Genomic DNA, 57,671 nt, shown 5'->3' with positions numbered 1-57,671 from the left:
GACGACCGAAGGGCAGCCGCAGGTGAGACACGTTGGTCAGACGCATGCCGCTACTCTAACGTGAGAGGCACCGCAGTGGGCCGACAGCCGGGAGGGCACGTGATTCATCGTCTCGATGGTGCTGACATCGCCGCGGAGCTCTCCGATGAAGGCGGCGCCCCCGTCGTCCAGCTCCACGGACTCACCTCATCCCGGGCGCGCGACAGGGTGCTTCAGCTCGATCTCGGGGTGGGGCTGAGCGGAACCCGGCTGCTGCGCTACGACGCCCGCGGACACGGCCTCTCGACGGGCCGGCCGGTCGCCGAGGACTACCGGTGGCCGAGCCTGGCCGAAGACCTTCTCGCCCTCCTTGACATCCACTTCCCCGGGGAGCGGGTCCACGGCGTCGGACCCTCGATGGGCGCTGCCACCCTCCTCCACGCTCTCATCCTCGACCCCGACCGCTTCTCGGGACTCACCCTCGTCGTGCCCCCGACTGCATGGGAGACGCGTCCGGCCAAGGCCGAGGTCTATCGGCAGGCCGCGGATCTCATCGAGGGCGGCGGCTTCGATGAGTACCTCGCAGCCAGTGCCCAAACTCCGCAGCCGCCGACGCTCGCCGACGCGCCGAGCACCCGACCTGAGGTGCCGCTGCCGCTCCTTCCCGCAGTCCTGCGCGGTGCCGCCGGCAGCGACCTGCCCGATCCCGCACGACTCGAGGGGCACGCGATTCCAACGCGGATCCTCGCGTGGGTCAACGACCCCTCCCATCCGCTGGCGACCGCACAGGGCCTGCATGCGCTGCTGCCCGAGTCCCGGCTCACCGTCGCCCAGACCCCGACCGACCTCGTCTCCTGGCCGCAGATCCTCGCCGAGGAGGTCGCGCGCCACGGGGTCTGGCCCGCTGGTTCCTCACCCGCCTAGACTCGGACCCAGGACCCGAGGTCCGGGTCCCGGCGCGCAGGCGCCTCGGCGGAGGATCGACGATGATCGCTGCGAACGTGACCGACTGGCTCCTCGACTCCGATCCGGCGCTGCGATGGCAGGTCGAGCGCGACCTCCTTGGCGCCGATGAGCAGACATGGCAGGCGACGAGGGCGCGGGTGCCCAGCGAGGGGTTCGGTGCCGAACTCCTCTCCCATCAGGACGCCGACGGCCAATGGGCAGGCGGCCCCTTCTTCCCCGCTGGATTCCGCGGTGAGGGCCCGCAGCCGTGGACGGCGACGACGTGGGCGCTCAAGGACCTCCGCGAATGGGGTGTCGATGCCGCGGTGCTCGCCGGGACCGCGGAGAAGCTCGAGCCCGTGCGCTGGGAGTACGAGGAGATGCCGTACTGGGGCGGTGAGGTCGACGTCTGCATCAACTCGTGGACGCTGTCGAAAGGCCTCTGGCTCGGTGCCGACGTCGACGGCATCGTCGAATGGTTCCTCGATCACCAGCTGACCGACGGCGGGTGGAACTGCGAATGGGTCAACGGTTCGACCCGGTCGTCCTTCCACTCGACGCTCAACGCCCTCGTCGGCCTCCTCGACTATCAGCAGCGTACGGGGGATTCCGCCCGAGTCGCCGACGCACGCGCGGCGGGGGAGGAGTACCTGCTGGTCAGGAGCCTCTTCAAGCGAGCGTCGAACGGCGAGCCGTACTCGATGAACGCGTTCAGTCTGGCGCATCCGCGACGGGCCTACTACAGCATCCTCGCCGCGGCCGACTACTTCCGCGATGCCGGCCTCACAGACGGCACCGCTCCCGACCCGCGCCTGGCCGAGGCGATCGAGCGCATCCGCGCGCAGCGACAGGACGATGGAACGTGGCTGCAGGGGCACCGCCTAGCCGGAGACGTGTGGGTCCACGTCGATGCCCCGACGGGAGAGCCGTCGAAATGGGTGACGGCGCAGGCGCTGCGGGTCCTCGACTGGTGGGATGCGGAGCGGACGCCGACCGGGTCCGCGTAGGTATCGGCCGGGCCCACAGGGTCCGCCTCAGAAATCGACGTCGTCCTTGTCGATGCCGGGGAACATCACCTCGTACTCGACCATGTTGTCCTTGTGGTCGATGAGTTCGATGGTTCCGAAATAGGTCATCTCCTCATCGACGACATTGCACGATTCGAACCCGGACCAGTCCGTCACCGTCATGTCCTGCTCGCACTTCGCCTCCTTGACCGACATATCGAACTTGTTCGCGAAGAGGTCGACGAGATCGGCTTCGAGGGAGGCGGCGGGAATCGTCCCGTTGCCGTCCTTGTCGATCTTCATCGCCTCATCGCTTGCCCACGAGGTGGTGCGGGCGGCATCGGCGAACGGGTCCTCCGAGGCGTCCGGCGAGGCAGACTCCTCGGTCGGCGTGGGACTCGGCGTCGGGGTCTCCGCCCCGATAGTCGAAACCTCGGGCGGCTGCTGTGCGTCAGAGGAGTCTCCGCCCATCCCGCATCCCGCCAGTGCCAGCGCCATCGCTGCCACCGCTGCCGCTCGTCGCCCTGCGCTGCGCATCACTCTCATCGTCCGTCTCCTCTGCTCGTCGGTGATCACCATCATCTCCCGCTCCGCACCCCACGGAGGACGGAATCGTGTGCGCGATCCGCGACGGCTGTTGCCGTCCTGGCACAGGAACGATGACGTCGCGTTGACCGCGCCTGCGCGGTCTTGGCACGATGAGGCGATGCAGCCTGTCCTCGGTCTCATCTCCCACGGCACGTCCTCTCCCGACGGTCAGGCCGTCATCTTGGCCCTCGCCGAGGCGGTCGCCGCCGACCTGCGCGAGCGCGGGATCACCGACACCCTCGCCCTCGGCCACGTCGACGTCCAGGCCCCCGACGTCGCCGAGGTGCTCGCGACCCTGCCCGCGGATCGCACCACCGTCCTCGTCCCCCTCCTCCTCTCACCGGGCTACCATGTCCACGTCGACCTCGCCGAGGCGGTCGCAGGCGCCGGCGGTCCCGCCCCGGACGGAATGGGCTCGGTTCCCGGCCGGCCTGTCCGCGACATCCGCGTCGCCGGGACCCTCGGTCCGGACCCTCGCCTCGCCGAACTCCTCGCGGCGAATCTGCCGGCCCTCGACGACGGCGACGAGGTCATTCTCGTCGCGGCCGGATCGAGCGACGAACGCGCCAACGACGCGTCCCGCGCCGTCGGAAACCTCCTCGCCGAGACCCTCGCGCGTCCTGTGCACACGACCTTCCTCGCCGGAGACCGCGACAACCTCCGCGACATTGTTGAGCAGAAGAGTCACCTCGGCCGTCGGCTCGTCGCCGCCAACTACCTCCTCGCGCCCGGCTACTTCGACGACCTCGCGGCCCGACTGCTCGCAACAGTCGGCGGTCGCCTCTCCGCACCGCTCCTCCACCCGTCGTCACCAGCCCCAAGACAGCTCGTCGACATCGTGCGCGACCGTATGGTCGCAGTCCTCTGAATCGACGTCAACCCCGTCCCTGCGATCCGTCATGCGGCGTCGCACAGCGTCATATGTCGAACAATGACGAGCTTATGCGAGCCTAATTTGTTGAGCAATCCTGTCGGTGTGTAGCGTGGCTGACCTAGCAATCGCACCAGCATGGGGAGATGGCAATGTCCACAGACGTGGAGCAGCGCGCCGCAGGCCGCGCAGACAGGGCCGCGACGCGACCGAAGAAGTCCAACGGGCAGTGGAAGATCGACGGCCGCGAACCGCTCAACGGCAACGAGGTGTTCAAAGCCGAGGACAACGGCCTCAACGTCCGTGCACGGATCGAAGAGGTCTACGCGAAGTCCGGGTTCGCGTCGATCGACCCCGATGACCTCCACGGCCGCTTCCGTTGGTGGGGCCTCTACACCCAGCGCAAGCCGGGCATCGACGGCGGGCGGACCGCCACCCTCGAGCCGCACGAGCTCGAGGACGAGTACTTCATGCTCCGCGTGCGCATTGACGGCGGCAGGCTCACGACCGAGCAGCTGCGCACGATCGCCGACATCTCCAACGACTTCGCCCGCGGCACTGCCGACCTCACTGACCGGCAGAACATCCAGCTCCACTGGATCGCGATCGAGGACGTCCCCGAGATCTGGCGACGACTCGAAGCCGTCGGGCTCCAGACAACCGAGGCCTGCGGTGACGTCCCCCGCGTCATCCTCGGCTCACCGGTCGCCGGCATCGCCGCCGATGAACTCATCGACCCGACCCCGGCGATCGAGGAGATCTCCCGCCGCTACATCGGGGATGAGAGCCTGGCGAATCTGCCGCGGAAGTACAAGACCGCGATCACCGGGCACCCCAGCCAGGACGTCGTCCACGAGATCAACGACTGCTCGTTCGTCGCCGTCGAGCATCCTGAGCACGGCATCGGCTACGACCTCTGGGTCGGCGGGGCACTGTCGACCGTTCCCCGCTTCGCCGAACGCCTCGGCGCCTGGGTCGCCCCCGACCAGGTCGTCGAGACCTGGCTGGGCGTGACAGAGATCTTCCGCGACTACGGCTACCGCCGCCTGCGCAACAAGGCCCGCCTGAAGTTCCTCATGGCCGAATGGGGTCCGGAGAAGTTCCGCGAGATCCTCGAGACCGAGTACCTCGGCTACCGCCTCGCCGACGGCCCGGCCCCCGCGAAGCCGCTGACCGAAGGGGACCATGTCGGCGTCCATCGCCAGGCCGATGGGAAGTACTACATCGGGGTCAGCCTCATCGCCGGCCGCGCCTCGGGAACCCTGCTCGGACAGATGGTCGACATCGCCGAGAAGTACGGCTCGACCCGGCTGCGGACGACCCCGCACCAGAAGATCCTCTTCCTCGACATCCCGGAGGAGGACATCGACGCGGTCGTCGCCGACCTCGACGCGGTCGGCCTCTCGAGCCGCAAGGACCTCTTCCGCCGGTCGACCATCGCATGCACGGGCATCGAATTCTGCAAACTCGCGATCGTCGAGACGAAGCAGACCGCCGCGGACACCATCGCGACCCTCGAAGCGCGCCTGGCCGAGATCGACCTGCCGCACCCGATCAGCCTCCACCTCAACGGCTGCCCGAACTCGTGCGCGCGCATCCAGACTGCCGACATCGGACTCAAGGGCCAGTTGGTGACCACCGACGACGGGGAGCAGAAGCCCGGGTTCCAGGTCCACGTCGGCGGGGGACTGGCCTCGAGCGACCGCGATGAGGCCGGCCTCGGCCGCACCGTGCGCGGCCTCAAGGTCACCGCGGACGATCTCAGCGACTACGTCGAGACCCTCGTGCGCCGCTTCCTCGCCGGCCGGTCCGAGACCGAGACGTTCTCCGAGTGGGCACACCGAGTCGACGATGAGGAGCTCGTATGACGAAGACCCAGCCCACTGACACCCAGCCCACTGACACCCAGACCGCCGGCACCCAGCCGACTGCGACCACCGAGGCCCAGCCGACGCCGCCTGCCAAGCGCTCCCTCGAGGAGCTGCGCGCCCTCGCCGAGGCGGGAGCCCGCGAGCTCGCCGGTGACCCCGAGAACGGGGTGCCCGAGGCGAGTCCGGCCGACGTCATCCGCTGGGTCTCGAAGCACGTCGACGTCCGCGCCGCCGCCGTGGCCTGCTCGATGGCCGATGCGGCGCTGCCGCACTACGTCGCGCAGTACCTGCCCGGCGTCGACGTGCTCTTCCTCGACACCGGCTACCACTTCCCGGAGACGTACGAGACCCGCAACGAGGTCGCCCGGACGATGGACGTGCGCATCGTCGACGTCCTCCCCGAACAGACCGTGGCCGAGCAGGACGCCGAATTCGGTGCCGAGCTCTTCGCCCGCGACCCGAGCCTCTGCTGCGCCCGCCGGAAGGTCGCGCCCCTGAAGAAGTCGCTGTCCGGCTACGAACTCTGGTTCACCGGGGTCCGCCGCGACGAGGCGCCGACACGGGCGAACACCCCGTTGGTGACCTTCGACGAGAAGAACGGCCTCATCAAGGTCAACCCCGTGGCCGCGTGGTCCTTCGACGACCTCCTCGACTACGCCGGCGCCTTCGGGGTCCCGGTCAACCCCCTCCTCAACCAGGGCTACCCGTCGATCGGGTGCCAGCCCTGCACACGCAGGGTCGCCCCCGGAGAGGATCCCCGGTCCGGGCGCTGGGCAGGTTTCTCCAAGACAGAATGCGGGCTGCACGTATGAGCATCGACACCACCACACCGACGACCCTCGACGTCCTCGAATCCGAGGCCATCCACATCATCCGCGAGGTCGCCGCCGAATTCGAGAAGCCGGTCCTCCTCTTCTCCGGCGGCAAGGACTCCGTGACCGTCCTCCACCTCGCGGCCAAGGCGTTCTGGCCGGCGAAGATCCCCTTCGGGCTCCTCCACGTCGACACCGGACACAACTTCCCGGAGATCCTGAACTACCGCGACCGCACGGCAGAGCGCTACGGGCTGAACCTCACGGTGGCCAAGGTCCAGGACTACATCGACGACGGGCGGCTGCGCGAACGCGCCGACGGCACCCGCAACACCCTGCAGACGCAGCCGCTCATCGACGCCATCGCCGCCGGAGGGTACGACGCCGTCTTCGGCGGGGCCCGCCGCGACGAGGACAAGGCGCGGGCGAAGGAGCGCATCATCTCCCTGCGCGACGAATTCGGCCAGTGGGACCCGAGCAACCAGCGCCCCGAGCTGTGGAACCTCTACAACGGCCGCCACGTCAGCGGTGAGCACGTGCGCGTGTTCCCGATCTCGAACTTCACCGAACTCGACGTGTGGACCTACATCGCCCGCGAAGGCATCGAACTCCCACCGCTCTACTTCGCCCACGACCGGGAGGTCTTCTCCCGCGACGGCATGTGGTGGGCGACCGGGGAGTTCTCCCAGCCGCGACCCGGCGAGGACGTCGTCACCCGGTCCGTGCGCTACCGCACGGTCGGGGACATGAGCTGCACCGGAGCGGTCGAATCGACCGCCGCCGACATCGCCTCCGTCGTCGCCGAGGTGGCGGTGACCACCGTGACCGAACGCGGCGCCACCCGCGCCGACGACAGGATCTCCGCCGCCGCCATGGAGGACCGGAAGAAGGACGGATACTTCTGATGACGACTGTTGCCCCCACGACCACGAAGACGCTGCTGCGGTTCGCCACCGCCGGCTCCGTCGACGACGGCAAATCGACCCTCGTCGGACGCCTCCTCCACGATGCGAAGGCGATCCTCGCCGACCAGCTTGCGGCCGTGACCGCGACGAGCGCCGAACGCGGCTTCGTCGGCGGCGAGTTCGACTTCGCCCTCCTCACCGACGGCCTCCGGGCCGAACGCGAACAGGGCATCACGATCGACGTCGCCTACCGGTACTTCGCCACCGACCGCCGCTCGTTCATCCTCGCCGACTGCCCCGGACACGTCCAGTACACCCGGAACATGGTCACCGGCGCGACGACCGCCGACGCCGTCGTCGTCCTCATCGACGCCCGCAACGGCGCGACCGAGCAGACCCGCCGCCACCTCACCGTCGTCCACCGCCTCGGCATCCGCCACGTCATCGTCGCGATCAACAAGATCGACCTCCTCGACTACGATGAGGCCGCCTTCGCCGAGGTGGCCCGTGAGGTCGGTGCGATCACCGAGGAGATCGGCCTCGAGGCACCCCACCTCATCCCCGTCTCCGCGCTCGCCGGGGACAACGTCGCTGCCGCCTCGGCGAACACCCCGTGGTACCAGGGTCCCTCCCTGCTCGAACTCCTCGAGACCCTGCCGAGCATCGAGGAGGACCAAGCCGACCTCGAGCCCTTCCGCCTCGACGTCCAGTCCGTGCTCCGCCCGCAGGGCGGACTCGCCCCGGGACTCGATCCCGAGGACTTCCGCGACTACCGGGCCGTGACCGGGCAGATCACGTCGGGACGGGTCCGCGTCGGCGACGAGATCGACGTCCACCCGGCCGGGATGCGCACGAGAGTGACCGGCATCGACACCGCCGACGGCCCGCTCGAATCCGCCGGAGCCCCGCTCTCGGTGGCGCTGCGGCTGGCCGACGACATCGACACCGCCCGCGGCAGCGTGCTCGCCGCCGCCGGCAGCCTGCCGCCTGTGCGCAAGACCCTGCGCGCCGAGGTCTTCCCCTTCACCGCCGCAGGCCTCCGCACCGGCGACCGAGTGCTCGTCAAGGCCGGGACGACGACCGTCAAGGGCATCATCGGCATCGAATCCCGTCGGAACCTGCTCACGAACGCATCGGAACCCGCCGAGGTGCTCGCCGGCAACGACATCGGCGTGGCCGAGGTGCGGCTGTCCGCGGCGCTCACCCTGCCCGACTTCCGCACCCACGGCCGTGCCGGAGGATTCATCGTCATCGACGAGCAGACCGGAGCGACCGTGGCCGCCGGCATCCACACCCCCGTCGAGGAGGACGAAGGATGAGCATCGACCGCTTCGCCCCCGGCAGCGTCCTCCTCGTCGGAGCGGGACCCGGGACGCTCGACCTGCTCACGGTTCGGGGACTGCGCGCGCTCGAGACCGCCGACGTCATCGTCGCCGACCGCCTCGGCGCCCGCACCGTCCTCGACGAACTCGCCGCCGAACGGGGAGAGCCGCTGGACGCGGAGATCATCGACGTCGGCAAGACCCCCGGACACCACCCGGTGCCGCAGCAGCGGATCAACGAGATCCTCGTCGAACAGGCCCGCGCCGGCCGCCGGGTCGTGCGCCTCAAGGGCGGGGACCCGTTCGTCTTCGGCCGCGGGGGTGAGGAGCTCGCCCACCTCCGGGAGGCGGGGATCGTCGCCCAGGTGGTCCCCGGCGTGACGAGCGCGAACTCGGTGCCCGCGGTGGCCGGGATCCCGCTCACCCACCGCAGCCTGGCTACGACGTACACCGTCGTCACCGGTCACGACCAGCTGAGCGACCTCGGCGGGGGACGCGACCACACCGTCGTCATCCTCATGGGCATCGGGACGCTCACCCACTCGGCGATGGTGCTCGCCCGCGGCGACCGCGGCGGCGACTGCCCCGTCGCGATCATCGAGGACGGCTACGGCGAGAACCAGCGGGTGACGGTCGGGACGCTGAACACGATCGCCTTCCAGGCCGCACACCGGGGTGTGCGCTCACCGGCCGTCGTCATCGTCGGCGACGTCGTCCGGCTCAGCCCGTACGCCGCCGGTGCCTTCGACCAGACCCACCGACCAGCCCTGACGAGGACCCCATGACCTACATCATCGCCCAGCCCTGCGTCGACGTGAAGGATCGGGCCTGCATCGAGGAATGCCCCGTCGACTGCATCTACGAAGGCGAACGCAGCCTCTACATCCATCCCGACGAATGCGTCGACTGCGGGGCATGCGAACCCGTGTGCCCTGTCGAGGCGATCTACTACGAAGACGACGTGCCCGAGCAGTGGGAGTCCTACTACACCGCCAACGTCGAGTTCTTCGAGACGATCGGCTCTCCGGGAGGTGCCGCCGGCTTCGGCGTGAGCACCTTCGACCACCCCATCATCGCGGCCTTGCCGCCGCAGAACACCGAGGAGTGAGGGCAACTCCCTCACGACCCCGACCCTGACCGGGCACACAGTCGATGTGCCCGACAACGACTGAGGAGAACCATGACCCGTCCTTTCCGTGTGGCTATTGTCGGTGCCGGTCCCGCTGGGATCTATGCGGCTGATCTGTTGACGAAGGCCGAGCGTGATTTCGAGGTCAGCATCGATCTCTTCGAGCGACTCCCCACCCCGTTCGGTCTGGTCCGCTACGGAGTGGCTCCGGATCACCCCAGGATCAAGGGCATCATCAACGCCCTGATCAAAGTCCTCGACCGGGGAGACATCCGCCTGTTCTCGAACGTCGACTACGGCACCGACATCACCTTGGACGAACTCACCGACCGGTACGATGCGGTGATCTTCTCCACCGGGTGCATCACAGATGCGCCGCTGAACATTCCCGGCGTCGACCTCGAGGGCTCGTTCGGGGCGGCGGACTTCGTCAACTGGTACGACTCGCACCCGGATGTCTCCCAGTCCTGGCCGCTCGAGGCCGAGTCCGTCGCGGTGATCGGAAACGGGAATGTGGCCCTGGACGTGGCCAGGGTGCTGGCGAAGCAAGCTGACGATATGCATGTCACGGAGATCCCCGACCATGTGTATGAGGGACTGAAAGCGTCGAAGGTCACTGATGTCCATGTGTTCGGCCGCAGGGGTCCGGCACAGGCGAAGTTCACCCCGCTCGAGCTGCGGGAGCTCGGGCTTGTGCCGGATGTCGACATCATCGTCTACCCGGAGGACTTCGAGTTCGATGAGGGGTCGATGGAGGCGATCGAGTCATCGAATCAGGTCAAGCAGGTCGCGAAGACGCTGACCGATTTCACGCTGCGTGAACCGACCGGTGCGAGCAGGCGTCTGCATCTGCATTTCCTCCATGCCCCGACCGAGATCCTCGGCGATGGGCAGGTCGAAGGTCTGCGCACCGAGCGTCAGGAGCTCGACGGGACGGGCAACGTCCGGGGGACGGGCGAGTTCGTGGACTGGCCGGTGCAGGCGGTCTACCGCGCCGTCGGCTATGCCGGCTCAGCACTGCCGCAGCTGCCCTTCGATCCGCGCCAGGGTGTCATCCCCAACCATGAGGGGCGTGTCGTCGACACCTTGGATCAGGCCGAAGCCCCGTCTGCTGATGTGGTGGCGGGTGTGTATGCGACCGGCTGGATCAAGCGTGGTCCGGTCGGCCTGATCGGGCATACGAAGGGTGATGCTCTGGAGACGATTGGGCATCTCATCGCCGATCGTGGTGCTGGTGTTCTTGCGGAACCGGTGTTTCCCGAGGAGTCGGCGATCGTCGACCTCCTCGAGTCCAAGGGTGTGGATTTCGTGGATTGGGAGGGGTACCACCGGGTCGAGGCTGCCGAGAAGGCCGCTGGCGAGGTTCGGGGTCGCGAGAGGGTGAAGATCGCCACCCGTGAGGGGATGCTCGCCGCCGCCCGCGATGCCGCGCGCGCCCAGTCCGTGAGCTGATCCTCTACGAGAAGTAGCCGTTGCGGTACCCGTACTCGACGGCGTCCCGGCGGTTGCGGACCCCGAGCTTGCGGTAGATCGCGGAGAGACGGTTCTTCACCGTGCCCTCGGCGAGGGAGAGATCGGCGGCGATTCGCGCGAGCGGCGTGGCCTTCTCGAGCCGGTAGAGCAGATCGAGCTCATGGGAGTCGAGCAGACGGTTCTCCACCCTGGCCTCCGACATCGTCACCGGCAGATCGAGGAGACGCGCCCGCAGCTGGGCTCCGGTGACCGGGGACATCGCGAACGTGTCCGCGATCCACTCCCACTGCGGGAAGTCGACGGTCATCTCGACGAAGTACGACCGGAGGTCGCTCGGCAGCAGCGCGAAGGGCAGGACCGAACCGGAGACGACACAGTAGTCGAGGGCGTTGCGCACGTCGGCCAGTGCCGCCGCCTCGCGGCCGCGGCGGACGAGGGCCGCGGCACGCAGTGCCAGGGCCGCGCCCTTCTCCCGCGGGTCGGTGCCGGTGATGAGCACCTGGGAGGTGAAGGAGTCGACGACGTCGTGCTGGCCGAGGGCGAAGGCGACACGGGCGCGGGAGAGACCGTGTTCCCGGTCGAGTCGGGACGCCTTCGACGCGAGCGCCTGCGCCTCCCGCAGCGCTCCAGTCGCCACGGAGAGCATCGTCGTCAACGAGAACGTCGACCCCATCACCTGCGGTTCATGACCGGCCATCGGGGACTCCGGGGCCAGCTCGTGCTCCTTGAGATAGAGCTCCGCATTGCCCGAGTACATCGCGTGCAGGGCCTCGCCGTAGCGGAAGACGCCGGATCCGCGATGGGCGGGGGAGAGGGTGCGCGCGAGCGCGATCGCCGCGGCGGAGGCGACGAGGTCGAGCTGGTCGAGGGCTCGGTGCAGGCGCGGGGTGTTGGCGATGTAGTCCGTCTGCAGGGTGTGGAATTCGAAGCGGGCCCGCAGCTCGTCGTAGCGGGAGAGCACCTGCTCGCTCTTCGGGCCGAAACCCGCAGCGATGTAGCCGACGGCTGCCACCGCGAGTGACGGGAGCAGAGGGAAGGGCTCGAAGGGGAGGATCGATTCGGCGATGACGACGGCGCGTTCGACGAGGTGCAGGCCTCGGCGGACGTCCCCGGTGCGAGCGAGATCGAGGCCGCGCTCCATGAGGAGGCGGGCATCGTAGAGGCGCGAGAGCGAGCCCGAGCCGGACTGCCGGGCGAAGATGAGCTCCATGCCCGCCTCGGCGGCGGCCACTGCGCCGTCGAGATCGCCGTGCTGCCGGCGGTCGCGCATGGTCCGCAGGGTCATCACCGCCACCTCGTCGGCGGTGAAGTCACCGTCGTCGAGGCGCGCCCTCTCCTGCTCGAGAGTGGGGACGTCGAGGCGGTCGAAGGTGACGAGCGGAAGGACCTCACGCGGGTCGGTCGATCCGGTGCGGTTGCTGATGTTCGCGATCTCTCGGGCCGCGCTCTGCGCTTCGGCGAGGACGAGCGACCCGCGGACGACGGAGGCGGGGACGGAGAGGATCGTGTGGACGGCGGCGACGAACTCCGGGTAGAAGACGTTGAAGCCCCGCTCCGACCACACCTCGGTGAGCAGAGACCACGCCCCGAGATCGCCGATGAGGGCGAGCAGCGCATCGGGACGCACCGTGCCGACGTCGAGGAGGGAGCGGTGGGACTCCTCGAGCTCGAGTCCGAGCGCCTGCCTCGGCGAGATCCGCCCCTCCGGGGGATTCGGACCGATCCTGCGGGCCACGGCACGGATGAGGCCCGGCATGACATAGCTGCCCGCGTGCTTCGGGCAGAGGCTGAGCACACCGGTGAAGACGAGTTGGGAGGTGAGCTCGTCGGCGCTTGGGACGGCGTCGTCGGGTGCCTCGCCGATGCGGGGGATCGCGCGATGGGCGAGCGCGATGAGGGGCGCCTCGATGGTCTCGACCTGCGCGACGAGGAGGAAGAGGCGCACGGCGGGGGACTCCCAGTCGAGGGAGTCCGCATCGAGGGAGAACGGGGCGAGCAGGGTGCTGTAGTCATCGGCGGCGACGGCGTCGAGCGCGACCCGTGCGCGCTGGGCGCCGCTGACGACGGTGCGGGCGAGGCTGATATGACCGGCGGTGAGGTCGAACAGCGTGCGGACGGTCTCCTCCGACAGCGTCCCAGCGGTCAGCCCGGCCGAGAACTCGGCGAGATCGTCGATCCGCTCACCGAGGATCGCGTCGAAGGGGCCGGGCTCGGGGGAGGAGTGCGTCGGGGGATGGGGGATCACCTGTGTGCCTTCGGTCGTGCGTGAGGCGAACCTCGGCGGAGGCGCCGCGGCTCACTGGCGCAGCTGGGGAACGCTGCAGCTCCTGGGTCGGAGCACTTTCCAAGGCTACATTCAGCCGGGGCGCGAATCTGCGCGGGAAGCGCCGGGATGACCCGTCGGTAACCTTCGATGACGTCGATGTGACTTCGGGGTCGCAATTGTCCGGCAGGAATCCCTGCCGCCGGGCGGCCGGGCCCGCCGCGGCGGATGGGTGGTCCGCAGCCCCCGGGGCACGAGGGCTGCGGCTGACCTCACCGCGCGGCGGGAGCGTCGACGTCGGGGCGGGCCACGGTCTTCGCGAGGGCGTCGAAGGCCCGGATCGTCGGGAAGAGCTTCCGCGCGTCCTGCGGCAGCCCCCAGCTGGAGAGCTTGACGCCGACGAAGGAGGCTCCGGGGTTGATGTAGATCATCTGCCCGTGGATGCCGAGCGCGAGGAAGGCGTGCGAGTCCGGGTACGGGAACCAGAACTGGTTGCGGTACATCCCGCCGGGCATCCGGTTGTCGCCGGGGCTGTCGGCGAATGCCTGCCTCGTGTCCTCGCTGCCGGTGAGCGTGTCGCCGATCCACGAGGTGGGGACGACCTGTTCGCCGGTGAGCGAGACGCCGCGATTCGAGTAGAGGTAGCCGAAGCGTGCGAGATCGCGCAGGGTGGCATTGATGCCGCCGTCGAACATTCCGACGCCGAACTGGTCGGTGGCGATGAGGGCGTCGCGTTCGGCACCGATGCGCGACCACAGCACCCGCGACATGAGCGTCTGCATGCTCTCACCGGCGACCTTCTCGCACACCCAGCCGAGCACGTCGGTCTCGCACGAGCGGTACTCGAACGGTCCGCCGTGCGGGGCCTTCTGCTCAAGCGTGCGCAGGTAGGCGTACATGCCCACCGCCTCGGGGGAGGGCTCCTCCTCCGACCAGCCGATGGCCCGCTCGATCTGCCGGACCTCGGACTCCGGGTCGAGGTAGTTCTCGGAGAACCGGATGCCCGAGCGCATGTCGAGGATGTCGCGCACCGTCGCTCCTGCATACCCGGACTCTGCGAGCTCGGGGACGTAGTCGGTGACGAGTCGGCTCGTCTCGATCTCCCCGGCGCCGACGAGGACCCCGGCGACCGTGCCCACCAGCGACTTGCTCACCGACATGAGGAGATGCTCGGTCTCCGGCCGCATCGCGCCGAAGTACTCCTCGGTGAGCACGGTTCCCTGGTGGAGGACCATCCACGCGTCCGTGTCGCTGGACTCGATGACGCTGCGGACGCTGCGGGCCGCAGAGTATTCCGTCTCCGGGATCTCGATCCCGCCGAGATCCCGGAGGTCGACGGGGAACTGCGCGACCGGGCCGTCTCCGCGGGAGATCGGCGTCGTCGGCAGCACCTCGTCGACGTGCTGGAACGACCAGCGCACATGCTCGGCGTCCTGCCAGTTGTCCTTGTCGACGCCCTCACCGGAGTCGACCGGGGTCGGCTCGGCGTGGGGGGCGAGCGACTCAGCGGGGTCGGTCGGGGCGACGACCGCCTCGGCGGAGGGACCGGCAGGAGCCGACCCTTCCGCCGCGAGGGCAGGGTCGGGCAGGGTCGGATCCGAAGACGCTTCGGTCACACTTCACCTCTCGATCTGTGCAGGGGTTGAGGACGAGACTATCAGTCGCCCTTCGCCCCCGGTCCGCCGATCGTCGGCGCGGGATCCTCCGCGGCAACGGGAACTCCGGCGTACATCGCACGGATCGAGTCGATGAAGTGCTTGGCACGGATGCTCAGGGACTTCTTGCCGTCGGCATCGACCTGGAGCGGGTTCTTCGTCACGAGGACACCGAGGTCGGCGCCCTTCCACCGGTACTCGCCGGCTCCGTAGATGCGGAGGAAGAAGACCTCGCTGCCGTTCTGCAGAGGATGCCAGTCGAGTGCTGCCCGCTTGTACGTCAGCGTCCCGTACTGGTCGAGGAAGTACTGTCCGGTCAGCGGCGAGTGCGTGATGTACTCGGTGATCGGCGCGGTCTCCTTGATGACCATCTGGCTCCACTCGTCGGCTCCGGAGAGCTCCTCCCACCGTTCGTTTATCTCGTCGACGTCGAGGTCGAACTCGACGTCGAGGTACTCGAGGAGGTGGAAGAGGAAGAGCGGAACGTCGGCGTAGGCTCCCGCGGTGACGTTGGTGATCGCCGAGGCTCCGGAGATCCGGGGGTTGAGCTCGCCGAGGTAGACGTCGTTGGTGTCGAGATCGACGAGGACGTCGACCTCGAAGAATCCGCGGTAGCCGCGCTTGCGCAGGCCTTCGCCCATCCGGCGGACGAGCTCGCGGGCCCGTCCGCGCTGGTCGGCGGTGAGGACATCGGGCGTCATCTCGTTGCCGCACCAGCCGCCCTTGTAGGGGGTGAGCTCGGGGAATCCGGCAAGTTCGGTGAGGAACGGGCCGACGACGACGCCGCTGCTCGTGATCACGGCCTCGACCGCCACAGGCGTGTTGTTGATCCGCTTCATCACCTTGAGCTGCTCGCCGATGATGTCGTCCCGGTGCTTGTCCCATTCCTCCTCGGAGGCGATGAAGAACGTCGTCTTGCCCGAGTCGCCGTAGGGGGTCTGCACGACGAGGTCGGTGCCGAGACCGGCCTCCGTCGACGCCTTCGTCAGCTCCTCGTACGTGTCGGCCGTCGTGAGGACGTTGGGCACCGAGTAGGCACCGGCTTCGTTGCCGAGCTTCGTCGTCTCGATCTTCGAATCCAGCTGGTTGCGCAGCTTCGCCGAGGGGAGGATGAGGTCGTAGCCGAGCTCCCTGCAGATCCGTTCGGTCTCCTCGTCGAAGAAGACCATGGCGACCTTCGGGCGCTCGCCGTGGGGGACGTTGCGGGTCATGTGCGCGCGGACCTCGGCGTTGAGCAGGAGCCAGTTGTTGATCGCCTCCCCTGATTCGAACTCGACGAACGGCTTGTAGCGGGGCGAGAACACGCGCGGGTGTCCCCCGTCCCAGCCGTCGTAGTACGTGATGTAGGAGAAGTTGCGGACCCAGCGGTCGAGACCGAGGAGGTTGAACGGGGTGGCGCCGATGAAGTAGATCGGCGTCTGGTTCGTACGGAAGAAGTGGCGGACCTCGGAGATGTTGCGCAGCGGGCGGCGCAGCTGGGCGCGGTCGGCCTCCTTTCCGGCGTAGGCGGCGTCGGTGCCGACGTGGACCTCGGCCTCGGCGGGGTCGGTGAGTCCGGGCTCGACGGGAGCGAGGGGCTCGACCGGGGCTACAGCGGGTGCGGTCACCGGGGCTGCGGGTGCCGCGGCCGGGGCGGCCACCGATGCGGCGGCCACTCCGGCGGCTGGTGCCGGCGCGGGTGCGACGGGGGTGCCGGGAGCCGGCGGAAGGGCCGGTTCGACCGGGGCGGCCGGTGCGGGTGCCGCAGCGGCGGCCGGGGGAGCTGCGGCTGCCGGTGCTGCGGCTGCGGGTGCCGCAGCGGTGGCGGGGTCGGTCGCTGCCGCAGCGGGCACGGCGACTCCGTCTTTCACCGCCCGTCGCTTGGCCTCCGGAGCGGCGGTCGCGGTCGACTTCGCCGCCGGAGCCTTCGCGGCCGTCGACTTCGTCGTGGCAGTCTTTGTCGCGGCAGTCTTCTTCGCTGCGGGAGCCTTCGTCGTCGAGGGAGCCTTGGCGGCCGTGGACTTCGTCGTAGTCGATTTCGTCGTCGTCGACTTCCTCGCCGCGGGCGTCTTCGCTGCCGAGGACTTCTGCGTCGAGGACGTGCTCGCGGCGGACTTCGTCGTCGCGCCCGTGGTCGGCTTCGCCGCCGTGCTCGCGGCAGCCGGCGTCGTCGACGACGACTTCGCCGGTGAGGACGAGTTCGTCTTCGCCGCGCCGCTCCTGCCGCCGGACGTGCTCGTGCTCGCCGGTGAACTCTTCGCCGTCGAGGCGCTCTTCGCGGCCCCCGACTTCGCCGTCGAGGACGTCTTCTTCGCCGTCGAACTCACCTTCGTCGTCGCCGTCTTCGTCGTGGGCTTCTTCGCGGCGGCCGATGTCGCCGTCGCCGTCTTCGCCGCAGGCTTCTTCGTCGCTGACGTCTTCGCAGCCGATGCGGGCGACTTCGCGGAGGTCGAGCCTCCGGACTCCTTGTTGCCGCGGGGGGTGGCGGACGATGAGCTCGAGGGGTGGTTCGTCATTGCAGTGCTCCTTAGGGAAACGCCCGACGCCGGGATTTCGTCGGCTCTGCCGAGGCTTCGGGTGACGCCTACAGCAGATGTGATGGGGACAACTTATCTCAGTTTTCGACGCCTGAGGTCGATGGTGCACCGATTGAGTGAATGGGAAGCGAAATCGTGACCACGGGAGAGGGTTCCTTGACCGAAGTCGCCGATTCCGCGTGCCCGGGTCGGTGAAGTTAGGCTGGGGCGAGTACCGACCTTTGTCGAAAGAGAGCAGACATGCCGGTGAATGCCGACAAGCAGGGAACCTCGTACACCCTGCCGCGTCCCTACGACGTCTCCCGTGAGGCGATCGCCGAGTTCGCCCGCGCGACGAACGCGACGGCCGACTACCACTTCGACCCCGCCGCGGCTGAGGCCCTGGGGTACAGGGACGTCATCGCCCCGACGACGTTCGCCGTGATCATCGCGCAGCGCAGCGAGGCCGCCTACATCTCCGACCCCGACTCCGGCATCGACTTCTCGAAGGTCGTCCACGGCTCGGAGCAGTTCAGCTTCGCCCGCTCGATCGTCGCGGGCGACAGCCTGCGTGCGACGACCCACGTCGACGGCGTCCGTGCCGCCGGCGACAACGCCATGATCACCACCCGCACCGAGATCACCGACGCCGCCGACCAGCCGGTGGTCACGGTGACCTCGACCATCGTCGTGAGAGGAGACGGAGAATGAGTCTCGTCGACCTGTCCCAGCTGAAAATCGGCGACGTCGTCGTCGAGACCGAGATCCCGCTCTCACGCGCCTCGCTCATCGACTACGCCGCCGCGTCGGGCGACCACAACCCCATCCACTGGTCGGAGCGCTTCGCGCAGGAGGTGGGCCTTGAGGGCGTCATCGCCCACGGCATGCTCTCGATGGCCGTCGTCGTCTCCCCGATCGCCGAATGGCTCGGCGACCCGGGGGCCATCGTCGACTATCGCACCCGGTTCTCCGCCCCCGTCCTCGTCCCCGACGCAGAGTCGGGTCCGCCGTCGACGCCGACCACTGCGCTCACCCTCACGGCGAAGGTCGGCGCCGTCGACCCGGCCGTCGGCACCCTGCGCATCGACGCCACCGTCACCGCCGGCGGCAACGACGTGCTCAGCCGCACTCAGATCCGGGTCGGACGGTGAACCTCTCCGAGCTCACGACGTTCCACCTCGGCGGGCCAGCCCCGGACCTCACGGTCGCAGGCTCCCGGGAGGAGCTGCTCGCGTTCGCCGCTGACAATGCCCTCGACCCGAGCGCACCCCGGATGCCCGGCATCCTCCTCGTCGGCGGCGGATCGAATCTCCTCATCGCCGATGCGGGCTTCGCCGGTCCCGTCGGCGTCGTCGCGACGAAGGGCGTTGAGACCACGGAGCTCTCCGACACCCATGCCCAGGTGACCGCCGAGGCGGGGGAGGACTGGGACGACTTCGTCGCCGGCACGCTCGCGCAGGGTCTCACCGGGCTCGAGGCCCTCTCCGGGATCCCCGGATCGGTCGGGGCCACCCCGATCCAGAACGTCGGGGCCTACGGGACCGAGGTCGCCGAGCTCATCACCTCCGTCGAGGTCTACGACCGCGTCGCCGGGCAGATCCGTTCGCTGAGCGCCGCAGAGCTCGAGTTCGGATACCGCACCTCACTGCTCAAACGCGCCCAGCAGGCCGCGGGCACCCCCGCCCACATCGTCCTCTCGGTGACGTTCACCCTGCAGCGCGGACCGGGTTCTCTGCCGGTGCGCTACGCCCAGCTCGCCTCGGCGCTCGGGGTCGGGATCGGCGAGAGCGTTCCGGCCGCCGACGTCCGCGACGCCGTGCTCGCGCTGCGCCGGTCGAAGGGCATGGTGCTCGACCCGGAGGACCATGACACGTGGTCGGCAGGGTCGTTCTTCACCAACCCGATCGTCGACGCGGAGGCCGCGCTGCCCGCGGAGGCTCCGCGCTTCCCGGTCACCGATCCCCTCAGCGGGGCACCGATCCCCGGGCTGACGAAGACCTCGGCCGCCTGGCTCATCGAGCGCGCCGGGTTCGACAGGGGCTTCGCCCTGCCGGGCGCTCGTGCGAGCCTGTCGACGAAGCACACGCTGGCCCTGACCAACCGCGGCGGGGCGACGACTGCCGACGTCCTCGACCTCGCCCGAACCGTCGTCGCCGGAGTCGAGGAGCGGTTCGGGATCGTCCTCGAGCCCGAACCCACCTTCGTCGGCGCGAGCCTGTAGGCCTGGGCCCGGGGCCGGAACCCGGCCCCTCAGGCCGTCGTCCGGTCCTCCAGCCACGCGTCGATGTCGGCTTGGGCGGCCTCGCGCACGGACTCGGGGGCGGCCGAGATCGCGAACGAGTCACGGGCCAGGCCGGCGAGGTCGGCCGGCGTGAGGCCCAGTTGCTCGGCGAACCGGTACTGGTCGACGAGTCGGGTGTGGAAGATGAGCGGATCGTCGGCGCCGAGGGCGACCTTCGCACCCGCATCGAGAAGCGTCCGCAGCGGCACCTCATCGATGTCGGGGTAGACGCCGAGGGAGACGTTCGACCCCGGACACACCTCGAAGCCGACACCTGCCTCGACGATCTCGCCCAGCAGCTGCGGATCCTCACCGGCCCGGATCCCATGCCCGAGGCGGTCGGGGGAGAGGTCGCGGACGACCGAGCGGATGTGCTCGGGACCGAGCAGCTCCCCGCCGTGCGGGACCGAGAGCAGCCCGGCGCGGCGGGCGATGTCGAAGGCCCGGGCGAACTCCGCGGTCTCACCTCGGCGCTCGTCGTTGGACAGTCCGAAGCCGATGACGGTGCCCGGACCCTCACCGGCGTGGTGGGCGGCGAGACGGGCGAGCATCCGCGCATCGAGGGGGTGCCGCGTGCGGGAGGCGGCGACGATGATCGCCATCCCGAAATCGTCGTCGCTGGCCTTCGCCGCCTCGTCGAGGATGATCTCCAGGGCCGGGGTGATGCCGCCGACGAACGGGGCATACGAGGTCGGGTCGACCTGGAGCTCGAGCCAGCGGGACCCCTCGGCCCGGTCGGCTGCCGCCGCCTCACGGACGAGCCGGCGCATGATGTCCTCCCCGCGGACGACGCCGCGGGCCATGTCGTAGAGGCGTTGGAAGCGGAACCAGCCGCGCTCGTCGGGGCTCAGTCCCGTGACCTTGTCGGCGAAGAGCTGATCGGACAGGCTCACGCCCGCCTCGGCGGCGAGGTCCTGCAGGGTGTCGGCCGACATCGAACCGGTGAAGTGCAGGTGCAGGTGTGCCTTGGGCAGGGACACGAGAGGGTCCGTCATCTGCCCAAGGATAGTCCGACGACCAGGGCGCATCCCTAGAATGGGTCCGTGTCGTCACCCCGTCTCCTCCTCCTGCTCCTCGTCCTCACCGTCGTCACCCTGCCCTGGGCGCTCTTCACCGCCCGTGCCGATCTGAGCTTCGGCCCCCATGAGGCGCAGTACCGCGTCACCGCCGATTCGCGGCTCACCCTCGACTTCGGGCCGCTGGGCACCCTCCTCGTCCCTGCCGGGGACTATCTGCCGCTCGGACTGGGGGTGAGCGTCGACATCGGGGAGATCCCCGTCTCCGGTGCCGCCGAGGACACGACCTCGGCCTCCGGCGGTGCCGCCGACAGCGGTGGAGGGACGATCGACGCCCTCGGTGGGGACATCGCCTCCTATGCCTCGCTCTTCTCCGCCCCGCAGGTCCAGATCGACCTCATCGTCGAGGGCCTGACGCGGGAGATCCTCATCCGCTGGGCGCTCGCGGTGTGTCTGCTCGCCGGAGCCGTCGTCGGCGGCATCCACCTGCTCGGGCCGGCACGGATCGCCGCGCTGCGGCAGGGACTGGCGAGCCGGGAGCTCACGGCGATCGGTGCGGTCGTCGTCCTGCTCCTCTCCGGGGTGAGCGCGATCGCGCTCCCCCGTCCGGAACCGCTGCGGCCGGACCCGGCGTTCGCGGGGACCCCGCTGGCCGGATCGCAGGTGACCGGCCGCCTCGGCGGGATCATCGACCAGGCGTTCACCGCGGTCAGGGACTTCTCCGAGGATAACGACGCCTTCTACGACGCCGTCCTCGCCGGCCTTCGCGGAGCGTGGAGCGAACGCCCCCTCAGCGGCGACTGGACCTCGCAGGGCATGGTGCCCCCGCCGGCAGGGAAGGCCGGCGTCTCGACCTTCGTGCTCAGCTCCGACGTCCACTGCAACATCGGCATGGCTCGCGTGGTCGGTGCGGTCACCCGGCTGAGCGGGGCCGACGCACTCATCGACGCCGGCGATGTGACGATGACGGGGACCTCGGCCGAGAACTACTGCATCGACGTCCTCGGCGACGAACTGCCCGAGGGACTGCCGCGGATGTTCGTCAAGGGCAACCACGACTCGCAGGAGACCGCCCGCCATGCCCGGCGCAGCGGGTGGACGGTCCTCGATGACTCCACGGCGGAGCTCGCGGGCGTGCGCTTCTTCGGCGGTCCCGATCCTCGCCGGACGGTGTTCGGCTCCGGACCCCAGCTCGAGACCGAGCTCACCGCCGACGAATACGCGGCCCGGCTGCGCGACGAGGCGTGCACGGCGGACTTCGACGTCATGCTCGTCCACGACCCCAGGATCGTCCAACCGGCCCTCGACTCCGGGTGCGCGGACTACGCCCTGAGCGGACACTGGCACCGCACTGTCGGACCCGAGGCCTTCGGTCGGGGAGTGCGATACGTGAGTTCGACGACAGGCGGAGCGCTCGCGAACGCGCTCACCCCGGGTCCCTTGAAGATGGATGCCACGGTGAGCATCATCCGCGTCGACAACCGGACGAAGAGACCCATCGACCTCCAGATCATCACTGTCTCCCCAGGTGAGGAGGTCAGCATCGGTCCGTGGGTGCGTTTCCCCGAGCCGCAGCCCCTCGTCGCCGATCCCGTCGAACCGAGTGAGTAGGGGGCCACGGCACACGCGGACTGCGCTCGGTTCGACGGATCGCGGTGGGAGACGGTATGCTCGTTTCTCGTGGTTGGACACCCCCTCAGCTGGGGGAGTCGAATCGAAGGGGTGTGGCGCAATTGGTAGCGCAACGGTCTCCAAAACCGTAGGTTGCAGGTTCGAGTCCTGTCACCCCTGCGCAGTCGAAGCCTGCCGCGGCGATCACCGCCGGACAGAGCGCAGACTGACTGGCTGAGGCAGTTGAGCAGTCCCAAAGGATTCCGACCGAGTGAGGATGTGTGAGCGACACACCGGCAAAGAAGACAGGAAACGCGTCTGAGAACGCCTCCCGTCGCAAGCAGCTCGGATTCTTCGGACGGATCATCCAGTTCCTCCGCGAAGTCGTGGCGGAGCTGAAGAAGGTCGTCACCCCGACCCGCAAGCAGCTGGTCAACTACACACTCGTCGTGCTGGGGTTCATCCTCGTCATGATGGTCATCGTCACGGTCCTCGACCTCGTGTTCGGCAAGCTCGTCGGATTCGTCTTCGGCGGAACTCCGCTCTGGCCACTGTGGTGAGTCGCCCTGTGCGGCGATAACCTGGATACAAACAGCACATCCTTCGGACACGCAAGCCGTCCGACTACACGCGAAGCGAGGAATTGATCGGTGTCGGATACCAGTTCACCCGAACAGGACGCCCCTGAGACTGAGGTCGACGCGCCTGAGACCGAGACGGTCGAGGAGTCGACGACCGAGGCGACCGCCGACGTCGACGCGACCGCTGCCGATGAGGCACCGGCCGAGGACTCCGCCGCTGACGATTCCGCCGAGTCCGGCGACGACGTCGACCCCGCCGAGGAGTTCAAGGCCGAGCTGCGGATGCAGGAGGGCGACTGGTACGTCATCCACTCCTACGCCGGCTACGAGAACCGCGTGAAGCAGAACCTTGAGAACCGCGCCGTGAGCCTCAACCTCGAGGACTTCATCTTCGAGTCGCAGGTCCCCATGGAGGACGTCGTCGAGATCAAGAACGGTCAGCGCAAGCAGGTCCGCCGTGTGCGCGTGCCCGGCTACGTGCTCGTCCGGATGGAGCTCACCGACGAGTCGTGGGGCGCCGTGCGCCACACCCCGGGTGTGACCGGCTTCGTCGGCAACGCCTACGACCCGGTCCCGCTCTCGATCGACGAGGTCTTCACGATGCTCGCTCCCGTCTTCGAGGAGCGCCAGGCCGAAGCCGCTGCCGCTGAGGGCGTGGCCGCCGAGGCTGCGGCGAAGTCCGCCCCCATCACCGAGGTGGAGTTCGAGGTCGGCGAATCCGTCCTCGTCAAGGAGGGCTCGTTCGAAGGCCACCCCGCCACGATCCAGGAGATCCGTCCGGACTCCCAGAAGCTCACCGTGCTGCTGTCGATCTTCGAGCGCGACGTTCCCGTCGAGCTCGGCTTCGACCAGGTCTCGAAGCTCTGACCCGACCAGCGCACACCATCGCAGGGGCCCGGTTCCGACCGGGCCCCTGACGCGTTCTTCCACCCTGTGTTCCCGCTCACAACCATTTGCCCGAAGCCGGGCGAGCGTGGAATGATGGTGTGGTTTGATTGTCGGCCCTGTATCGGCAGGTCGGCATCGGATGATGCGCCGCGTTCTCTCGGCGCATGGACACTCTCAAGATTAAGGACCGCACATGCCTCCCAAGAAAAAGGTAGCCGGCCTCGTCAAGCTCCAGATTCAGGCAGGTGCCGCCAACCCGGCGCCTCCGATCGGTCCGGCGCTTGCCCAGCACGGCGTCAACATCATGGAATTCACGAAGGCGTACAACGCTGCGACTGAATCCCAGCGCGGGAACATCGTTCCCGTCGAGATCACGGTCTACGAAGACCGTTCGTTCACCTTCGTCCTCAAGACCCCGCCGGCCGCGGAACTCATCAAGAAGGCCGCCGGCGTGAAGTCGGGTTCGGCGACCCCGCACACCGTCAAGGTCGCGCACCTCAGCGCCGACCAGGTCCGCGAGATCTCCACGACGAAGATGCCCGATCTCAACGCCAACGACCTCGACATGGCCGATCGCATCATCGCGGGCACCGCTCGTTCGATGGGCATCACCACCGACATCGAGGTCTGAGACCAGACATCCCACTGTGGCAGGGCGGACGCAGCCCCGACCACGACTGCAAGGAGAGAAGCAGATGGCAAAGCGCTCGAAGGCCTACCAGGCCGCGGCTGAGAAGATCGCCGCAGATGTGAAGTACGAACCGGCTCAGGCGATCGACCTGGCCAAGGAGACCTCGGTGGCGAAGTACGACGCCACCGTCGAGGTCGCCCTCCGCCTCGGGGTCGACCCCCGCAAGGCGGACCAGATGGTGCGCGGCACCGTCAACCTCCCGCACGGCACCGGCAAGACCGCCCGGGTCCTGGTGTTCGCCGCCGGCGACCGTGCAGAGGCAGCCCGCGAAGCAGGTGCCGACTACGTCGGTTCCGATGACCTGCTGGAGAAGGTGGCCGACGGCTTCACCGACTTCGACGCAGCGGTTGCGACCCCCGACATGATGGGCAAGGTCGGACGTCTGGGCAAGGTGCTCGGTCCCCGCGGCCTCATGCCGAACCCGAAGACCGGCACGGTGACCATGGACGTCGCCAAGGCCGTGTCCGACATCAAGGGCGGAAAGATCGAATTCCGCGTCGACAAGCACTCGAACCTCCACTTCATCATCGGCAAGGCCTCGTTCTCCGAGCAGGCCCTGCAGGAGAACTTCGATGCTGCGATCGAGGAGATCCTCCGCCTCAAGCCGTCCTCCTCGAAGGGCCGCTACATCACGAAGGCGACGATCACGACCTCGAACGGTCCCGGCATCCCGGTCGACGCAGCCGCGCTGCGCGCCTGATTCCGACCGTGGAGTGATCCGCGCCTGAAGGGCGGGAAGTGAGTCTCTCACTTCCCGCCCTTCGTCGCATCTGCGCCTCTTCGCCTCCCACGGGTCCTCACGTGCGCCGGTGACCTTGCTCACGTTCGTCGCAGCCGATAGATTGGGATGACCCCAGTGACCTGCATGACGACCGCCGACGGAGGTGGAGCGGACTGCGATGAGCACGACACCGCTGCTGCACGACGACTATCAGCTCATCGTGCGTCGGGCCCACAGCGACCTCGCCGCACCCAACCCTGAGCGGCGCGGCGTCCCCGGGGTGCGATCGACGGTCCTCGAGTCCTGGACCCGTTCCCTCGATCGACTCCGCGACCCGTCCGGCGTCCGTGCCCGGGTGGCCTATGAGGACGCTCAGCTCGCCGAGGTGCGCCGCCGTCATCCCTTCCACTCGATCATGCCGCTGCTGCGCTCCCACCTCATCGAACCGGCCACCGGCGCGGGCCTCCTCGTCGCCCTCGGCGATGAGCAGGGATGTCTGCTCTGGGTCGAAGGGGAGCGGTCTGTGCGCGAGCGTGCAGAGTCGATGGGCTTCGTCCCCGGCTCCGACTGGTCCGAGGATGCGATGGGCACCTCGGCACCGGGTCTCGCCCTCCAGTCGCGGTCGGCCGTCCAGATCAGCCAGGCCGAGCACTTCGCCAGCGACGTCCACGCGTGGAGCTGCAGCGCGGTGCCCGTCACCCATCCCGGCACCGGCGAGGTCATCGGCATCATCGACGTCACCGGGGGAGACGATGCCGTGTCCTCGATCGTCCTGCCCCTGCTCGGGTCGACCGCTCAGGCCGCCGCCGCAGGCCTCTCCCGGCTCTACCGCGCCGATGCCGCCGAGGCGGGGGACCGGGACTCCGCCGCCCGCGTTTGCCTCGCGGTCAGCGGTTCGGCTCCCGCCCTGACCGGGCCCGACGGCGCGCGCATCGAACTCTCGAAGCGCCACGCCGAACTCCTCCTCCTGCTCCACCGCAGCCCTGCCGGGCTGACCAATGCCGAACTCGCCGATCGGCTCTGGCCGACCGGAGGCAGCGACGTCACCGTGCGCGCGGAGATTGCGCGCCTGCGCAAGACGATCTCCGCCCTCAGCGACCTCGAGGTGGCCGGACGGCCCTACCGCCTGGTCGGCGATCTCGACAGCGACGTCGACACCGCCCATCGGGCCCTGGGCCAGGGCGACGTCGAGACCGCACTCGAGGCCTACCGCGGCCGGGTGCTTCCCGACTCCGACGCCCCCGGGGTGCGGGAGATCAGCGGCGAGCTCGAGGCGCTGCTGCGCGAGACCCTGCTCCAGGACGGGACCTGGCAGCAGCTGTGGCGCTTCGCCAGGCTGCCGGAGAACCAGTCCGACACCGAGGTGCTCATGGCCGTCCTCCGGCTCGCCCCGCCCGACGCCCCCGAGCGCACCGCCGCACTCGTCCGTCTCGAGGCGCTCGGCAGCTGAGGTCCCGCCTCGGCGATGCAACGCTCATGCAACGTTGCCCTCTGTAGCGTGATCGTCAATCGGGGATCACTCCCGAGGACATCGCAGCAAAGGAGTTGCCATGACGGTATACGCACGGCCGGGCGAAGACGGCTCTCTCGTCACCTTCAAGCCCCGCTACGAGAACTACATCGGCGGGGAGTGGGTGCCGCCGACGAACGGAAACTACTTCGACAATCCCACGCCCGTGACCGGCCAGCCCTTCACCGAGGTGCCCGCCAGCACTGCCGAGGACATCGAACTCGCCCTCGACGCCGCCCACGCCGCGGCCCCCGCATGGGGGAAGACCTCGCCGACGGAGCGGGCGAACATCCTCCTCCAGGTCGCCGACCGCATGGCGGAGAACCTCGAGATGCTCGCGGTCGCCGAGACCTGGGACAACGGCAAGGCCGTCCGCGAGACCCTCAACGCCGACCTGCCGCTGGCCGTCGACCATTTCCGGTACTTCGCCGCGGCGATCCGCACCCAGGAGGGCGGGCTCTCCCAGCTCGACGAGCAGACCGTGGCGTATCACTTCCATGAGCCGCTCGGCGTCGTCGGACAGATCATCCCCTGGAACTTCCCGATCCTCATGGCCGTGTGGAAGCTCGCTCCGGCCCTCGCCGCCGGCAACGCGGTCGTTCTCAAGCCCGCCGAGCAGACCCCGGCCTCGATCCTCGTCCTCATGGAGCTCGTCGGCGATCTGCTGCCGCCCGGCGTCGTCAACGTCGTCAACGGCTTCGGGCTTGAGGCGGGCAAACCGTTGGCCTCGAACAAGCGCATCCGCAAGATCGCGTTCACCGGTGAGACCACGACGGGCCGGCTCATCATGCAGTACGCCTCGCAGAACATCATCCCGGTCACCCTCGAGCTCGGCGGCAAGAGCCCGAACATCTTCTTCGATGATGTCATGGCCAAGGACGACGCCTATTGGAACAAGGCGCAGGAGGGCTTCACAATGTTCGCCCTCAACCAGGGCGAAGTCTGCACGTGCCCGTCGAGGGCGCTCATCCAGGAGGGCATCGCCGCGGACTTCCTCGAATCCGTCGTCGCCCGCACTGAGAAGATCGTCCAGGGCAACCCGCTCGACACCGACACGATGATGGGTGCGCAGGCCTCGAACGATCAGCTCGAGAAGATCGTCTCCTACCTCGACATCGGCAAGCAGGAGGGCGCCGAGGTCCTCATCGGCGGCGAACGGGCCGAACTCGACGGGGACCTCTCCGGCGGCTACTACGTGCAGCCGACCATCTTCAAGGGCGACAACGGGATGCGCATCTTCCAGGAGGAGATCTTCGGCCCCGTCGTCTCGGTGACGACGTTCACCGACTACGACGACGCGATGCGCATCGCCAACGACACCCTCTACGGCCTCGGCGCCGGTGTGTGGAGCAGGGACGGCAACACCGCGTACCACGCCGGCCGTGACATCCAGGCCGGTCGCGTGTGGGTGAACAACTACCACGCGTATCCCGCGCACGCGGCGTTCGGCGGCTACAAGGCCTCGGGCATCGGACGCGAGAACCACAAGATGATGCTCGACCACTACCAGCAGACGAAGAACCTCCTCGTCAGCTACTCCGACGAGGCCCTCGGCTTCTTCTGAGCCGACCTCCCGCCGGTCCTGCGCGCCGGACCCCTGCGCGCAGGACCGTCACGGCCGACCGCCTCGGCGGTCCTCCGCATTCCCCTCCACCCAGTGCATCCGCCCCACCGCAGCCACCCCCACCTCGGCGGACGCCGCCCCTCCAAGCGAAACCCCGGAACCACCCCATCACAACGAAGGAGTCGATGATGTCGGCAATGAAAGCAGCAGTCGTAGAAGGATTCGGCGAGGACCTCGTCGTCGGGGACAACCCGATTCCGGAGCCGGGCCCGGGCCAGGCCCTGGTCAAGCTCATCGCCTCGGGCGTGTGCCACACCGACCTCCACGCCGCCCACGGCGACTGGCCCGTCAAGCCCAAGGTGCCCCTCATCCCCGGGCACGAAGGCGTGGGCATCGTCGAGAAGGTCGGCGAAGGGGTCACCGAGGTCGAGGTCGGCCAGATGGTCGGCAACGCCTGGCTGTGGGCGGCCTGCGGGGTCTGCGAGCACTGCCGGCAGGGCTGGGAGACCCTGTGCGAATCCCAGGTCAACGGCGGCTACGGCGTCGACGGCTCGTTCGGGGAGTACATGCTCGTCGATGAGAAGTTCGCCGCCGTCATCCCCGACGGCGCCGACCCCTATGAGATCGCCCCCGTCCTCTGCGCCGGAGTGACCGTCTACAAGGGCCTCAAGCGCACCGAGGTCAAGCCCGGACAGTGGGTCGTCATCTCCGGCATCGGCGGCCTCGGCCACATCGCCGTCCAGTACGCCGTGGCCATGGGCATGCGGGTCGTCGCCGTCGACGTCGCCGACGACAAGCTCGCCCTGGCGAAGAAGCACGGGGCGGAGATCACCGTCAACGCCTTCGCCGAGGACCCGGCCGAGGTCATCCAGGAGAAGATCGGCGGCAGCCACGGCGTGCTCGTCACCGCCGTCCACCCGGCAGCGTTCGGGCAGGCGATCGGCATGACCCGCCGAGGCGGCACGATCGTCTTCAACGGCCTGCCCCCGGGCGACTTCCCGGCCCCGATCTTCGACATCGTCCTCAAGGGCCTGACGATCCGCGGATCGATCGTCGGCACCCGCCAGGACATGGTCGAGGCCCTCGAGTTCTACGCAGCCGGCAAGATCCACCCGACCTACTCCAAGCGCCCCCTCGAGGACATCAACGCCGTCTTCGATGAGATGCTCCACGCGAAGATCGACGGTCGCGTCGTCATCGAGTTCTGACCCGCCGAGGCGGTGCCCGCTTCCGCCCACACCGACCGAGGACCGTGCCGTCGTCCGCTGCGAACGCCGGCACGGTCCTCCCATGTGTGCAGGGCGGGGAGCGCAGATGTGACCAGTGTCTCCGGGGTCGAACGGCTCCCGATTGGACTGAGCGCGGGGGGACTGGTTAAGCTGGAGACACCGAAGACCGTCGGTCTCTGTGGGAATGCATGAATCCGCCATCGGATCCCTGTGCCCGCAGACGAAGACTCCGCAAGGAGTGACCCTCGCAGGTGAGCCAGAGATCCTTCAGTGAGAACCTCGTTCTCATCCTCGAAGCGTTTCGCGCGTACCTGCGTGGAGCGCTTTTTTCGTTGTCGGGACGCAGACCGGCGCCTGTACGAAAGGAATACCATGGCGAGGCCAGACAAGGCAGCCGCAGTCGAGGAGCTCAAGCAGCAGTTTGAGAACTCCGACGCTGTATTGCTGACCGAGTACCGCGGTCTCACCGTCGCGCAGATGAAAGAGCTGCGCGTCTCTCTTGGTGAGAACGTCAGCTACGCCGTGGTAAAGAATACGCTGACCAAGATTGCAGCCAAGGAAGCCGGCGTGACCGGTCTCGATGAGCTCCTCAACGGGCCCACCGCGATCGCGTTCGTCAACGGCGAACCGCCTGAGGCTGCCAAGGCTCTGCGTAACTTTGCCAAGGCGAATTCTCAGCTCGTCGTCAAGGGTGGCTACTTCGACGGTGCCGCCCTCAGCGCTGAGAATGTCAACCAGCTCGCCGACCTCGAATCCCGCGAAGTGCTGCTTGCGAAGGCAGCCGGTGCCATGAAGGCAAGCCTCCACCAGGCGGCTTACCTCTTCACCGCTCCGCTGGTCAAGGCCGCGCGCACTGTCGATGCCCTCCGCGAGAAGCAGGACTCCGCTCCTGCCGAAGACGCCTGAGCATCACCCCATCAACCCGGTCACCGCAGGTGACCACCACAGGAAGGATTGGCCACCATGGCTAAGCTCACTGCAGACGAGCTCATCGAAGCTTTCAAGGAGCTCACCCTCATCGAGCTCTCCGACTTCGTCAAGAAGTTCGAAGAGGAATTCGACGTCGAGGCCGCTGCCCCGGCCGCTGTCGCCGTTGCTGCTCCGGCAGCCGGTGGCGGAGAAGCCGCCGCTGAAGAGAAGACCGAGTTCGACGTCATCCTCGAATCGGCCGGCGACAAGAAGGTCCCCGTCATCAAGGAAGTCCGTGGACTCACCTCGCTCGGACTGAAGGAAGCCAAGGACCTCGTCGACGGTGCCCCCAAGGCCGTCCTCGAAGGCGCTTCGAAGGAAGACGCCGAGAAGGCCAAGGAGACCCTCGAGGCTGCCGGCGCGACCGTCACCCTCAAGTGATCACCTTCGCGGCAGCCTGACTGACCGCAGAGGCACGAGCCCCGCAGCCGATCCGGCTGCGGGGCTCGCGTCGTCCCAGCGCCCTGTCCGGGCGGCAGGTGGCAGATCCGCACCATGGCTGTGACAACAGGTGTGAGCGCCCACCGTAGAGTTGGAACCATGACGACGACCGACCGCCTGCTCGGACAGCTGCGGGACCGCATCAGAGGGGCCTGGGACACCGGCCCGCTCTGGGTCGACCCCACGCTCGCCCCCGGTCTCACCGACAGGCAGCGGAGCGCGGTCGAGACGGCGACCGAGAACGCTGCCCGATCCGGACTCCCCGTGTTCGTCGCCGTGACTCCGGAGATCTGGATCGGCCACCACGACCAGTGGGACGCGTTCACCGCCGACCTCGCCTTCGAGATGTTCGACCGGACGGGAGAGGACCAGGCTCTCGTCCTCTTCACCGAGGCCGAGACCTCCGCCCGCAGCCGGTCCTACCTCGTCGATGGGAACGGTCCGAGCGTGCCGCCGAACTCCCAGGTCCTGCAGCGCTCGTCCAGCGACGACTTCCTCCCCATCGAGCTCGCCGTCGACTACCACCTCCGCGTCCTCGTCGCCGCCGCGACAGGGGAACCGGCACCGCCGCTGCCCGACTTCGACCCGGTCGACGTCGGCGAGTCACGGGGGGACTACATCGAGGCGACCGGCCTCGACCTCGGCAACCCCGACGGCATCGTCTTCGGCGTCTCCACCCTCGCCGCCCTCGGGCTCACCGCGTGGGTGCTCACCCGGAAGACGCGGTACCGGTGGAAGTCGGAGCTGACGACCGAACCGGAGCTCGTCCGCCGTCACCGCCTCGTCCCCGAGGTCACGCGGGCGCTCGAGCCCTTCCCGGAGCCCACCTCCGCCGACGAGGAGGGCTGGGCGATCCGCGACCGCGGGCTGCGCGTGCAGCGGGCCATCGACGCGGTCACCGATGCCCACCCCGACTGGGCGTCCTCTCCCGACCACTCCCACCGCCAGGCGATCTGGGCCCTCGTGCGCACCGACAGGGCGCTGCGGGCGATGAACGGCCTCGGCCGCCGAGCGGCATCGGCCGAGACCGCCGCGCCCGAGTTCTGCTACTTCTTCCCCGCGCATACGAAGCCCGTCGAGAGCATCGCGTGGAAGCAGTCGGGGACCGTGCTCACCATCGATGCCTGTCAGACGTGCATCGCCGACCTCGACGCCGGACACGACCCCGTCTGCCTCATGGTGCCGAAGGACCCGACCGTCCTCACCTCCCGACCCGTGCCCTACTTCCGGCGCGACGACGCCTACGCGCTCTCCGGGTTCGGCAGCTTCACCCCGCTCGAGGACGCCATCCTCGACGACGGCGTGCCCGGTGCCGAACGCCCAGTCCGGACGGGGAGGCGGTCATGACACGCTCCGGTGCCTCCCGCACTGCCCACCTCATCCGCATCGCGATCGCCGCCGTCGTCTTCGCCGCGGTCACCGCTGGGGCGATCGTCTGGAGCGTCTCCCTCTTCGACGACGCGAAGGACGAGCGCATCGAGCGGGCGAACAGCGACGACATCCGCGTCGACTCGATCTACTCCGACCGCATCGAGTCCCGCTTCGACGCCGACTACGACCGGACCCGCTACCGCACGATCGCCGAGAACCTCGCCTCCGACCCGATCTACGTCGACGCGTACCAGGCGTGGGCGGTCACCGACCCCGAACTCGACACCCTGCGCGACGAACTCGACGGGTCCGAGGTCCCCGTCTACGTCGCGTTCATGACGCTGTCCGATCTCGACGACGCCGACGGTGAGGCGAAGCTCGTCGCCGCCCGCATCGCCCGGGAGCTGCCGGAGGAGAAGGCGACTGTGCTCGTCGTCGGCAGCACCAGTGAGGACGTCGCGGACAAGGGCATCGAACGAAGGATCGTCGACTACCCCCTGCCGGCCGCGGATTCCACCCCGCCCGGCAGGGCGCTGGACTGGGTGCGGGTGCTCAAGCAGACCGAGGTCGACGAACCCTACGCCGAGCTCGAGTACGTCGACGAGCGCAGCGATGAGCAGCGACCCGAGGAGCTCGCCTACCCTGCGGTGTCCGCGATCACCTCTGTCGGCTTCGGCCTCGTCCTCGGCGTGCCCGCCGCGATTCTCCTCGTGTGGGTCGTGCGCAGGGTCCGCAGTCGGAAGGGTGCGCCCGTGCGGTCGGGACCGACCGGAGGGAGGCGCCGATGACCGCGACCGGAGAGCAGATCGCCGAGGCGCTGGGGGCCGATCCGTTCTGGATCGACCCGGCCGTCGCCGACCGGCTCAACCCCGCCCTGATGGAGAAGGCGACGACGGCGGTCGAGGGTCTCGACTTCCCCGTCTACGTCATCGCCGTCGACGCCCCGAGCGTTGATCGCGAGCTGCTCCAGCAGGTCAAGGTCGCCCACGGCGGCGAGGGGGCCTTCGTCATGATCAACGGCACCGACGGTCTCATCGCCGACCAGACGTTTGCGGACACGGACCAGAAGATCGAGGTCATGGACCAGTACACGAACGCCATGGGGGAGTGGAACGTCTCGACCCCGTCGACGACGAAGCTCAACATCCTCCTCGGCTACTACGCCGATCCGCAGGAGCGCACCGAGGCGCGGGCGGGCACGGGGCAGGAGGTGCCCGGCAGCGAAGTCGTCGTAGACAGCGGTTCGGGATCACTCGCCCCGCTCCTCCTCGGCGGCTCCATCCTCGTCCTCGCCCTCGTCATCGCCGGTGTCTGGCTGTTGCGCCGTCGCCGGCAGGGCGCGGCCTACCGACTGCCCTCGCGGCTCCTCGACCGCGTCGACACCCTCCAGCGCGACTCGCTGCGGGATTCGATCAGCGACGACACGACGGCATTGGCCGAGTCGATCGACCGCCTCCACACCGCGGACCTGCCCGCCGCCGATGCCGACCGCGTCGAGCGGGCCCTCGACGCCTACCAGATCGCCCGCCGCATCGTCGACGACACGAGCTCGTCGCGGATCGACCTCGCCGGGGCCATGGTCCTCATCCGCCAGGCGGGCAGGGAGATCGCCGAGGCGCAGCGCGGTGGCCGGAGGAGGCGCGGTCGCACGGGCAACCTTCCGGAGAGCCTGTGCACGGTCAACCCGCTCCACGGTGAGGCGCAGTCGACCTCCCGCGTCGACGCCGACGGGAAGAGCATCCGCGTGCCCGTGTGCCGGATGTGCGCAGAGGACCTCGCCGCCGGGCGCGAACTGCAGTGGATCTTCGACGGCGACAGGCCCTACGTCGAGGCCCGGAGCATCTGGGCGCGCACACTCTTCGGCGCGATCGGCGGCGACCTCGTCACCGCGCTCCACCGCGAACGACCAGAGTTCGACCGCGAGGCCTGACCAGACCGGTTCCATCTGCTGAGAGTCACCGGCGTCCAGCGGCCGTGTCCAGGACGCTGAGTGTCGATTCTGGGCCGGCAGATCGACACTGAGCTTCCAAAAGTCGAGGCTCCGAGTGGCCGGCTCACTCCATCGGCAACGTCAGCTCCCGCGGGATCGTGCGGTCGCGGTCACCGGGCATGGCACGGGAGGGCAGGGTCACCTCGGCGTCGGGCCCGTGCTCATGCTCCTGCGCGCCCTCCCACACGTCCTCGCTGTCGGCACCGAAGCCCCCGGTCGACAGGTCGGTGTCCGGTCTCTGCCCGGGCACGGACGCGAGCCGGAAGCCGTCGATGTCCTCGAGCTGTCGTTCGAGGAACGCCCGATCGACGGGGACCCCGTGCCCGGGGACGAAGACCTCGGCCCCGGGGAGAGCGAGCAGCGCATGGAGGCTCTCGACCCAGTGGCTCAGGGATGCGTCGGCACCGGCCTGCGGGGCGGAGCCCTCCTCGACGAGGTCCCCGGTGAAGACGATCCCGGCCTCGGGGAGGCTGACGATGACATCGGCCGTGGAATGTCCGCCGAGCACCGAGAGTTCGACGGGGAAGTCGCCGAGGTCGACCACCGTGGGCTCCGCACCCGCCTCGGCGATGGGGGTGACCTCGACGAGGAGGTCGCCGGGATCCTCCGGCAGGCTCGCGGCGAAGTCCGCGGTGTCGGGATTGGTCCGCAGGGCGTCGAGGGAGATCCACGTGCTCGCGGCCTGATCGGCGGCGAAGGCGGGGGAGACGAAGACCCGGTCGATGCCGGCGGCGACGAGGGCGGCGGCTCCGAGGTGGTGGTCCCAGTGGTCATGGGTGATGACGAGATCGATGGGGGTGACGATCTCATTGGCAGCGCGGCTGAGCTCCTGTGCGCGCTCGACGAGGCGGGCGGCCGTGTCCGGCCCGGGACTCGAGTCGACGATGAGGGTGCGGTCGGTGCCGGTGATGATCCCGGAGTTGACGGCGGCCGGGTCGAACGTGAGCACGGTGATGGTCGTCATGGCCCCAGTGTACGGGCGGGCACCGGCCCGAATCCTGTCTCGACGGCCGCGCCGTCGTCTGCGGCTAGACTCGCTCTCGGAGCGCTCCGCACCGCGGCGGGCGCAGGCACGTGAGAACAAGGAGATCGATGGAGATCACGCACATCCCGGCAGGCTCGCTCACCGAGTCCGAGATCGAGGACACCGTCGCCGAGGTGGTCGCCTTCGACCGCGTCGTCAACTCAGCCTCGGGTCTCGGCCCCGACTTCGATCCCCGCCCCGGCGAGGTGCGCCGGACCCTGCGGCGGACGAACGACTACCTCACGCACGCGCTGTGGCTCGGCCGCCTCGGCGGGGACATCGTCGCCAAGGGCATCGCCTACCTCAGCCTCAAGGACAACGAGGATGCCGCCGAGATCCACGTCGCAGTCCACCCCGAGCACCGCCGGCAGGGACTCGGCACCGAGCTGCTCGCGGCGATGGAGGAGCAGCTGGCCGGCGACGGACGGACGAGGTTGACGAGCTTCGGTGAGTCCCCGGCCGCGGTCGTCGACGCCGATCCGCGGATCGCGCGAGTCGCCGCGGCCTCGGGGACGGGGGCGCTGCCCTCGACCCTGCCGGAGGTCGCCTTCGCCCGAGCCCACGGGTACTCTCTGCGGCAGCTCGAACGGTGCTCGGTCGTGCGGATCCGCGAGGCCGGGGGAGGGCTGAGTGCGGAGGACGAGGGCGACGACGGCTACACGATCCTCACGTGGGCCGGACCCACCCCCGAGGAGCACCTCGAGGCGCTCGCCCTCCTCCACCGGAGGATGTCGACGGACACTCCCGGGGCCGCCGACCTCGAGGAGGAGGAGTTCTGGGACGCCGACCGGGTGCGTGCGAACGACGCCGACCGGGAGGCATCCGGCAAACGGATGATGACGGCGCTGGCGATGAAGGGCGACGAGGTCGCCGGCTACACCCAGGCCGCCCACTTCGCCGACCGCCCCGAGGTCGGCGACCAGGGTGGGACTCTCGTCATCCGCGAGCATCGCGGGCACCGCCTCGGCGCGAGGCTCAAGAGGGCCAACCACGCGGCGCTGCTGCAGGAGTCGGCGGTCGAGCGGGTCTACACGTGGAATGCGGCGGAGAACACGTGGATGCTCGCGATCAACGACCTCGCCGGATTCGAGACGTTCGCGTGGACGAGCTTGTGGAAGAAGGTGCTGCCCACGGGCGCCACGGCGGGGGAGTGAGGCCGTCACCAGCCGAGCGCGATGACAAGGACGGCCACCGTGAGCACCGCCCCGGTCGGCACCATCGTCGCGCGTTCGGTCCGGCTGCCGGAGACTGCGTTGGCCACCGTGCTCAGGGCGAGCACGCCGACGAGCACCCATGTCGCGACGATGACGACGGTGGAGTCCCGGCCGGGCAGCACCCCCGTGCGGCTGAGCAGCAGGACGGCGAAGACCGCGTAGGCGGCGAGGGTTGCGAGACTCGAGAGCCGCAGCCGGGTCGGCAGCACGCGTTCTCGCCCGCCCCAGAGCAGACTGCCGACGGGCAGCCCCGCTGCCCCGAGGATCTGGAGGACTGCGAGGGCGGCGAGCAGCGCCAGGGCGATGATCAGGACGAGGTTCACGACTGCTCCAGGTCGTCGAGCCACTGCACTGCCAGGGCGTGGGAGCGCAGCCCGTAGTCGAGGGTGGCCCTCTCGAAACGATGGTTCTCCCACGCCGCATCCGGCACCTCGGCGGCATCGAGGTCAGCGGCGAGGGCTGTCAGCGCAGCCGCATCGGCGTCGAGCCGCGAGCGGATCTCCGCGCGGCATGCCGCGCGCTCGGTCTCCGGCAGCCGGCCGAGCAGGTAGACCTTCGCGAGCATGGTCTGCTCCGGATTCGACCCGGTGGGTGGTTCGCCCATCCATTCCCGCCAGCGTGTCCGCCCTGCGGCCGTGAGCGAATAGAGCCGGCGCCCGCGCGCCGAATCGGGAACGTCGTCGACCGTGACCCAACCGCTGTCGCGAGCACGGTCGAGGGCCCGCTGGATGCTGCCGAAGCTCGCGGCGTAGAACAGCGAGATCCCGCGGGAGAACCTTCGGTGAAGGTCGTAGAGGGTGCGCGGTCCGTCGTGGAGGAGTCCGAGAAGGAGGAACACCATGACCTGAATATACCCTTGAGGGATATCGATGTCACGGGTGGGAGACGGAGTTCGGAGACGGACCTTGCGGGACTTGACCGAATGCTATAAGCTTGATATTTGCGTTGCTGTGCCTGTGGCGTGCCTTCATATAGCGGGGGGCAGGTCAGTTCCACTCCAGTGAACCACGTCGTCGCCCGGTGTCGAAACCGACACACGGATCGGCAGCCGGTCGGGGTGGGGTGGCAACGCGTCAATTGGTGAAGCACTCGGAAGGATCCCATTGGCCGCCGCCAACGATAACACCAGGACCGCTAATCCCCCCAAGAGAATCTCGTTCGCGAAGATCCGCGAACCGCTCGAGGTTCCCGACCTGCTCGGACTCCAGACCGACAGCTTCGACTGGCTCATCGGATCGGAAGCGTGGCAGGACCGCGTCGCCGAGGCCATCGAAATCGGAGACGACTCCGTCGCGACCACCTCCGGTCTCGAGGACATCTTCGAAGAGATCTCGCCGATCGAGGACTTCGGCGGATCGATGTCGCTGTCGTTCCGTGAGCACAGGTTCGAAGCTCCCAAGTACTCGATCGACGAGTGCAAGGAACGCGACATGACCTACTCGGCGCCGCTCTACGTCACCGCCGAGTTCATGAACAACAACACCGGCGAGATCAAGTCCCAGACCGTCTTCATGGGCGACTTCCCGCTCATGACCGACAAGGGCACGTTCATCGTCAACGGCACCGAGCGCGTCGTCGTCTCGCAGCTGGTCCGTTCGCCGGGCGCCTACTTCGAGTCGAGCGTCGACAAGACCACGGACAAGGACATCTTCTCCGCGAAGATCATTCCCTCCCGCGGTGCATGGCTCGAGTTCGAGGTCGACAAGCGCGACCAGGTCGGCGTCCGCCTCGACCGCAAGCGCAAGCAGTCGGTCACCGTGCTGCTCAAGGCCCTCGGCTGGACCGAGTCGAAGATCCTCGAGGAGTTCGGCGAGTTCGAGTCGATCCGCGAGACCCTGGCGAAGGACACCGTCTCCACGCAGGAGGAGGCGCTGCTCGACATCTACAAGAAGCTGCGTCCCGCCGAGCCCGCGACCGCCGAGGCTGCGCGCAACCTGCTCAACAACCTCTACTTCAACCCCAAGCGCTACGACCTGGCCAAGGTCGGCCGCTACAAGGTCAACCGGAAGCTCGGCGTCGATGCCCCGCTGTCGGACTCGGTGCTCTCGGTCGACGACATCGCCGCGACCATCCGCTACCTCGTCTCCCTCCACGCCGGAGTCGAGACGACGAAGGGTGAGCGCGACGGCGAGGAGATCGAGGTGCGCGTCAAGCTCGACGACATCGATCACTTCGGCAACCGCCGCATCCGCGCCGTCGGCGAGCTCATCGAGAACCAGGTCCGCACGGGCCTCTCCCGCATGGAGCGCGTCGTGCGCGAGCGCATGACCACCCAGGACGTCGAGGCGATCACGCCGCAGACGCTCATCAACATCCGTCCCGTCGTCGCCGCGATCAAGGAGTTCTTCGGAACCTCGCAGCTGTCGCAGTTCATGGATCAGAACAACCCGCTCGCGGGTCTGACCCACAAGCGCCGCCTCTCGGCGCTGGGACCCGGCGGCCTCTCGCGCGACCGCGCGGCGATGGAGGTCCGAGACGTCCACCCGTCGCACTACGGCCGCATGTGCCCGATCGAGACCCCCGAGGGTCCGAACATCGGTCTCATCGGTTCGCTCGCGTCCTACGCCCGGATCAACCCGTTCGGCTTCATCGAGACCCCGTACCGCAAGGTCGTCGACGGCGTCGTCACGGACGAGACCGAGTACCTCACCGCGGATGACGAGCTCGACTACAACATCGCGCAGGCGAACGCCCCGCTGACCGACGATCAGCGCTTCGCCGAGGAAGAGGTCCTCGCCCGCCCGAAGGGCGGCGGCGGCGAAGCCGAGCTGGTGCTCCGCGACCAGATCGACTTCATGGACGTCTCCGCACGTCAGATGGTGTCCGTCGCCTCGGCGCTCATCCCGTTCCTCGAGCACGACGACGCGAACCGCGCCCTCATGGGTGCGAACATGCAGCGTCAGGCTGTGCCGCTGGTCATGTCCGAGGCCCCCGTCGTGGGCACCGGCATGGAGTACCGTGCGGCCGTCGACGCCGGCGACGTCATCGTCGCGGAGAAGGCGGGCGTCGTCACCGAGGTCTCGGCTGACTTCGTCACCGTCCTCGCCGACGACGGCACGATGCAGACCTACCGGGCAGCGAAGTTCAAGCGCTCGAACCACGGCACGTCCTACAACCAGCGCATCATCGTCGACGAGGGCGACCGCGTCGAGGCCGGTGCTGTGCTCGCCGACGGACCGTCGACGGAGAACGGCGAGATGGCTCTCGGCAAGAACCTCCTCGTCGCGTTCATGTCGTGGGAGGGCTACAACTTCGAGGACGCGATCATCCTCTCGCAGCGCCTCGTCCAGGACGACGTCCTCTCCTCGATCCACATCGAGGAGCACGAGGTCGACGCCCGCGACACGAAGCTCGGTGCCGAGGAGATCACCCGGGACATCCCGAACATCTCGCCCGACGCCCTGGCCGACCTCGACGATCGCGGCATCATCCGCATCGGCGCCGAGGTCACCGACGGCGACATCCTCGTCGGCAAGGTCACCCCGAAGGGTGAGACCGAGCTGACCCCGGAGGAGCGTCTGCTCCGGGCGATCTTCGGTGAGAAGTCCCGTGAGGTCCGCGACACCTCGCTGCGCGTGCCCCACGGCGAGATCGGCACCGTCATCGGCGTGCGCGTCTTCGACCGTGAGGACGACGACGAGCTCTCGCCGGGCGTCAACCAGATGGTCCGCGTCTACGTCGCCCAGCGACGCAAGATCACGATCGGTGACAAGATGGCCGGCCGTCACGGCAACAAGGGCGTCATCTCGACGATCCTGCCGGTCGAGGACATGCCGTTCCTCGCCGACGGCACCCCCGTCGACGTCATCCTCAACCCGCACGGTGTGCCCCGTCGTATGAACATCGGCCAGGTCTTCGAGATCCACCTCGGTTGGATCTCGAAGCAGGGCTGGAAGATCGAGGGCAACCCCGAGTGGGCCGAGGAGCTTCCGCAGCTCGCCCGCGAAGCCGAGGCCGGCACCAACCTGGCCACCCCGGTCTTCGACGGTGCCCACGAGCAGGAGCTGCGCGGACTGCTCGACGCCACGACCCCGAACCGCGACGGAGACCGACTCATCGACTCCTCGGGCAAGGCCCAGCTGTTCGACGGTCGCTCTGGTGAGCCGTTCCCGTACCCGATCTCGGTCGGCTACATGTACATGCTCAAGCTCCACCACCTCGTCGACGACAAGATCCACGCGCGGTCGACCGGCCCGTACTCGATGATCACCCAGCAGCCGCTCGGTGGTAAGGCGCAGTTCGGCGGTCAGCGCTTCGGTGAGATGGAAGTCTGGGCCCTCGAGGCCTACGGCGCTGCGTACACGCTCCAGGAGCTGCTGACGATCAAGTCCGATGACATCCCGGGCCGCGTCAAGGTCTACGAAGCCATCGTCAAGGGTGAGAACCTGCCCGACCCGGGAATCCCCGAGTCGTTCAAGGTCCTCATCAAGGAGATGCAGTCCCTGTGCCTCAACGTCGAAGTCCTGTCTTCCGACGGTGGCCAGGTCGAGATGCGCGACTCGGAGGACGAGGTCTACCGCGCAGCCGAAGAGCTCGGCATCGACCTGTCCTACCGCGAAGCCCAGACCGTCGAAGAAGTCTGAGCACTTCCACTCCAACCGACACAAGAATTTCTGATGGACCACGAGTCCATCGCCAGGAAAGAGGATTTACGTGCCTGACGTCAATTTCTTTGATGAGCTGAGGATCGGTCTCGCCACCGCGGATGACATCCGCGGCTGGTCCCACGGCGAGGTGAAGAAGCCTGAGACCATCAACTACCGCACCCTCAAGCCGGAGAAGGACGGACTCTTCTGCGAGAAGATCTTCGGTCCCACCCGTGACTGGGAGTGCGCCTGCGGAAAGTACAAGCGCGTCCGCTTCAAGGGCATCATCTGCGAACGCTGCGGCGTCGAGGTGACCCGTGCCAAGGTGCGCCGTGAGCGCATGGGCCACATCGAGCTCGCCGCTCCCGTGACCCACATCTGGTACTTCAAGGGCGTCCCCTCGCGCTTGGGCTACCTGCTCGACCTCGCGCCGAAGGACCTCGAAAAGGTCATCTACTTCGCCGCGTACATGATCACCTCTGTCGACGAGGAGTCCCGTCACCGGGATCTGCCGAGCCTGCAGAACAAGATCGACGTCGAGAAGCAGCAGATCGGCGACCGCCGCGACGCTGACATCGACCGTCGCGCCAAGAAGCTCGAAGAGGATCTCGCAGCGCTCGAGGCCGAGGGCGGCTCCGCCCAGGCGAAGAAGAAGCTGCGCGATGTCGCCGACAAGGAGATGGACAAGCTGCGCAAGAACGCCGATCGCGAGATCGACCGTCTTGAGCAGGTGTGGGACAGGTTCAAGAACCTCAAGGTCAACGACCTCGAGGGCGATGAGAGCCTCTACCGCGAGATGTTCGCCCGCTTCGGCCTCTACTTCACCGGTGCCATGGGCGCCGAGGCGATCCAGAAGCGCCTCCTCGACTTCGACCTCGAGGCCGAAGCCGAGAAGCTGCGCGAGCTGATCAACACCGGCAAGGGACAGCGCAAGACCCGCGCGCTCAAGCGCCTCAAGGTCGTCAACGCGTTCCTCACCACGGACAACAACCCCGAGGGCATGGTCCTCGACGTCGTCCCGGTGATCCCGCCCGAGCTGCGCCCGATGGTCCAGCTCGACGGCGGTCGCTTCGCGACCTCGGATCTCAATGACCTCTACCGTCGTGTGATCAACCGCAACAACCGCCTCAAGCGGCTCCTCGACCTCGGTGCCCCCGAGATCATCGTCAACAACGAGAAGCGGATGCTCCAGGAGGCCGTCGACTCGCTGTTCGACAACGGCCGTCGCGGACGTCCTGTGACCGGACCGGGCAACCGCCCGCTCAAGTCGCTCTCCGACATGCTCAAGGGCAAGCAGGGCCGGTTCCGTCAGAACCTGCTCGGCAAGCGCGTCGACTACTCGGGCCGTTCGGTCATCGTCGTCGGTCCGCAGCTCAGCCTCCACCAGGCCGGTCTGCCCAAGACCATGGCCCTGGAGCTGTTCAAGCCGTTCGTGATGAAGCGCCTGGTCGATCTCAACCATGCGCAGAACATCAAGTCGGCCAAGCGGATGGTCGAGCGTCAGCACCCGCAGGTGTGGGACGTCCTCGAAGAGGTCATCACCGAGCACCCGGTGCTGCTCAACCGTGCACCGACGCTGCACCGCCTCGGCATCCAGGCGTTCGAACCGCAGCTCATCGAGGGTAAGGCCATCCAGCTCCACCCCCTCGTGTGCTCGGCCTTCAACGCCGACTTCGACGGTGACCAGATGGCTGTCCACCTGCCGCTGAGCCCCGAGGCGCAGGCTGAGGCCCGCATCCTCATGCTCTCGGCGAACAACATCCTCAAGCCCTCCGACGGCAAGCCCGTGACCATGCCCTCGCAGGACATGATCATCGGCCTCTACCACCTCACCTCGGAGCGCAAGGGACTCGCCGGCGAGGGCCGGTCGTTCTCCAGCCTCGGCGAGGCCATCATGGCCTTCGACCACGGCGAGCTCGACCTCGGTTCGGCTGTGACGATCCGCCTCGAGAACGTCGTTCCGGGTGCGGACCTCGAGGTTCCCGAGGGCTGGGAGCCGGGCATGCCGCTCGACGTCACCACGACGCTGGGCCGTGCCCTGTTCAACGAGTACCTGCCCGCCGACTACACGTTCGTCAACTCGACGATCGACAAGAAGGCGCTGAGCCGGATCGTCAACCACCTCGCCGAGGAGTACCCGAAGGTCGAGGTCGCGCACACGCTCGACAACTTCAAGTCCGGCGGCTTCCACTGGGCGACTCGTTCGGGCATCACCGTGGCGATGTCGGACATCGTCTCGCCCGAGGCGAAGACGGAGATCCTCGACAACGCCGAGGCGCTCGACACGAAGGTCCAGCAGCAGTACGAACTCGGTGCGCTCACCGACGACGAGCGCCGCAACGAGCTCGTCAAGCTGTGGACCGAGACCACCGAGAAGGTCGACCAGGTGATGCGGACGAACTTCCCGGAGGAGAACTCCGTGCTCCGCCTTGTCGACTCGGGTGCGTCCGGCAACTGGATGCAGGTCCGTCAGCTCGCCGGTATGCGCGGTCTGGTGACGAACCCGAAGGGTGAGATCATCCCGCGTCCGATCACGTCGAACTACCGTGAGGGACTCTCGGTGCTCGAGTACTTCATCGCCTCCCACGGCGCCCGCAAGGGCCTCGCGGACACGGCGCTGCGTACCGCCGACTCCGGTTACCTCACGCGTCGACTCGTCGACGTCTCGCAGGACGTCATCATCCGCACCGCGGAGACCGATTCGACCAAGGGCATCACCCTGCCCGTGGCCGAGCGCGACCACGACGGCAACCTCGTTCCGCACGAGTTCGTCGAGACCAGCGTCTACGGCCGTCTCACGGTCTCCGACGTCACCGACGCCGACGGCAATGTCATCGTCCCGGCGAAGACGGACGTCACCGCTGAGGTCGTCGACACCCTCGTGGCCGCCGGCATCGAAGAGCTCAAGGTCTACTCCGTGCTCACCGCGGATTCGGACACGCAGATCTCGGCGATGCACTACGGTCGTTCGATGGCCACCGGCAAGCTCGTCGACATCGGCGAGGCGATCGGCACGGTCGCTGCCCAGTCGATCGGCGAGCCCGGCACGCAGCTGACGATGCGCACCTTCCACACCGGTGGTGTGGCGGCGTCCTCGGGTGACATCACCCAGGGTCTGCCCCGTGTCACCGAGCTCTTCGAGGCCCGCACCCCGAAGGGCTTCGCCCCCATCGCCGAGGCGACCGGTCGGGCGAAGATCGACGACAGCCGCAAGACCCGCTTCGTCGTCATCACCCCCGATGACGGCGGCGAGGAGATCGAGCACGCAGTCTCCAAGCGCGCCCGCCTCCTCGTCGAGGACGGCCAGCACGTCAAGGCGGGCGAGCAGCTCGTCGTCGGTGCTGTCGATCCGAAGCAGGTGCTGCGCATCCGCGGTCGCCGTGAGGCCGAGCGCTTCCTCGTCGAGCAGGTGCAGAAGGTGTACCGCTCGCAGGGCGTGGGGATTCACGACAAGCACATCGAGGTCATCGTGCGGCAGATGCTGCGTCGCGTGACCGTCATCGAGTCGGGCGACACCAACCTGCTGCCCGGCGAGCTCGTCGACCGCGGCCGCTACCAGGCGGAGAACCGTCGCGTCGTCGCCGAAGGCGGACAGCCGGCTTCGGCCCGTGACGAGCTCATGGGCATCACGAAGGCCTCGCTGGCCACCGAGTCGTGGCTCTCGGCTGCGTCCTTCCAGGAGACCACGCGCGTCCTCACCGAGGCCGCGATGGAAGGCAAGTCGGACACGCTCATGGGGCTCAAGGAGAACGTCATCCTCGGTAAGCTCATCCCGGCCGGCACCGGCCTCCAGACGCACCGCAACATCGTTGTGGAGCCGACGGAGGAGGCGAAGGCCGAGATGTTCACCAACAGCTACGGTGACTTCTACGCGGGCATCGGCGCCGACTCCGGCTCCGCGATCCCGCTCGAGGACTACGACTACGGCGCCTTCAGCTGAGTCTGAGTTCCAGACCGCCTGAGGTCTGAACGGCAGAGGGGCACCCACCGACACGGTGGGTGCCCCTCGTGCATTCAGCGCTTGGGCCGCCGCTCGCGCGGTTGCGACGCCTTCCGCGCGGATCGCGGCTACCCGAAGAGAACCTGCGCCTCTTCCCAGCGGTCGAGCGGCACCGTCTTGAGGCTGTCGACGGCCGAGGCCATCTCGACGGCGACGATGTCGGTGCCCTTGAGGCTCGCCATCTTCCCCCACTGCTCGTCGTGGGCGAGGTCGGCTGCGGCCATGCCGAGCCGGGTCGAGAGCACCCGGTCATACGCGGTGGGGGAGCCGCCGCGCTGCAGGTGTCCGAGGATCGTCGCGCGGGTCTCGATGCCCGTGGTCTCCTCGATGAGGGGTGCGAGGTAGTTCGCGATGCCGCCGAGCCGGGCCCGGCCCCTGCTGTCGAGACCGCGGTCGGCGATCTGCTCGTCGAGGCCCTCGGGCACGAAGCCTTCGGCGACGACGACGATCGGGGCGCGACCGCGGTCCCTCGCCGAGGTTACCCACTGCCCGATCTGGTCCATCGAGACGGGGAACTCGGGCATGAGGATCGCGTGCGCGCCGCCGGCCATACCCGAGTGCAGCGCGATCCAGCCGACGTTGCGGCCCATCACCTCGATGACCATGCACCGGTGGTGCGACTCAGCGGTCGTGCGCAGCCGGTCGATCGCCTCGGTGGCAATCGACTGGGCGGTGTCGAAGCCGAACGTGTAGTCGGTGTTGTCGAGGTCGTTGTCGATCGTCTTCGGCACCCCGACGATGTTGAGCCCCTCCTCCTCGACGAGTCGCGAGGCACCCGAAAGCGTCCCCTCGCCGCCGATCGCGACGATCGCATCGATGTCGTGGGCGGCCATCACCTCGCGCATCCGTGCCGGACCGCCGTCCTCGTAGGGGTGAGTGCGGGAGGTGCCGAGGATCGTGCCGCCGCGTCCGGACAGGCCGCGGACATCGAGCATCGACATCTCGAACACGTCGTCCTCGAGGAGTCCCCGCCAGCCGTCCCTGATCCCGACGAACGAGGAGCCGTGGGAGCGGATGCCCTTGCGGACGATGCCGCGGATGACGGCGTTGAGTCCGGGGCTGTCGCCGCCGGAGGTGAGGATCCCGATTCTCATGTCAGCTGTCCCTGGTCCTTTCCTCGGTAGCCCTTCGCCAGGTGGATGTCGTGGCCGGCCATGAGCGACATGCCCTTGAGCACGAGCGTTCCGTTCGATCCGTCGCCCCTGGCCGACTGGCGGATCTCGTTGCCGGCCATGATGTTGACCGTCTCGTCCTTGATCCGCACTCCCGGCGGGACGTAGATGTCGTTGCCGCCCCACATCGCAAAGGAGTGGAGTTCGACGGTGACGCCGGGGCCCATGACCTCGCAGAGGTCGATGTTGTCCCCGCCCATGAGCGCGTACGTCGTCACCTCGGCGGTGCCGGCGGGCACGTCGATCTCGCGCCCGGACATGATCGCCACGGAGTTCACCGGCGCCGAGGTGCCGGGTGCTGCCAGCGGCGACAGCGGTGCGGGTCGGTTGCCGGGGACGATCTGCGACCCGGGGGTCGTCCCGCCCGTCTGCGCCTCGAGCAATCGGTGGAGGTCGTGGCCCTCGGGAAGGTCGACGATGAGCGGCATGAGCTCGTCGAGGTACTTCGCCGCAATCGCCTCGTCCTGCCGCTCCGCGGTCTCCTCGGGGTCGAGGCGACCGTTCGAGACGGCGTCGGTGATGACGGCGAGCACGGCGTCGCGGTCCTTGTCAGAGGCGCGGATCCGCGGGCGGGAGGGGAGCTCTGGCTGTTCGTCGGACATGGTCACCAGTGTAGCGGGGACCACACCCGCCGACCGGGGACAGCACACGGGCGGTGCCCCAGAACAGCACACGGGCGGTGCCCCAGGATGGGACACCGCCCGTGCGATGCGGAACTGTGCCCTCGCCGAGGCGGGGGACACGGGATCCGTGCCACCGCCTCGGCGAGGGGGTGCGGCTCAGCGCTTGAGGTCGTAGCGGTCGGCTTCGACGACCTTCGTCCAGGCGCGCACGAAGTCGGCGACGAACTTGTCCTTCGCGTCATCGGAGGCGTAGACCTCGGCGATGGCGCGCAGCTCGGAGTTCGCACCGAAGAGGAGGTCGACGCGGCTGCCCGACCACAGCTTCTCACCGCTGGGGGAGTAGTTCTCGTAGAGGTTGGTCGTCGCCGAATCGCCGACGGCCTTCCACGTGTTGCCGAGCTCGAGGAGGTTGACGAAGAAGTCGTTCGTCAGCTCGCCCTTGCGGTCGGTGAACACGCCGAGCTCGGAGTCCTCGTAGTTCGCCCCGAGGACGCGCAGACCGCCGATGAGGACGGTGAGCTCGGAGGGGGTGAGTCCAAGCAGGCTCGCCTGGTCGAGCAGGAGGTACTCCGCTGCCAGGGGCAGGCCCGGGGTGAGGTAGTTCCGGAAGCCGTCGTGGGTGGGCTCGAGGTAGGAGAACGATTCGATGTCGGTCTGCTCCTGCGAGGCGTCGCCGCGACCGGTGGAGACCGGGACGGTGATGTCGTGGCCGGCGGCAGCGGCAGCGGTCTCAACACCCACGGCGCCGGCGATGGCGACGACGTCGGCGAAGGAGGCGCCGGTCTGGTCGGCGATGCCCTCGAGGACGCCGATCACCTCGGCGAGCTTCGCGGGCTCGTTCGCGGACCAGTCGCGCTGCGGTTCGAGGCGCAGGCGCCCGCCGTTGACGCCGCCGCGCATGTCGGAGACGCGGTGCGAGGAGGCGGCTGCCCACGTCGTCGAGACGAGCTGGGAGACGCTCAGGCCCGAGTTGCGGACCGCGGCCTTGACGAGCTCGAGCTCACCGTCGCCCAGCGGAGTTCCGGCCGGAACCGGGTCCTGCCAGATGAGCTCCTCGGTGGGAACCTCGGGTCCGAGGTACCGGGTGGCCGGGCCCATGTCACGGTGCGTGAGCTTGAACCAGGCCCGGGCGAACGCGTCCTCGAAGGCCGCCTGGTCGTCCTTGAAGCGGCGCGAGATCTTCTCGTAGGCCGGATCGAAGCGCAGGGAGAGGTCGGTCGTGAGCATGCGGGGCTCCCGCCGTCCTTCGCCCTGGGCCATCGGGACCATGTCGTCGCCGCCGCCGTCGATGGGACGCCACTGGATGTGGCCGCCCTCGTTCTCGAACTTCTCCCACTCGTAGGCGAAGAGGATGTGGAAGAACTCGTTGTCCCAGCGGGTCGGGTGGTAGGTCCAGGTGACCTCGATGCCGCTGCCGATCGAGTCGTTGCCGTGCCCGGTGCCGAAGTCGGACTTCCAGCCCAGGCCCTGCTCCTCGAGCGCTGCGCCCTCGGGGTCGGCGCCCTTGTGGCTCTCGGGGCCGGCGCCGTGGGTCTTTCCGAAGGTGTGACCGCCGGCGATGAGGGCCACGGTCTCCTCGTCGTTCATCGCCATCCGGCCGAAGGTGTCGCGGATGTCCGCGGCGGCCTTGAGCGGATCGGGCTCGCCCTCAGGACCCTCGGGGTTGACGTAGATGAGACCCATCGTCGTCGCCGCCAGCGGCTTCTGCAGCTCGCGGTTGCCCGCGTAGCGCTTGTCGGTGCCCAGCCATTCGGTCTCCGAGCCCCAGTAGACGTCGTTGTCCGGCTCCCAGACGTCCTTGCGTCCGCCGGCGAAGCCGAAGGTCTTGAAGCCCATCTGCTCGAGGGCGACGTTGCCGGCGAGGATGAAGAGATCGGCCCAGGAGATCTTCTTGCCGTACTTCTTCTTCAGCGGCCACAGCAGACGGCGGGCCTTGTCGAGGCCGACGTTGTCGGGCCACGAGTTGAGCGGGGCGAAGCGCTGCTGACCCTCGCCACCGCCGCCGCGACCGTCCTGGACGCGGTAGGTGCCTGCCGAGTGCCAGGCCATGCGGATCATGAACGGACCGTAGTTGCCGAAGTCCGCCGGCCACCAGTCCTCGCTCGTGCGCTGGAGTTCGGCGAGATCGGCCTTGAGCGCGAAGTAGTCGAGGCTGTTGAACTCTGCCGCGTAGTCGAAGTCCTCGTCCATGGGGTCGCGGGCCGGCTGGTTCTTCGCGAGGATCTTGAGGTTGAGGCGGTTGGGCCACCAGTGGGAGTTGGCGTCGCCCTGCATCGGGGAGGTCAGGGACCCGGGCTCGGTGGTCGGGGTGGCCGCCGCGTCGCCGTGGACGACCGGGCAGCCGCCCGTGGTTGAGGTTTCGGACATGGGGTTCCTTTCGGTTCGAGCCGCGAGGCGACTCAGCTGTTGTCGTCGGCAGCGGGCGCCCGCAGGCGTCTGCGCCGGCTCACACGTCAGGGGACAACGGCTCCGGTGATCCCTCGCCCTGGTCGCTCGGGCCCGAACCGCCGCTGCGGCAGTCGGGGCAGAGCCCCCAGAACGTCACCTCTGCCTGGTCGACGGCGAATCCGTGATCGTGCGACGGACTCAGACACGGCGCATGGCCGACCGTGCAGTCGACATCGACGATGAGACCGCACGACCGGCAGACGAGGTGATGGTGGTTGTCGCCGATGCGCCGCTCGTACCTGGCCACGGACCCGGACGGCTGGATGCTCCGGACGAGGCCGACCTCGGTGAGGGTGTGCAGCGAATCGTAGACAGCCTGATGGGAGACGTCCGGCAGGCTCTCCCTGACGGACCGGATGACGGTCTCGGTGTCGGCGTGGGGGTGGGTGTCCACCGCCGCCAGCACCGCGACCCTCTGCTTCGTCACGCGCAGGGAGCTGCTCCGCAGGGTCGCGGAATAGTCCTCGGCGTGCACGCGTTGTTCCTCCGACACACCTTCACCCTGCACCGTTTTCTTGAACGAGTCAAGGAAGCGGGGCCTGCTTCGTGCGACGTCGCCGAGGCGGCGGCGGGGTCTGAGGGCCGTGTGACCCCGGTCTCGCGTCTGCGGGCTCGGTCGACCGCCGTCCCGGCAGGGCGCCGGTGGTTTTGACCGGAGGCTCGCGCACGCGATATTCTGGGATGCGACTGATTGTGTTATCTGCGTCGTCGGACGATCATGCCAGGTGTTCTGTGAGGCCTGGGACCAGTGTGAGTGCGACCGGCGCAGGCCGCCGAAACCGCGGATCTCTGTGCGCGCGTGTCCTTGCGACACTCCCGACCGCAGGGTGCGTGGCATCGCGCGGATACTGGCATCGGGAGTCAAGCTTCACCCGGTGTTCAGTCGGATATGTCCCACGGTTCACAGACGCGCATGCGCGGCCGATGTGGGAATTAGGTTCATCGAGAAGCAATGGAGAACGCTTAGTGCCGACAATCCAGCAGCTCGTCCGCAAAGGACGGCATAACAAGTCCGCAGGGTCCGACGCCCCTGCCCTCAAGGGCAGCCCCCAGCGTCGCGGCGTGTGCACCCGTGTGTACACCACGACCCCCAAGAAGCCGAACTCGGCTCTTCGCAAGGTCGCTCGTGTCAAGCTCTCGAGCCAGATCGAAGTGACCGCGTACATCCCCGGCGAGGGACACAACCTGCAGGAGCACTCGATCGTGCTCGTCCGCGGCGGCCGTGTCAAGGACCTCCCGGGTGTGCGCTACCGGATCGTGCGCGGTTCCCTCGACACCCAGGGTGTCAAGGGCCGTCAGCAGGCCCGCAGCAAGTACGGAGCGAAGAGGGAGAAGAAGTAATGCCGCGCAAAGGTCCCGCACCCAAGCGACCGATCGTCATCGACCCGGTCTTCAACTCGCCCCTCGTCACGCAGCTGATCAACAAGATCCTGCTCGACGGCAAGCGGTCGACGGCCGAGCGCATCGTCTACGGTGCTCTCGAGGGAACTCGTGAGAAGAACGGCAACGACCCCGTTGCCAACCTCAAGAAGGCCCTCGACAACATCCGTCCGTCCCTCGAGGTCCGCTCCCGCCGCGTCGGCGGTGCGACCTACCAGGTCCCGGTCGATGTCCGTCCCGCTCGTTCGACCACCCTCGCGCTGCGCTGGCTCGTCGGCTACGCCCGCCAGCGTCGCGAGAAGACGATGACCGAGCGCCTCATGAATGAGATCCTCGACGCCGGCAACGGCCTCGGTGCAGCAGTCAAGCGCCGTGAGGACACCCACAAGATGGCCGAGTCCAACAAGGCCTTCGCCCACTACCGCTGGTAATCGCCGACCCCGCCCCCTGGTCGGTCCGCTCTGCGGGTCGACCAGGGGCCGGGGAAGTCGATCAAGTCATCGATTGAGAGAGAGACACCGTGGCACTTGACGTGCTCACCGACCTGAACAAGGTCCGCAACATCGGCATCATGGCCCACATCGATGCCGGTAAGACCACCACGACCGAACGCATCCTGTTCTACACCGGTGTGAACTACAAGATCGGCGAGACCCACGACGGTGCCTCGACGATGGACTGGATGGAGCAGGAGCAGGAGCGCGGCATCACGATCACGTCGGCCGCGACGACCTGCTACTGGCACGACTACCAGATCAACATCATCGACACCCCCGGGCACGTCGACTTCACCGTCGAGGTGGAGCGCTCGCTCCGCGTCCTCGACGGTGCCGTCGCCGTGTTCGACGGCAAGGAAGGCGTTGAGCCGCAGTCCGAGACCGTGTGGCGTCAGGCCGACAAGTACAACGTCCCGCGCGTGTGCTTCGTCAACAAGATGGACAAGCTCGGTGCGGACTTCTACTTCACCGTGCAGACCATCAAGGACCGCCTCGGTGCGAAGCCGCTCGTCATCCAGCTGCCGATCGGCGCCGAGTCCGACTTCGAGGGCATCGTCGACCTTCTTGAGATGAAGGCCTACATCTGGCCTGACGAGTCCAAGAAGGGTCAGGACATGACCGAGATCGAGATCCCCGCGGATCTCAAGGACAAGGCCGAGGAATACCGCGCCCAGCTCGTCGAGGACGTCGCCGAGAGCTCGGAAGAGCTCATGGAGAAGTACCTCGAGGGCGAAGAGGTCTCCGTCGAGGAGATCAAGGCCGGCATCCGCTCTCTCGTCATCAACTCCGAGGCCTTCCCGGTCATGTGCGGTTCCGCGTACAAGAACAAGGGCGTCCAGCCCATGCTCAACGCGGTCCTCGACTACCTCCCCTCGCCGCTCGACGTGCCTCCGATGATCGGACACAACCCGAGCAACGAGGAAGAGGAGATCGTCCGCAAGCCCGACGTCAAGGAGCCGTTCTCGGCACTCGCGTTCAAGGTCGCCACGCACCCGTTCTTCGGTGCGCTGACCTACGTCCGCGTGTACTCGGGACAGGTGAAGTCGGGCGAGCAGGTCCTCAACGCCACGAGCGGGAAGAAGGAGCGCGTCGGAAAGCTCTTCCAGATGCACTCCAACAAGGAGAACCCGGTCGAAGAGGCGATCGCCGGACACATCTACGCGTTCATCGGCCTCAAGGACACCACCACCGGTGACACCCTGTGCGATCCGGCACACCCGATCGCGCTCGAGTCGATGACCTTCCCCGAGCCCGTCATCTCCGTGGCCATCGAGCCCAAGACGAAGGGCGACCAGGAGAAGCTCTCGGCTGCCATCCAGAAGTTCGTCAAGGAAGACCCGACCTACCAGGTCGAGCTCGACGCGGAGACCGGTCAGACCGTCATCCGCGGCATGGGCGAACTCCACCTCGACATCCTCGTCGACCGCATGCGTCGCGAGTTCAAGGTCGAGGCGAACGTCGGCAAGCCGCAGGTCGCGTACCGCGAGACGATCCGTCGGACCGTCGAGAAGTACGACTACACCCACAAGAAGCAGACGGGTGGTTCGGGTCAGTTCGCGAAGGTCCAGGTCACCTTCGAGCCTCTCGAGGTCGACGGCGACACGATCTACGAGTTCGAGAATGCCATCACGGGCGGCCGCGTGCCGCGCGAGTACATTCCGAGCGTCGACGCCGGCATCCAGGACGCCATGCAGCTCGGTGTCCTCGCCGGCTACCCGCTGGTCGGCATCAAGGCCACTCTGGTCGACGGTGCCTACCACGACGTCGACTCCTCGGAGATGGCGTTCAAGATCGCCGGTTCGATGGTCCTCAAGGAGGCCGTTCGTAAGGCGAACCCGGTTCTGCTCGAGCCGGTCATGGAAGTCGAGGTGCGCACCCCTGAGGAGTACATGGGTGACGTCATCGGCGACCTCAACTCTCGGCGTGGCCAGATCCAGTCGATGGACGACGCTTCCGGCGTGAAGGTCGTCCGCGCGATGGTCCCGCTCTCGGAGATGTTCGGCTACATCGGCGACCTGCGGTCGAAGACCCAGGGCCGTGCGGTGTACTCGATGCAGTTCTCCAGCTACGCGGAGGTCCCGAAGGCTGTTGCCGACGAGATCATCCAGAAGGTGCGCGGCGGAGAGTGATCTCCTAAGGCTCATCGCCAAGGTGATGCAGAACAACATCACCGGAATGAAAGATAACCAACAAAGGTCTAAGATATGAACCGCATATCTTTTGCCAACCACGAGGAGGAACCCAGTGGCAAAGGCTAGTTTCGATAGGACTAAGCCGCACGTCAACATCGGCACCATCGGCCACGTTGACCACGGAAAGACCACCTTGACCGCTGCGATCACCAAGGTCCTGGCGGACAAGTACCCCGATCTCAACGAGGCTCGTGCCTTCGACCAGGTGGACAACGCACCTGAGGAGAAGGAGCGCGGCATCACCATCAACGTCTCGCACGTTGAGTACCAGACCGAGAAGCGTCACTACGCTCACGTCGATGCCCCGGGTCACGCCGACTACATCAAGAACATGATCACCGGTGCTGCTCAGATGGACGGCGCGATCCTCGTCGTCGCCGCCACCGACGGTCCGATGCCGCAGACCCGTGAGCACGTCCTGCTCGCGCGTCAGGTGGGTGTGCCCTACATCGTCGTGGCTCTCAACAAGTCCGACATGGTCGAAGACGAGGAGCTCCTCGAGCTCGTCGAGTTCGAGGTCCGCGACCTCCTCTCCAGCCAGGAGTTCGACGGGGACAACGCTCCCGTCGTCCAGGTCTCCGCTCTCAAGGCCCTCGAGGGCGACGAGAAGTGGGTCAAGACCGTCGAAGAGCTCATGGACCAGGTCGATGACTTCGTTCCGGAGCCGGAGCGCGACGTCGACAAGCCGTTCCTCATGCCCGTCGAGGACGTCTTCACGATCACCGGTCGTGGAACCGTCGTCACCGGTCGTGTCGAGCGCGGCGTCCTCCTCCCCAACGAGGAGATCGAGATCGTCGGCATCAAGCCGAAGTCCTCGAAGACCACGGTCACGGCCATCGAGATGTTCCGCAAGACCCTGCCGGACGCCCGTGCAGGTGAGAACGTCGGTCTGCTTCTCCGCGGCACCAAGCGCGAAGACGTGGAGCGCGGTCAGGTCATCGTCAAGCCGGGTTCGATCACCCCGCACACCAAGTTCGAGGCCCAGGTCTACATCCTGAGCAAGGACGAGGGCGGCCGTCACAACCCGTTCTACTCGAACTACCGTCCGCAGTTCTACTTCCGGACCACCGACGTCACCGGCGTCATCACGCTGCCCGAGGGCACCGAGATGGTCATGCCCGGCGACAACACCGACATGTCGGTCGAGCTCATCCAGCCGATCGCCATGGAGGAGGGCCTCCGCTTCGCCATCCGCGAAGGTGGACGCACCGTCGGCGCCGGTCGAGTCACCAAGATCATCGAGTGATCTGACTCGTCTGAGTGAACTCAGCCTTCGGACCTCGGTCTGAGGCTCGCAGGGGCCGCAATCCCGAACAGGGATTGCGGCCCCTGTCGCGTCTATGCTGGACCCATCGGACTTCGATCCCGGGAGGAGCCCCATGACGGCAGACGCGACCAGGAATCCCGCGACCCCGCCCTCGCCGAGGTGGTCCGACGATGCCGTCATCTACCAGATCTACCCCCGATCGTTCGCCGACGGCGACGGCGACGGGGTCGGGGATCTCCGCGGCGTCCTCGACCGCCTCTCCCACATCGTCGACCTCGGCGTCGACGCGATCTGGCTCTCGCCCTTCTACCCCTCACCGCAGAACGACGCCGGCTACGACGTCGCCGACTACGTCGACGTCGACCCGCTCTTCGGCACCCTCGCCGACTTCGACGAGCTCGTCGCCCGCGCCCACTCGGCTGGCATCCGCATCATCGTCGACCTCGTCCCCAACCACACCTCGTCCGAGCATCCGTGGTTCCAGGCCGCCCTGGCCGCCGAGGCGGGGGACCCCGCCCGCGACCTCTACGTCATCCGCCCCGGCCGGGAGGACGGGGAGGCACCGCCGAACAACTGGACCTCGGTCTTCGGCGGTCCGGCCTGGACTCGCCTGCCCGGCAGCGACGAGTGGTACCTCCACATCTTCGACCCCACCCAGCCCGATCTCGACTGGTCGAACCCGGCCGTCCACGAGGCGTTCGCGGACATCCTGCGCTTCTGGCTCGACCGCGGCGTCGACGGCTTCCGCGTCGACGTCGCCCATGGGCTCGTCAAGGCCGAGGGCCTGCCCGACCATGTGCCCGCCCTCGGACCCGACGGGGCGCCCGTGCCCGCCTCCGAGCCGACGGCGGCGTCGCCGTACTTCGACCAGGAGGGCGTGCACGAGATCTACCGCGAGTGGCGGCGGATCCTCGACGCCCATCCGGGGGAGCGGATCCTCGTCGCCGAGGCGTGGGTCGAGCCCCTCGAGCGGCTCTTCCGCTACGTCCGCGCCGACGAGATGGACCAGGCCTTCAACTTCGCGTTCCTCATGACCGGGTGGGACGCCGTCGGACTCGCCCGCGCGATCGAGGACACCTTCGCCGCCGCGGCCGAGGTCGGAGCGGCCCCGACATGGGTGCTGTCGAACCACGACACCGTTCGCCACACCAGCCGTTTCGGGGTCGCCGAGCCTCCGCCGCACCAGCGCGGCATCGGACCCGACGACCCGCAGCCGGATCTCGCGCTGGGACGACGGCGCGCCTCGGCGATGGCGCTCATCGAACTCGGACTCCCGGGATCGGCCTACCTCTACCAGGGGGACGAGCTCGGCCTGCCCGAGCACACGAACCTGCCGGCGGCCGTCCGGCACGACCCGGTGTTCGCGCGCAGCGGGGGAGCCGAGCTCGGCCGGGACGGGGCCCGGACCCCGTACCCGTGGGCCGCCTCGGCGCCCAATCTGGGATTCGGTACGCCCGCGGGAACGGACACGTGGCTGCCTCAGCCCGAGACCCACGCCGCCCTCGCCCGCGATGCCCAGGAGGCCGCCGCCGATTCGATGCTCCACCTCTACCGGGGCCTGCTCCGGACCCGTCGGGAGCTCGGGTTGGGCCGGGGAGTCTTCGCGTGGCACCCGGTCCACGACCCGGAGCGGGGACTCATCGCCTTCACCGTGGGGACGGAGACCGGGCCGGTGCTCGTGGCCGCGAACCTCTCGGCGGACCCGATCGCCCTGCCCGAGGCGACCGGGCGGACCCTGCTCGCCGCAAGCAGCCCTGCCGCATGGGACGGTCGGGCGCTGTCGGGCGAGAGCGCGGTGTGGGTGGCACTGGCATGAGTGCCGACTTGATGTAGTCTGTGATTCAGATGACAGTGTCACCGCAACGTCGCAGACTGGCAGGTAGGCAATGAGGCATACGGCAAGGAAGCACCGGCCCTGGCGAACGGGCCTCGCCGCGTTCGCCCTGCTCGGACTCGTCGGGATCACCGGGTGCTCGAGCGGATCGTCGACACCGACCCTGACGTGGTACATCAACCCCGACAACGGGGGACAGGCGAAGATCGCCGAACAGTGCACCGCCGAGGCGGACGGGGCCTACCGGATCTCGACGAGCCTGCTGCCCAACGACGCCCCCAGCCAGCGCGAGCAGCTCATCCGCCGCCTCGCCTCGCAGGACTCCTCGATCGACATCATGAGCCTCGACCCCGTCTACGTCGCCGAGATGGCCAACGCCGACTACCTCACCCCGGTCCCCGACGAGTACATCGAGGAGTTCACCGAGGGCGTCATCCCCTCGTCCGTCGAGTCCTCGACCCGGCAGGGGGAGCTCGTCGCGACCCCGTTCTGGGCGAACACTCAGCTGCTGTGGTACCGGAAGTCCGTCGCCGAGGCGGCGGGCCTCGACATGTCCAAGCCCGTCACCTGGGACCAGATCATCGACGCGGCCGCCGAGCAGGACAAGCGGGTCGGCGTCCAGGGCATCAGGGCCGAGTCACTGACGGTGTGGGTCAACGCGATGATCGAATCCGCCGGGGGCTCGATCGTGAAGAACCCCGACTCCGACGGCGCCGAGGAGGTCGAACTCGGCATCGACTCCGAGGCGGGCCGCAGCGCGGCGGAGATCATGGCCAAGATCGGATCGACGGGTGTGGGCGGACCGCAGCTGAGCAACCTCGACGAGAACGCAGCGATGCTCGAGTTCCAGTCCGACGACGGCGGATTCATGGTCAACTGGCCCTTCATCTACCCAGCGACGAAGGCCGCCGTCGAGGCCGGCAGCCTCGACCAGGCGGTGCTCGACGACATCGGCTGGACGATCTACCCCCGGGTCGACGAATCCCAGGAGGCGCGGCCGCCGTTGGGCGGGATCAACCTCGGCGTCGGGGCGTTCTCCGAGCATCCCGACCTCGCCTACCAGGCCGTGTCGTGCATCAGGGAGCCGGAGAAGCAGGCGGAGTACTTCCTCACCGACGGCAACGCGCCCTCGAACCTTGCCGCCTTCGACGACCCCGAGGTCCAGAAGCAGTTCCCGGTCGCCCAGACCGTCGCCGAGTCGCTCAAGATCTCGGCCGCCCGTCCGCTCACCCCGTACTACAACGAGGTCACCGGCG

The 57,671-nt window shown here is 68.0% G+C and carries 49 protein-coding genes and 1 tRNA gene (2 of these 50 only partly in view); 37 read left to right on the top strand and 13 right to left on the bottom strand.

All coding sequences use genetic code 11. The annotated features are described in order from the left end of the window. Positions 1-46, bottom strand: the 5' end (the start) of a protein-coding gene (locus tag AACX88_RS12110; protein WP_063249200.1) for a condensation domain-containing protein. The gene continues 1,694 nt to the left of window position 1, outside the view; only the first 46 of its 1,740 coding nucleotides appear in the window; it begins with the start codon at positions 44-46; the stop codon falls past the left edge of the window. A gap of 53 nt (positions 47-99) precedes the next feature. On the opposite strand from AACX88_RS12110, the gene AACX88_RS12105 reads away from it, so the two are divergent. Further along, entirely contained in the window at positions 100-903 is an 804-nt protein-coding gene (locus AACX88_RS12105) for an alpha/beta fold hydrolase (RefSeq protein ID WP_131248325.1), read from the top strand. A gap of 62 nt (positions 904-965) precedes the next feature. Beyond that, the gene (locus AACX88_RS12100) at positions 966-1,931 is read left to right on the top strand and encodes a squalene cyclase (protein WP_131248324.1); all 966 of its coding nucleotides are present in this window, start codon (positions 966-968) and stop codon (positions 1,929-1,931) included. Positions 1,932-1,958: 27 nt separating this feature from the next. On the opposite strand, the gene AACX88_RS12095 is transcribed toward AACX88_RS12100, so the two are convergent. Further along, positions 1,959-2,477: a hypothetical protein gene (locus AACX88_RS12095; RefSeq protein ID WP_339393222.1), complete on the bottom strand. Its 519-nt coding sequence runs from the start codon at positions 2,475-2,477 to the stop codon at positions 1,959-1,961. 160 nt (positions 2,478-2,637) lie between these two features. Between AACX88_RS12095 and AACX88_RS12090 the strand changes: the two genes are divergently transcribed. The 8 genes from AACX88_RS12090 to AACX88_RS12055 all read left to right on the top strand — a co-directional run bounded on the left by AACX88_RS12090 (position 2,638) and on the right by AACX88_RS12055 (position 10,881). Next, positions 2,638-3,387: a CbiX/SirB N-terminal domain-containing protein gene (locus tag AACX88_RS12090; protein WP_131248323.1), complete on the top strand. Its 750-nt coding sequence runs from the start codon at positions 2,638-2,640 to the stop codon at positions 3,385-3,387. Between the two features lie 155 nt (positions 3,388-3,542). Next, entirely contained in the window at positions 3,543-5,258 is a 1,716-nt protein-coding gene (locus AACX88_RS12085; protein WP_131248322.1) for a nitrite/sulfite reductase, read from the top strand. Beyond that, the gene (locus AACX88_RS12080; protein ID WP_240941067.1) at positions 5,255-6,073 is read left to right on the top strand and encodes a phosphoadenylyl-sulfate reductase; all 819 of its coding nucleotides are present in this window, start codon (positions 5,255-5,257) and stop codon (positions 6,071-6,073) included. The genes AACX88_RS12085 and AACX88_RS12080 overlap by 4 nt, the downstream gene beginning before the upstream one ends. Continuing rightward, a complete protein-coding gene (gene cysD, locus AACX88_RS12075) occupies positions 6,070-6,978 on the top strand; it encodes a sulfate adenylyltransferase subunit CysD (protein ID WP_009379100.1) in 909 nt (302 codons plus the stop codon). Before AACX88_RS12080 ends, cysD begins: the two co-directional genes overlap by 4 nt. Continuing rightward, positions 6,978-8,297 carry a sulfate adenylyltransferase subunit 1 gene (locus AACX88_RS12070; RefSeq protein ID WP_063249196.1) on the top strand — a complete coding sequence of 440 codons (1,320 nt, stop codon included), beginning with the start codon at positions 6,978-6,980 and terminating at the stop codon, positions 8,295-8,297. The genes cysD and AACX88_RS12070 overlap by 1 nt, the downstream gene beginning before the upstream one ends. Beyond that, a complete protein-coding gene (gene cobA, locus AACX88_RS12065) occupies positions 8,294-9,085 on the top strand; it encodes a uroporphyrinogen-III C-methyltransferase (protein ID WP_095376722.1) in 792 nt (263 codons plus the stop codon). Before AACX88_RS12070 ends, cobA begins: the two co-directional genes overlap by 4 nt. After that, positions 9,082-9,408, top strand: coding sequence for a ferredoxin (gene fdxA, locus AACX88_RS12060; RefSeq protein WP_063249194.1), 327 nt, complete (start codon positions 9,082-9,084; stop codon positions 9,406-9,408). Before cobA ends, fdxA begins: the two co-directional genes overlap by 4 nt. Positions 9,409-9,480: 72 nt before the next feature. Continuing rightward, positions 9,481-10,881, top strand: a complete 1,401-nt coding sequence (locus tag AACX88_RS12055; protein ID WP_095376721.1) for an FAD-dependent oxidoreductase — start codon at positions 9,481-9,483, stop codon at positions 10,879-10,881. A gap of 4 nt (positions 10,882-10,885) precedes the next feature. On the opposite strand, the gene AACX88_RS12050 is transcribed toward AACX88_RS12055, so the two are convergent. From AACX88_RS12050 to AACX88_RS12040, 3 genes are all read right to left on the bottom strand, one after another. Further along, on the bottom strand, positions 10,886-13,147 hold the full coding sequence (locus AACX88_RS12050) for a response regulator transcription factor (protein WP_255249015.1): 2,262 nt from the start codon (positions 13,145-13,147) through the stop codon (positions 10,886-10,888). A 290-nt stretch (positions 13,148-13,437) separates the two neighbouring features. After that, positions 13,438-14,781 (bottom strand): serine hydrolase domain-containing protein, encoded by a 1,344-nt coding sequence (locus AACX88_RS12045; protein ID WP_176472504.1) that lies wholly within the window; start codon positions 14,779-14,781, stop codon positions 13,438-13,440. A 41-nt stretch (positions 14,782-14,822) separates the two neighbouring features. Continuing rightward, complete coding sequence (locus AACX88_RS12040) at positions 14,823-16,670, bottom strand: biotin carboxylase (RefSeq protein ID WP_223290041.1); 1,848 nt, start codon at positions 16,668-16,670, stop codon at positions 14,823-14,825. Positions 16,671-16,680: 10 nt separating this feature from the next. Between AACX88_RS12040 and AACX88_RS12035 the strand changes: the two genes are divergently transcribed. The 4 genes from AACX88_RS12035 (at position 16,681) to AACX88_RS12020 (ending at position 19,536) form a co-directional block, all read left to right on the top strand. Then, positions 16,681-17,475, top strand: coding sequence for a hypothetical protein (locus AACX88_RS12035; protein WP_167559722.1), 795 nt, complete (start codon positions 16,681-16,683; stop codon positions 17,473-17,475). Between the two features lie 101 nt (positions 17,476-17,576). Further along, the gene (locus AACX88_RS12030; RefSeq protein WP_063249189.1) at positions 17,577-18,026 is read left to right on the top strand and encodes an FAS1-like dehydratase domain-containing protein; all 450 of its coding nucleotides are present in this window, start codon (positions 17,577-17,579) and stop codon (positions 18,024-18,026) included. Beyond that, positions 18,023-18,466, top strand: a complete 444-nt coding sequence (locus AACX88_RS12025) for a MaoC/PaaZ C-terminal domain-containing protein (RefSeq protein WP_095376718.1) — start codon at positions 18,023-18,025, stop codon at positions 18,464-18,466. The genes AACX88_RS12030 and AACX88_RS12025 overlap by 4 nt, the downstream gene beginning before the upstream one ends. Then, a complete protein-coding gene (locus tag AACX88_RS12020; protein WP_095376717.1) occupies positions 18,463-19,536 on the top strand; it encodes a UDP-N-acetylmuramate dehydrogenase in 1,074 nt (357 codons plus the stop codon). The genes AACX88_RS12025 and AACX88_RS12020 overlap by 4 nt, the downstream gene beginning before the upstream one ends. 29 nt (positions 19,537-19,565) lie before the next feature. On the opposite strand, the gene AACX88_RS12015 is transcribed toward AACX88_RS12020, so the two are convergent. Continuing rightward, positions 19,566-20,591, bottom strand: coding sequence for an adenosine deaminase (locus AACX88_RS12015; RefSeq protein WP_162909035.1), 1,026 nt, complete (start codon positions 20,589-20,591; stop codon positions 19,566-19,568). Between the two features lie 48 nt (positions 20,592-20,639). Here AACX88_RS12015 and AACX88_RS12010 point away from each other — a divergent pair, with 48 nt between their 5' ends. From AACX88_RS12010 to AACX88_RS11945, 14 genes are all read left to right on the top strand, one after another. Then, entirely contained in the window at positions 20,640-22,223 is a 1,584-nt protein-coding gene (locus AACX88_RS12010) for a metallophosphoesterase family protein (RefSeq protein WP_339393219.1), read from the top strand. Positions 22,224-22,330: 107 nt separating this feature from the next. Continuing rightward, a tRNA-Trp gene (locus tag AACX88_RS12005) sits at positions 22,331-22,403 on the top strand. Positions 22,404-22,504: 101 nt separating this feature from the next. Next, entirely contained in the window at positions 22,505-22,783 is a 279-nt protein-coding gene (gene secE / locus AACX88_RS12000) for a preprotein translocase subunit SecE (protein WP_009379120.1), read from the top strand. 90 nt (positions 22,784-22,873) lie between these two features. Next, positions 22,874-23,671, top strand: a complete 798-nt coding sequence (gene nusG / locus AACX88_RS11995) for a transcription termination/antitermination protein NusG (protein ID WP_009379122.1) — start codon at positions 22,874-22,876, stop codon at positions 23,669-23,671. Between the two features lie 214 nt (positions 23,672-23,885). After that, positions 23,886-24,323 carry a 50S ribosomal protein L11 gene (gene rplK, locus AACX88_RS11990; protein ID WP_009379129.1) on the top strand — a complete coding sequence of 146 codons (438 nt, stop codon included), beginning with the start codon at positions 23,886-23,888 and terminating at the stop codon, positions 24,321-24,323. A 64-nt stretch (positions 24,324-24,387) separates the two neighbouring features. Further along, positions 24,388-25,083: a 50S ribosomal protein L1 gene (gene rplA, locus AACX88_RS11985; protein WP_009379130.1), complete on the top strand. Its 696-nt coding sequence runs from the start codon at positions 24,388-24,390 to the stop codon at positions 25,081-25,083. A gap of 199 nt (positions 25,084-25,282) precedes the next feature. After that, positions 25,283-26,554 carry a helix-turn-helix domain-containing protein gene (locus tag AACX88_RS11980; RefSeq protein ID WP_095376714.1) on the top strand — a complete coding sequence of 424 codons (1,272 nt, stop codon included), beginning with the start codon at positions 25,283-25,285 and terminating at the stop codon, positions 26,552-26,554. A gap of 100 nt (positions 26,555-26,654) precedes the next feature. Further along, positions 26,655-28,178 (top strand): acetaldehyde dehydrogenase ExaC, encoded by a 1,524-nt coding sequence (exaC, locus tag AACX88_RS11975; RefSeq protein WP_063249184.1) that lies wholly within the window; start codon positions 26,655-26,657, stop codon positions 28,176-28,178. A 188-nt stretch (positions 28,179-28,366) separates the two neighbouring features. Further along, on the top strand, positions 28,367-29,386 hold the full coding sequence (gene adhP / locus AACX88_RS11970) for an alcohol dehydrogenase AdhP (RefSeq protein ID WP_063249183.1): 1,020 nt from the start codon (positions 28,367-28,369) through the stop codon (positions 29,384-29,386). A 393-nt stretch (positions 29,387-29,779) separates the two neighbouring features. Then, the gene (rplJ, locus tag AACX88_RS11965; protein ID WP_009379140.1) at positions 29,780-30,313 is read left to right on the top strand and encodes a 50S ribosomal protein L10; all 534 of its coding nucleotides are present in this window, start codon (positions 29,780-29,782) and stop codon (positions 30,311-30,313) included. A gap of 57 nt (positions 30,314-30,370) precedes the next feature. Further along, positions 30,371-30,757 (top strand): 50S ribosomal protein L7/L12, encoded by a 387-nt coding sequence (gene rplL, locus AACX88_RS11960; protein ID WP_009379144.1) that lies wholly within the window; start codon positions 30,371-30,373, stop codon positions 30,755-30,757. Positions 30,758-30,916: 159 nt separating this feature from the next. Continuing rightward, entirely contained in the window at positions 30,917-32,164 is a 1,248-nt protein-coding gene (locus AACX88_RS11955) for a hypothetical protein (protein ID WP_063249181.1), read from the top strand. Further along, positions 32,161-32,976, top strand: coding sequence for a hypothetical protein (locus AACX88_RS11950; protein WP_063249180.1), 816 nt, complete (start codon positions 32,161-32,163; stop codon positions 32,974-32,976). Before AACX88_RS11955 ends, AACX88_RS11950 begins: the two co-directional genes overlap by 4 nt. Then, positions 32,973-34,118, top strand: coding sequence for a hypothetical protein (locus AACX88_RS11945; protein WP_339393218.1), 1,146 nt, complete (start codon positions 32,973-32,975; stop codon positions 34,116-34,118). The genes AACX88_RS11950 and AACX88_RS11945 overlap by 4 nt, the downstream gene beginning before the upstream one ends. A gap of 124 nt (positions 34,119-34,242) precedes the next feature. Here AACX88_RS11945 and AACX88_RS11940 read toward each other — a convergent pair whose 3' ends face one another. Further along, entirely contained in the window at positions 34,243-35,142 is a 900-nt protein-coding gene (locus AACX88_RS11940; RefSeq protein WP_339393217.1) for an MBL fold metallo-hydrolase, read from the bottom strand. 128 nt (positions 35,143-35,270) lie between these two features. Between AACX88_RS11940 and AACX88_RS11935 the strand changes: the two genes are divergently transcribed. Continuing rightward, a complete protein-coding gene (locus tag AACX88_RS11935; RefSeq protein ID WP_339393216.1) occupies positions 35,271-36,356 on the top strand; it encodes a GNAT family N-acetyltransferase in 1,086 nt (361 codons plus the stop codon). Positions 36,357-36,361: 5 nt separating this feature from the next. On the opposite strand, the gene AACX88_RS11930 is transcribed toward AACX88_RS11935, so the two are convergent. Beyond that, positions 36,362-36,739, bottom strand: a complete 378-nt coding sequence (locus tag AACX88_RS11930; protein ID WP_339393215.1) for a hypothetical protein — start codon at positions 36,737-36,739, stop codon at positions 36,362-36,364. Further along, the gene (locus AACX88_RS11925) at positions 36,736-37,257 is read right to left on the bottom strand and encodes a PadR family transcriptional regulator (RefSeq protein WP_339393214.1); all 522 of its coding nucleotides are present in this window, start codon (positions 37,255-37,257) and stop codon (positions 36,736-36,738) included. The genes AACX88_RS11930 and AACX88_RS11925 overlap by 4 nt, the downstream gene beginning before the upstream one ends. A 262-nt stretch (positions 37,258-37,519) precedes the next feature. Between AACX88_RS11925 and rpoB the strand changes: the two genes are divergently transcribed. Continuing rightward, on the top strand, positions 37,520-40,999 hold the full coding sequence (rpoB, locus tag AACX88_RS11920) for a DNA-directed RNA polymerase subunit beta (RefSeq protein ID WP_009379160.1): 3,480 nt from the start codon (positions 37,520-37,522) through the stop codon (positions 40,997-40,999). Between the two features lie 70 nt (positions 41,000-41,069). Continuing rightward, positions 41,070-44,942, top strand: coding sequence for a DNA-directed RNA polymerase subunit beta' (locus tag AACX88_RS11915; RefSeq protein WP_339393212.1), 3,873 nt, complete (start codon positions 41,070-41,072; stop codon positions 44,940-44,942). Positions 44,943-45,070: 128 nt separating this feature from the next. Here AACX88_RS11915 and AACX88_RS11910 read toward each other — a convergent pair whose 3' ends face one another. From AACX88_RS11910 to AACX88_RS11895, 4 genes are all read right to left on the bottom strand, one after another. Further along, positions 45,071-46,096 (bottom strand): 6-phosphofructokinase, encoded by a 1,026-nt coding sequence (locus tag AACX88_RS11910; RefSeq protein WP_009379164.1) that lies wholly within the window; start codon positions 46,094-46,096, stop codon positions 45,071-45,073. Continuing rightward, positions 46,093-46,776 carry a DUF1707 SHOCT-like domain-containing protein gene (locus AACX88_RS11905; RefSeq protein ID WP_339393211.1) on the bottom strand — a complete coding sequence of 228 codons (684 nt, stop codon included), beginning with the start codon at positions 46,774-46,776 and terminating at the stop codon, positions 46,093-46,095. The genes AACX88_RS11910 and AACX88_RS11905 overlap by 4 nt, the downstream gene beginning before the upstream one ends. 177 nt (positions 46,777-46,953) lie before the next feature. Further along, on the bottom strand, positions 46,954-49,164 hold the full coding sequence (gene katG, locus AACX88_RS11900) for a catalase/peroxidase HPI (protein WP_339393210.1): 2,211 nt from the start codon (positions 49,162-49,164) through the stop codon (positions 46,954-46,956). Between the two features lie 79 nt (positions 49,165-49,243). Next, complete coding sequence (locus AACX88_RS11895; protein WP_339393209.1) at positions 49,244-49,738, bottom strand: Fur family transcriptional regulator; 495 nt, start codon at positions 49,736-49,738, stop codon at positions 49,244-49,246. Positions 49,739-50,211: 473 nt separating this feature from the next. Between AACX88_RS11895 and rpsL the strand changes: the two genes are divergently transcribed. The 6 genes from rpsL to AACX88_RS11865 all read left to right on the top strand — a co-directional run. After that, a complete protein-coding gene (gene rpsL / locus AACX88_RS11890; RefSeq protein ID WP_009379175.1) occupies positions 50,212-50,586 on the top strand; it encodes a 30S ribosomal protein S12 in 375 nt (124 codons plus the stop codon). After that, the gene (gene rpsG, locus AACX88_RS11885; protein WP_009379177.1) at positions 50,586-51,056 is read left to right on the top strand and encodes a 30S ribosomal protein S7; all 471 of its coding nucleotides are present in this window, start codon (positions 50,586-50,588) and stop codon (positions 51,054-51,056) included. Before rpsL ends, rpsG begins: the two co-directional genes overlap by 1 nt. 89 nt (positions 51,057-51,145) lie before the next feature. Then, positions 51,146-53,251, top strand: a complete 2,106-nt coding sequence (gene fusA / locus AACX88_RS11880; RefSeq protein WP_339393208.1) for an elongation factor G — start codon at positions 51,146-51,148, stop codon at positions 53,249-53,251. 115 nt (positions 53,252-53,366) lie between these two features. Then, the gene (gene tuf / locus AACX88_RS11875) at positions 53,367-54,560 is read left to right on the top strand and encodes an elongation factor Tu (protein ID WP_009379181.1); all 1,194 of its coding nucleotides are present in this window, start codon (positions 53,367-53,369) and stop codon (positions 54,558-54,560) included. Between the two features lie 133 nt (positions 54,561-54,693). Further along, on the top strand, positions 54,694-56,397 hold the full coding sequence (locus AACX88_RS11870; protein ID WP_339393207.1) for a glycoside hydrolase family 13 protein: 1,704 nt from the start codon (positions 54,694-54,696) through the stop codon (positions 56,395-56,397). Between the two features lie 70 nt (positions 56,398-56,467). Then, positions 56,468-57,671, top strand: partial view of an extracellular solute-binding protein gene (locus AACX88_RS11865; protein WP_339393206.1) — the 5' portion only. It continues 107 nt past the right edge of the window; the window shows 1,204 of its 1,311 coding nt (coding positions 1-1,204); it begins with the start codon at positions 56,468-56,470; its stop codon lies beyond the right edge, outside the window.

Source organism: Brevibacterium metallidurans (genome assembly GCF_037101285.1).
Taxonomy (GTDB): Bacteria; Actinomycetota; Actinomycetes; order Actinomycetales; family Brevibacteriaceae; genus Brevibacterium; species Brevibacterium metallidurans.
This window is presented reverse-complemented; position numbering and strand designations above follow the sequence as displayed.

Coding starts and splice junctions, on each gene's coding strand:
- AACX88_RS12100 (WP_131248324.1), top strand. CDS start 966: ATGATCGCTGCGAACGTGACCGACTGGCTCCTCGACTCCGATCCGGCG.
- AACX88_RS12095 (WP_339393222.1), bottom strand. CDS start 2,477: ATGAGAGTGATGCGCAGCGCAGGGCGACGAGCGGCAGCGGTGGCAGCG.
- AACX88_RS12090 (WP_131248323.1), top strand. CDS start 2,638: ATGCAGCCTGTCCTCGGTCTCATCTCCCACGGCACGTCCTCTCCCGAC.
- AACX88_RS12085 (WP_131248322.1), top strand. CDS start 3,543: ATGTCCACAGACGTGGAGCAGCGCGCCGCAGGCCGCGCAGACAGGGCC.
- AACX88_RS12080 (WP_240941067.1), top strand. CDS start 5,255: ATGACGAAGACCCAGCCCACTGACACCCAGCCCACTGACACCCAGACC.
- cysD (WP_009379100.1), top strand. CDS start 6,070: ATGAGCATCGACACCACCACACCGACGACCCTCGACGTCCTCGAATCC.
- AACX88_RS12070 (WP_063249196.1), top strand. CDS start 6,978: ATGACGACTGTTGCCCCCACGACCACGAAGACGCTGCTGCGGTTCGCC.
- cobA (WP_095376722.1), top strand. CDS start 8,294: ATGAGCATCGACCGCTTCGCCCCCGGCAGCGTCCTCCTCGTCGGAGCG.
- fdxA (WP_063249194.1), top strand. CDS start 9,082: ATGACCTACATCATCGCCCAGCCCTGCGTCGACGTGAAGGATCGGGCC.
- AACX88_RS12055 (WP_095376721.1), top strand. CDS start 9,481: ATGACCCGTCCTTTCCGTGTGGCTATTGTCGGTGCCGGTCCCGCTGGG.
- AACX88_RS12030 (WP_063249189.1), top strand. CDS start 17,577: ATGCCGGTGAATGCCGACAAGCAGGGAACCTCGTACACCCTGCCGCGT.
- AACX88_RS12025 (WP_095376718.1), top strand. CDS start 18,023: ATGAGTCTCGTCGACCTGTCCCAGCTGAAAATCGGCGACGTCGTCGTC.
- AACX88_RS12015 (WP_162909035.1), bottom strand. CDS start 20,591: ATGACGGACCCTCTCGTGTCCCTGCCCAAGGCACACCTGCACCTGCAC.
- rplK (WP_009379129.1), top strand. CDS start 23,886: ATGCCTCCCAAGAAAAAGGTAGCCGGCCTCGTCAAGCTCCAGATTCAG.
- rplA (WP_009379130.1), top strand. CDS start 24,388: ATGGCAAAGCGCTCGAAGGCCTACCAGGCCGCGGCTGAGAAGATCGCC.
- AACX88_RS11980 (WP_095376714.1), top strand. CDS start 25,283: ATGAGCACGACACCGCTGCTGCACGACGACTATCAGCTCATCGTGCGT.
- exaC (WP_063249184.1), top strand. CDS start 26,655: ATGACGGTATACGCACGGCCGGGCGAAGACGGCTCTCTCGTCACCTTC.
- adhP (WP_063249183.1), top strand. CDS start 28,367: ATGTCGGCAATGAAAGCAGCAGTCGTAGAAGGATTCGGCGAGGACCTC.
- rplJ (WP_009379140.1), top strand. CDS start 29,780: ATGGCGAGGCCAGACAAGGCAGCCGCAGTCGAGGAGCTCAAGCAGCAG.
- rplL (WP_009379144.1), top strand. CDS start 30,371: ATGGCTAAGCTCACTGCAGACGAGCTCATCGAAGCTTTCAAGGAGCTC.
- AACX88_RS11955 (WP_063249181.1), top strand. CDS start 30,917: ATGACGACGACCGACCGCCTGCTCGGACAGCTGCGGGACCGCATCAGA.
- AACX88_RS11950 (WP_063249180.1), top strand. CDS start 32,161: ATGACACGCTCCGGTGCCTCCCGCACTGCCCACCTCATCCGCATCGCG.
- AACX88_RS11945 (WP_339393218.1), top strand. CDS start 32,973: ATGACCGCGACCGGAGAGCAGATCGCCGAGGCGCTGGGGGCCGATCCG.
- AACX88_RS11940 (WP_339393217.1), bottom strand. CDS start 35,142: ATGACGACCATCACCGTGCTCACGTTCGACCCGGCCGCCGTCAACTCC.
- AACX88_RS11935 (WP_339393216.1), top strand. CDS start 35,271: ATGGAGATCACGCACATCCCGGCAGGCTCGCTCACCGAGTCCGAGATC.
- AACX88_RS11925 (WP_339393214.1), bottom strand. CDS start 37,257: ATGGTGTTCCTCCTTCTCGGACTCCTCCACGACGGACCGCGCACCCTC.
- AACX88_RS11910 (WP_009379164.1), bottom strand. CDS start 46,096: ATGAGAATCGGGATCCTCACCTCCGGCGGCGACAGCCCCGGACTCAAC.
- AACX88_RS11905 (WP_339393211.1), bottom strand. CDS start 46,776: ATGTCCGACGAACAGCCAGAGCTCCCCTCCCGCCCGCGGATCCGCGCC.
- katG (WP_339393210.1), bottom strand. CDS start 49,164: ATGTCCGAAACCTCAACCACGGGCGGCTGCCCGGTCGTCCACGGCGAC.
- rpsG (WP_009379177.1), top strand. CDS start 50,586: ATGCCGCGCAAAGGTCCCGCACCCAAGCGACCGATCGTCATCGACCCG.
- AACX88_RS11870 (WP_339393207.1), top strand. CDS start 54,694: ATGACGGCAGACGCGACCAGGAATCCCGCGACCCCGCCCTCGCCGAGG.